Here is a 55,635-nt window from a genome sequence, read left to right on the forward strand (position 1 = left end):
GGTGCTCGCCTTGATGATGTCGGGCCGAGGCTGGCCCATTGTCGCTTCGACGCGACGCTCGGTTACCGTCCTGACGGTGGTGTTCGGGTTGGGATATACGCTGTTCAGCGAATGGCTCAACAGCGTGATCCGCGCCGCCTGGGCCTATTCAGACCTGATGCCGATCATTCCGATTCTCGATGCAGGGTTGTCGCCGGTACTGCAATGGATCGTAATCCCGCTGATTGCCTTCTGGTGGGCATCACGGCCCTTTAGCGGACATGGAAACGCATGATGGATATTTCCGGCATCGGCATCTTCGCGGCCTTTCTGGCGGGGGCCATTTCGTTCCTGTCACCCTGCGTCCTGCCACTGGTTCCGGGCTATGTTTCCTACATCGCAGGCCAGCCGGGTTTGCGCACGACACGGTCGGTCGGTCTGCGGGCGCGCGCCGGGGCACTGGGCCTAAGCACCTGCTTCGTTCTGGGGTTTTCGACGGTTTTCGTCGCCCTCGGGGCCGGGGCCAGCGCGATCGGATCATTGCTGCTGACATGGCGCATCGAGCTGAACTATCTGGGCGGCGCGATCATCATCCTGTTCGGACTGGTCATGTTGGGCGTCTTTCGTCTGGATGCCTTCTCGCGCGACACCCGCTTCACACTCGACATTCCGGGGGGTCGCCCGCTTGGAGCCTACGTACTGGGCTTGGCCTTCGCCTTTGGTTGGACCCCCTGCATCGGACCGATCCTTGGCGCGATCCTGACACTCAGTTCGACTTCCGGCGGTATGTCGGACGGCATCTGGCTGCTGTCGATCTATTCCGCGGGGCTGGGCGTGCCGTTCCTGTTGGCCGCGCTGTTCACCGATGCCATCGCCGCGCGGGTCAGACAGATCGGCAAGGCCGGTCGCTGGCTCTACAAGGGCGCAGGCGTCGCCATGATCATCATGGGCGTTGCCATCATGACCGGCCAATTGTCCCGGTTTGCTTACTGGCTCCTGGGAACGTTTCCATTCCTGGCCTCAATCGGTTAATTTTCCTTTGCATTTTTGAGGTGAAGCCAGATCAGTATTGCCCCGATGACGAGAAAGATCAGGTTGAGAAAGAATGTGTAGTCGATGCTGAACCGGACCATTTCCTGAAGCGAGGGCCGCTCGGTCGGGATCATCCCTACGAGAGCGAACAGGTAATGCACCGTAATTCCCGCAGCGACCATGCACAGGTACAGCAAGCCTGAAAGATAGAGCGCATACTGCCAACCATAATACTTTGCGTGCACCCAGATCACCGTGGCAGCAACAAGATCGGCTCCGAGAAAGGCGATCACGCCTCCGAACGACGCATCACGCGACCAGAGCATCGCGGCCAGAGGGACATTGCCCATCGAACCGATGAAGGTGAAGAAGGCCACGGCGGGAGCCACCAGCGCGTTTTCAAGAACGATCAGGAAGCCCGGCGCGTCCTGCGCACCGCCATCTCCAACCAGGAAGATCGCGTTCCAGAAGCTTTGCGGCACAAAGACGGAAATGAAACCCGCGACCGTGAAGCCGAAGAGGATCTCCTTCCAGACCATCTTCCATTCCATGAAGAAAGCGCGGGCGATCCGATTCCATCCTTCGCGGGACAGAACTTTGTCGCGGAACGATCCCTTCATGGTCCGGTCCGTGTCCATACCTTCGTCGGACTGGGCCTTCTCCGCATGCTCTTTTGCGCTTTGGACAAGCGACCTTGGAAACCATATCAGGGTGAGGGCATAGGCGTAGATCGTCATCAGGATGCCAAGCATGAAATTCGCCAACATGAATTTCCAGCCCAGCAGGACCAGAAGGACGATTCCAAGCTCGATCACCAGATTTGTCGATGAAATCAGGAAGGCGATGGAATTGACCGGATGCGCTCCTTTCACGAGGATCGAACGCGACGCGGCAAGCGCCGCGAAGGAACAGGACGACGACACGAAACCAAAGAACCCGGCAATGCCTGCCTTCCTGGCACCACGATCACCCAGAACACGCGCCATCTGATCCCGTGTCACGAAGATCTGGATGCCTGCGGAGATGATATAGACGAAGATCAGCGCCCAGAGCGCCTTCCAGAGCATGCCCGCCCCGGTCGTGAATGCTTCGATTATCTGGTCCATTCAGCCTAACCTTTTTCGCAGTGATGCTTGACCTGCGCACCTGTCGGGAGAACGGGTCTGAGGGATGTAAAAAGGGCGCCCGCCTTTCAGCCGATCAGATAGACCCTGATCGGCATCCAAATCCCCATGACCATCATCATCAGGTTCTCTGTGAGCGAGACAAAGCCGAGCGGTACGTTGCTGTCGCCGCCGACGCAGGCGCACTTCAATTCACGCTTGTCGATATAGACCGCTTTGAAAACCGATACCGCGCCAACAGTGCCGATGAACAAGGCCACCGGTGCCGAAAGCCAGGTCAGCGCCCCGGCGACCATGAGAATACCTGCGAACGCCTCTCCGAACGGATAGATCTTGCCATAACGCACCCACCGACGCGCCAGCAGGTCGTAGTTCAGGAACATGGTCGAGAAGCTCTCGACATCCTGAAGTTTTTGTACCGCCAGAAAGCACATCGAGATCGAAATAAACCATTCCAGCCCGCGCAGGGTGAAAATGGTCTCGAAGCTGTACCACGACAAACCGAGCGCCATCAGGAACGCGACGGCAAAGATCGCGATCACCGGCTGGTAGGATGTGTCCGACCGTTCGTCTTCGGGCGCATCGATGCCGAAATGGACCCGAAGGTCGTCATATCCGCCGATCCGCTCGTCCCCGATCCAGGTTTGCGGTGTGGTTTCGACGCCGTGCTCTTCCATGAACGCGTCGGTTTCCTCACGCGTGGTCAAAGGGTGATCCTCGACCTCGAAGCCCTTGCGCTCCAACAGGTCCATGGATTTGAGCCCATAGGGACAGAGGTGATCGGGCATCACCATCCGGTAAAGCCTGGCTGTCTGGGTTGTGTCTTTTGGCATGTCATATCCTCCGTTTCAGGGTTCAAGCGTCGCAGCCATAGAAGCCGCGATAGCCTGCCCGCAGGCCGGCATCGAGCTCGAGAACGAGGTTGGCGTCCTGCATTTCACTACTGTTTTCCAGCGCCGCAGTCCCGTCCGGCGCACTGAGGGCCACGGACATCCCTTCGGCGCTCAGGGTGCCGGTTCCGTCGGTTGAACCAAGACGCACCAGGTCGCCGCTGATCTTGGCCAGCGCCGCCGGGGCGCCGTCGATTTGTCCTGCGGCAAGCACAGGTTTGCTGCTCGTGGTATACTTGAAGGTGCAGATAGCCCCATCCGGGAAAAGCTGCGCGATTTCATCGCCGGTCAGGAATTCCAGATCGAGGATGGCGATTTCGGCGGATGAGAGTGCCTCGTTCAGATCGACGATCCGGGCTGGACCATCAGGGCCCTCATCAGCCGCGTCACCATTCGTGTCGATGTCATTCACCAGATACCGCATTTCGGCGATTTCTTTGTCTTGGGCAAAGATGATCTCGTCAGCCAGTTTGCGCACCCGAGGGTCAGAAATGTTGGCGCGGCTCGATGTCATGATCGCGATCGAATGGTGCGGGATCATTGCCTTCATGTAGCTGGTATCGCCCACGGTCACCTGGCTCCGGACCAGCCAGAGGGATCCGGCAAACACCACGGCGCCGCCAATAAAGATGGCAGCGTTGATCGCCTTACTGGAGTACATCGACAGCATGAAGCCCAGCATGATGATCGCCATTGTGGCCCCCATCAGCACGGCCATATAGGCGCGTGTTTCGGACCAGAAGATATGGCTCAGCAGATAGGTGTTGAGATACATCAGGATGAACATCACCACCGTGGATGTGGCGATCATCGCGAAAAAGCGTAGGTATGTCATTGGCGACCTCCAGTCTCGAAAAATTGATGTCCTATAGAAGGAACAACATTGCTGCGCTGGAATGTTCCACCGCTTTCCGGGAAGGTACGGTTTTTGCGAACGTCGGAGCTACCGGGAAGCCTTGCCAATGTTGCCCGCCGCCTTTTGTTCCATCGCCAGATCGGCCAAGATGGGGCAATCGGGGCGGTGATCACCCGCGCGTGCATCCACAAGATGCGACAGCGTCGCGCGCATTTCGGTCAGTTCGGCGATCTTGCTGTCAATCCGATCAAGATGCTCTTCGGCAATCTGCTTTACCTCGGCACTGGCGCGGTCAGTATCGGCATAAAGCTTCAGCAGGCTCCGGCAATCCTCGATGGTGAATCCAAGGGCCCGTGCCCGGCCGAGAAAGGCCAGCTTGTGCACGTCGCTCTGCCGGAAGCTGCGATAGCCATTTGAACTGCGCAGCGGTTCGACAAGACCGATGTCTTCGTAGTAGCGGATCGTTTTGGCGGGAAGGCCGGAAAGGTCGGCCACATCTCCGATGTTCATGATCGTTTCCTCCTTGAGTTCATTCAGCTGGAATTGGGGATGCCGAGGCTTCGGAGACGGGGCGCGCCGTTTCGTCCATCGCCGGGCGCACGCGGCGCAGCCGCAGCGCATTCGTCAGCACGAAGACGGAGCTGAGCGCCATCGCACCTGCTGCCAGAACGGGTGAGAGCAGAAGTCCTGACACCGGATAAAGCACGCCCGCCGCAACCGGGATCAGGGCGACGTTGTATCCAAATGCCCAGAAAAGGTTCTGGCGGATGTTGCGCATGGTGCTCCGCGACACCTCGAGGGCGTTCACGACGCCGCGCAGATCGCCGGACATCAGCACCACATCTGCGGATTCGATGGCCACGTCTGTACCGGTGCCGATGGCGATACCCACGTCCGAATGGGCAAGCGCGGGTGCGTCGTTGATCCCGTCGCCAACGAACGCGATGCGCTTGCCCGCGCCGCGCAAATCTTCCAGCGCCGCCACCTTGCCGTCGGGGAGAACGCCAGCGATCACATGGTCGATGCCGGTTTCGCGGGCGATAGCTTCTGCCGTTTCGCGCTTGTCACCGGTGATCATGGTGACCTTCAGTCCCTGTGCGTGCAAGGCGCGGATTGCAGCGGCGCTGGACGGCTTCACCGGATCGGACACCGCGATGACGGCGGCGACACGACCGTCGATCGCCGCGAAAAGTGCGGTGCGGCCCTGTTCGGCCAGCCGACGCTCCTCGTCGGCCAGATCGCCGATTGTCAGCCCCTCGCGGGTCATCAGGCGGTCGGCCCCGACAAGCACCTCGCGGCCCGCCACTTTTGCCCGCACGCCGTGGCCGGTGATGGATTCAAAATCCTTGGCGTCATGCCGCGCGACGCCCTCGACCTTTGCCGCGCGCACGATTGCCTCTGCGATCGGGTGTTCCGATTGCGCCTCCACAGCGGCGACAAGCGCCAGCACCTCGGTGCGGTCAAAGCTGTCCACAAGCACGAGGTCGGTCAGTTCCGGGCGGCCCTGGGTCACCGTTCCGGTCTTGTCCAGCGCCACAACATCAACGCTGGATAGCTGTTGCAACGCGTCGCCCTTGCGGAAGAGCACGCCCATATCGGCGGCACGTCCCGTGCCAACCATGATCGACGTGGGCGTGGCGAGCCCCATCGCGCAGGGGCAGGCGATGATCAGCACGGAGACGCCGGCCACCAAAGCAAAGGACAGCGCGGGCGAAGGACCGACCAACAGCCAGACAATCACCGTCAACAGGGCCAATGCCATGACTGCGGGCACGAACCAGAGCGTGATCCGGTCCACCAGTCCCTGGATCGGCAGCTTGGCGCCCTGCGCCTCTTCGACCATCCGGATGATCTGGGCCAGCGTCGTGTCGGCGCCAACACGCGTCGCGCGGAACCGGAAGGCACCGCTGCCGTTGACCGTGCCGCCGGTGACGGGATCGCCCACGGATTTGGCGACCGGCACCGGTTCGCCGGTGATCATACTCTCATCCACACGGGCACTGCCTTCGGTCAGCTCACCATCCACTGCGATCCGCTCGCCAGGGCGCACGATCAGAATGTCGCCCGCGATGATGCGGTCGATGGCCACATCCAGCGGCTCCCCGTCCACCAGCACACGGGCCGTCTTTGCCTGAAGGCCCATCAGCTTCTGGATCGCAGCCCCGGTTCGGCCCTTCGCGCGGGCCTCCAGCCAGCGGCCCAGAAGGATCAACACCACGATGACCGCCGCCGCCTCGAAATAGACCGCGCGCGATCCCGCGGGCAGCAGCGTCGGTGCGAAAAGCGCCACAAGTGAATAGATGTAGGCCGCCGATGTGCCAACCGCGACAAGGCTGTTCATGTCCGGCGCGCCTTTCAACAGTGCCGGGAAACCGCGTGTGTAAAAAGTACGTCCTGGCCAGAGCAGGACTGCCGTGGTCAACACGAACTGGATCATCCAGCTGGTCCAGTGGCCGATGGTGTCACCGATCAGACCGTGCGTGCCGGGGATCAGATGTGCGCCCATCTCAAGTAGAAACACCGGCAGGGCGAGGGTCGCTGCCACGACAGTCCGTCGTGCCAGATCCCGCGCCTCTTCGTTCTTGCGGGCTCCTGCGTCTTCCGATGAACTGTCTTCGGCCTGCGTGGCAGGGTAACCTGCGTCGCTGGCCGCCTTGATGAGGTCGACAACCGCGACCGCGCCTTCCAGATAGGTGACCGTAGCGGTTTCCGATGCCAGGTTGACGTTCACGTCCAGCACGCCCGGCAGCACTGCCAGTGCCTTGTCCACCCGACCGACGCACGAGGCACAGGACATGGATGCGATGTTCAGACGTACGCTCCGGGTCCGGGCCGGATAGCCGATCTCCTGAAGAGTTGTCGCGATTTCGGCGGTGCGCTCCGGTGCGTCGATCTTCGCCTGGGCGGTCTCGTTGGCGAGATTGACACTGACATCGCTGACCCCCGGCAGAGCCGTGAGGCCACGTTCCACGCGCCCGACGCAGGAAGCGCAGGACATGTTTTGCAGGGAAAGCCGAAGGGTGCGCGGATCCGACATGAGAATCTCCTTGATCTGATCCTGCTACAGATAGGGCCTCCAGTTACTGGAAGGTCAACAGGCATGTTGAATAAAATTGTGGCCATTGACCTTCCCGCGCCGGAACGCCCTACATGCAAGGCGTTAAAGGAGATTGCGATGATCCGATTCAGTGTACCGAACATGAGTTGCGGCCATTGTACCGCTTCCATCCAAAAGGCCATCATGGCTGCCGACCCAGATGCAAAAGTATCGTGCGATCTGACTGAACGTATCGTCGACGTCGACAGCACCCTGGATGAAAGTGAATTGGCCGCAACGATCAGCGGCGCGGGCTATGGCGCCGAGAAACTGTCTGAGGTTCAGTAGCACAAGACGCGTCAGCATCGCTCCGCTAAGCGGTAGCGAGGTATTGGCTGTTCATATGTTTCTGATATGCAACATTTTCTGGCGGCAGCGGCCGTATCTCGCCTGTTTCACAAAAGAGCTGCAAACCTTCCTGCGCAGGACGGATTGACAGAATTGCTTCGGTATCCGATGCTTGCAGCATGAGCTTTCGAGTTTTCATATCAAGCTGGTCAAGGGCGTTTACGTGCATTGCGTTTGCGCTCGCATTGGTATTGTCACCACCTTCTGCCGCTCACGCGTCGTCCGGCATGCATGACGGACATCAAGCCAAGTCTGTTGGTGTCGTTGGTGCTGCCGAGGCCCATGACACCGGAAGCGATGCGCATCACGCGCATTCGAAGCCTATGGGCGTAAACGACATCGATATTGCAGCGTCCGACAAGGATGGCAAAGAGCAACAATCCCAAGAGTGTTGTGACGGTATCTGTATTTCTGTCGTCGTCCTCGAAGATACCAAGGTCGGAAAAGAGCCGGTCGGCACAAATGAATATGCCATTCTGGACGGTCAGACGCATTCCGCAGAAACTACCGGGTTTCTGCGGCCCCCTCGATTCCTGATCTGAACCGGCGCCCAAATCGGGTGTGAGCCTTGCGCAGAGTCTGCGTGAGACAACGTTCACCAATCAGGTTACTTTCATGAAAATTCATCTACTTATGGGGGCTTCGGCCCTCGGGCTTGGCGCATGCGCCTATGAGCCCACCCCGTTGCCGTCCGTCGCGACCCAACAGGCCGTCGTCAACACGGCAGTTTCATCGCCGATCAGCTATCAGGACCCCTTGGCGGGCTACACCTATCGCGGCCCTACAGGTCCCCGCGACTGGCGTTCCGTCAATCAAGAACAGACGGAGGGCAACTGATGCGGGTATCGAAGTTTCCGCTGGTTTTCGGCTTTCCGCTAATCTTGGGTGCCTGTGCTGCAGCTGTACCGGGCATCTACACGGAACCAAAAGCTGGCTTCGCCAACATTTCCAGCCAGGTCACACCAGCCATCGGCAAACGGACAGCCTTCGCCGAAACCCAGGCCGAAAACGAGGCCTTGAAGAAGCAGGTGCACGCAATGGTGCACCGCAAGACCATTTCGGCGGACACCGCCGTTCAGGTCGCGCTTCTGAACAACAAGGGGTTGCAGGCGTCCTATGCGAACGTTGGCCTATCGGCCGCAGAGGCCTGGCAGCAATCGACGCCGGAAAACCCGATCGTGTCGATTGGTACACTGGGCATCGGTGCGCCCGAACTGGGTGCCTACAGGGCGATCGAGGGACTGATTCGCGCCAACATACTGGACGCGACCACCCGCAAGCAGCGCGTCGCGCTGGCCGACGTCAATTTTCGGACAGCGCAGATGAATGCGGTGAACGACACGCTGGCACTTGCCAACCAGACCCGGACCGCGTGGATCAACTCCGTCGCCGCGTTTGAGACTGTCACCTATCTCAAGCGCGCCAAGGGCACATCGGACGCAGGATCCGAGCTTGCCCTCAAGCTTGGCGAGACTGGTGCCCTTAACAAGGCCGGACAGGCCCGGGAACAGGCGTTCAACGCCGAACTGGCCGGGCAGCTGGCGCAGGCCCGTTTGAACGCGGCACGCGCCAAGGAAGAGCTGACGCAGTTGATGGGGCTTTGGGGAAGCAACGTAAACTACTACGTTCCCGATGCCCTGCCGTCTCTGCCACGCTCGGTTGGGCCAATCACAAACCTGGAGGCAAAGGCCCTTAGCAACAGGTTTGATCTTCGGGTTGCGAAACTGGGGCTGGAGGCACAGGCGGCTGCGTTTGGGCTAACAGATCAGACGCGGCTGGTAACCGATCTGGAGATTATCGCAGGCTTCGAGTCCGAGCGTGAAAACGACGCGGGCAATATTGAAACCGAAACGACCCCGCAGATCGAGTTGGAATTTGCCATTCCGATATATGACACCGGCAAGGCCCGGATGCGCAAGGCCGAGCTTATGTATCTTCAGGCCGCCAACGTTCTAGCCGAACGCGCGATCAACGTGCGGTCAGAGGCACGTGCTGCCGAGACCACATATCACGCGTCCTACAAGATCGCACGCCACTATCGCGATGTTCTGGTGCCATTGCGCCAAACCGTCGAGGAAGAAGGCCTGCTGTCCTATAACGGCATGATTACCAACACCTTTGAATTGCTCACGGACGTGCGCGAAAAACTTGGTGCGTCGCTTGAAGCGGCGGATGCCAAACGCGAATTCTACCTTGCCCAAGCGAACCTGACAGCCGCCATTTACGGCGGTGGTGCAGGTGGAGCGGGTGGTGGCGAGGGCGTATCACTTGCCGCCGGCGGCGGCGCAGGACACTGAAAGGAAATGACATGATCAACAGACGTCAATTACTCGGGGCCGGCGCCGCAGGAGCGGCGCTCGTCTCCTCCCAGGCGTGGGGCAAAACGACGAATATGGGCTTGCCTGAAGCGGCCCAGATGGACAGTGCTGCTACCACGATCACGCCGCGCCCCAACTCCGGGCCGGACTACAACCCGGTTGTGACGCTGAACGGCTGGACCCTGCCGCACCGGATGAACAACGGTATCAAGGAATTCCACCTTGTTGCGGAACCGGTCGAGCGCGAGCTTGCCGATGGAATGATCGCGCATCTGTGGGGCTATAACGGCCAATCCACCGGGCCGACGATCGAGGCGGTCGAAGGCGACCGGGTGCGTATCTACGTCACCAACAAATTGCCGGAAGGCACCACGGTGCACTGGCATGGGCTCATTCTCCCTTCGGGCATGGATGGGGTTTCCGGGTTGAGCCATCCCAGCATTCCACCAGGGAAAACGTTCATATACGAATTCGACTTGGTGAAGTCCGGTACGTTCATGTACCACCCCCACGGCGATGAAATGACCCAGATGGCGATGGGGATGATGGGCATGTTCGTGGTCCATCCCAAGGATCCTACATTCATGCCGGTGGATCGCGATTTCCTGATCATGCTGAACGCTTTCGACATCGATCCGGGGACATATGTGCCGCGCATCATGACGATGACGGATTTCAACCTTTGGACCTGGAACAGCCGGATCTTCCCAGACATCGATCCGCTGGTCGTGAACAAGGACGATCGCGTGCGTGTGCGCGTGGGAAACCTTACGATGACCAACCATCCGATCCACATGCATGGGTACGACTTCAAGGTCACCTGCACCGATGGCGGCTGGGTGCCGGAGTCTGCGCAATGGCCCGAGGTCAGCATCGATATTCCGGTAGGCGCCATGCGCGCCTACGAATTCGATGCCGAACACTTGGGCGACTGGGCGATCCATTGCCACAAGTCGCACCACACCATGAATGCGATGGGCCATGATGTGCCAACCTTCATTGGCGTAGACAAGAAGTCACTCACGCAAAAGATCCGCCAATTCCAGCCGGAATATATGCCCATGGGCATGTCCGGCATGGGGGACATGGCAAAAATGGAAATGCCGCTACCCGACAATACCATCCCGATGATGACGGGTTGGGGCCCGTACGGACCCATCGAGATGGGCGGCATGTTTTCGGTCGTGAAGGTGCGGGACGGCATCGACGCGGACGATTACTCCGATCCCGGCTGGTACGAGAATCCTCCGGGCGAGATGGCCTACGAATGGACTGGCGAATTACCCGAATTTGCCTCCAACAACAGCCCCAAGACCATTCTCACACCGAAACCAACCTCGAAGGGCTGAGCGGCCCTTCGTCATCTCCAACCAAACCAACCTACAGGACAACAAAAATGAGAAATCTTCTTTTGACGACAAGCTTCGCGATCGCGCTATCAGCACCGGCCTTTGCTGCAGGTACACACGACGGCGGGCATGGGGAGACCAAGCCAGCCGCAATGATGGTCGGCATGCCGGGTGACGCCGCCAAGGTGGACCGCACAATCGACGTCACTTTGCTCGAAAACGATGAGGGCCAGATGCTGATCGAGAGTGAGCCAATGGATATCAAGGAGGGCGAAACCATCCGCTTCAACATCACCAACAAGGGTGAGCTGGAGCATGAATTCGTCCTCGACACGGTAGAGCGTAATGCCGAGCACAAGATCGAAATGGCAAAGATGGACATGGAACACGACGACCCGAACCGTATCCGTCTCGATGCGGGCGCGTCGGGTGAGGTTGTCTGGACTTTCGCGAATTCTGGTAGGTTCGAAGCGGCGTGCCTGATCCCGGGCCACTACGAATCCGGCATGCACCGTGAGGTCGCAGTCGGTGACCAGATGGCACAAGCTGACGTGGAATACACGAGCGGCACCATCAAGAAAATCGACGCCAAGGCTGGCAAGGTCACAATCATCCACGGCCCTCTGGTCAACCTCGATATGCCCGCGATGACTATGGTGTTCCGCGCCGACGAAGCAATGATGACCAAGATGGCGGAAGGTCAGGACATCGAGTTCGTTGCCGACCGGGTCAAGGGTAAACTGACCGTCACACAGATCAAGTGATGAAAATCCATGGGGCCAGGGCAAACGCCTTGGCCCCATCGCTTTGAGGCTTGGCCCGAGCAAGCAAGAAGATCCCAAAAAATCAAGCGCTACGGAGGTAGCCGAGCATGACGAATTTCCTGAGAACCTGCACCATCGCGCTTGCGCTCGTCTTTCCGGCTTTTTCAGTGGGCGCTTCCAGTGGCAAGGGCCAGCAGCCTCACGCGCGTGCATTCGAAGTGCCTGGCCATGATCCGATCGGGAAACCCGGTGATGGCTCCTCAATCGACACGACGATTGAATTGTCCATCAGGGAGACAGAAAGCGGCTACATGCTTTTCGAGCCGGACGCACTCCACATCGAGAGTAGTTCAGTTGTCCGCTTTTTGATCAGCAATCTGGGCGGACTGGATCACGAGTTTTTTCTCGGCTCCTTTGACGAGGTTGCAGAACACCAGCAGTGGATGCGCGAACATCCCGATATGCAGCATGACAGCGCCAACTCGGTTTCGATCCCAAGTGGACAAAATGCCGAGTTAATCTGGGAGTTCTCCGATATGACCAACTTGGAGTTCGTATGCTTGATCCCCGGCCACCGGGAAGCGGGCATGTGGGGCGTCATCATCGTGCACGATCACCTTGCGCCGAAATCCGAAGGTTAGACATTTTCAATGTCACTCTTGGACAGGTATCACCTGCTTGTACACGACGTAGCTGCCGCCTTTGGGTACGACTACAACGATGTCACGCCAGACTGGGTGCACCCGTTCATTCATCTCATACTGGTCTTGGCCCCCGCGCTGCTGATCACCGTTGGCTCATATCTTGCTATTCGCGGCATTCTGAAGCTTTGGAAGTACCGCAGCACGCCTGCGATCCACCCAGAGCCCATACGAGGGCTCGAAGGAAGTCTTTTCAGCACCGTCTTGCGCTATTCAAGAAGGCAGCAGGCGTTGATGATCGTGGTTAGCCTCATCGCGATGCCTTTTCTCTATCTGACCCTGGAACTGCCAAAACAGATCGTGAACAACGCTCTGGATTCCGACCGTTTCCCGATTGTCGTTCTGGGACGAGACCTCGATCAGGTCGTTTTCCTCATACTTCTTTGCGGTCTCTATCTTCTGGCGATCATCCTGAATGGGTTAAACAAATATGACCTAAACGTCTTCAAAGGGTATGTCGCGGAGCGTTTTCTTCGGCGCTTCCGCCTGCTGGTCTATCGGCAATGGCGCAGCGATCCAGACTCCCGAAACCAGAGCGAGATCGTCCCTATTCTCGCACAGGAAGTTGAGCCCATAGGTGGCTTCGCGGCGGACGTCCTTACGCTGCCAATCCTGCAAGGCGGTACGCTTTTGACGATCCTGTTTTTCATGTTCGTTCAGGACCCTGTCTTGGGTGCCGCAGCACTGACCGTACTGCCGATTCAGCTTGTGCTGCTGCCCAAGCTGCAACGCCGGGTCAACGCGCTTTCGCGCACCAGGATCAAGGAAGTCCGACAGCTTGGCAGGCAGCTCAGCGATCAATTGCGCCAACGGCAGGTCAATTCGGCCGGGCTGCTGCCAGTGAGTGCAAGTTTTAGAGAGCTTGAGCACGTGCGCAGGAAGATTTTCCGTCTGAAGTTCTTCATCAAGGCCCTCAACAATTTTCTGACCGCGCTAACACCGTTCTTGTTCTATTCTCTAGGCGGATACTTCGTCATCGAAGGTCGCATTACACTCGGCGCGCTGGTGGCCGTCCTGGCAGCACACAAGGACTTCTCGGCACCGCTGAAAGAGCTCTTCAGTTACTATCAGACGCTGGAAGACACGCGGATCCGGTACCAGGAAATCACGACCTTTTTCACTGGATCGATTCAGCGATCGGGGAAAGCTCAGGCAGACAACCACAAGCCGGAAGAGGTCAGCGAATTCGAGGAAGCTACACTGAGATACCCGGCTTTGTCTGTGAAGAGACAGGGGGCGATCGCAACATCATGAAGGAGTCCGATAGAATGAGATGGGCAGCGATATTTTTTGCTCTGGTCGCCATTGCTGCGGCGGGATGGTATTTCAAGCAGCAAACAGACTCCCAAACGGGCACCCGGACGGAGGAGGGCAGGGTGCTCCCTGCAGGTGCGTTTGCAACTGTCAAGCTGCCAAGCAGCTTGACCGAGCAGGAGCAAATTGGCGCAAGTGCTTATGATGCGGTCTGTGCCGCCTGCCACGGCCTGAATGGTCAGGGTCAGGATGGCGTCGCTCCACCGCTTGTTCACAAGATCTATGAACCGAGCCACCACGGCGACATGGCGTTTGTCCTCGCGGCTCAAAATGGAGTTCGGGCGCATCATTGGAAATTTGGTAACATGCCAGCGGTTGAAGGCGTGACGCGATCAGATATTCTCGATATCGTGTCTTACATTCGTGCATTGCAGCGTGCCAACGGGATATATTGAGCCGTTTCGACGGTCAAAAGGGTGGAATTGGTTCGCGGGTAACTACCATTCTGTTCGCTGCGACATGGCGACAACTGTTGGGGAAAATTCTCTAGATGAGTAAGTGTCTCGCTGCATCGATCCTGATCCTTGTTGCATTTTTCGGATCTTCCACCGCAACTCATGCCGAGGAAACCGGCCTCTTTAGATTGACCGACCGCGCAGCACCGGTCGGCATCGGCGCCCGTGAACCATCACTTGCAACCTTGCCGGATGGCCGGATCATATTGAGCTGGACAGAAGAAAAAGGAGCCGAATCGGAAGTTCGCATGGCCATCCTCGATGGTAGTGAGTGGTCGGACGCTCGTACAATTCATAAATCGTCAAAGACTTACATCAACTGGGCCGATTTCCCATCGGTAGCGGTGCTGGCTGATGGTGGCTTGGCGGCACAATGGCTTAAACTGAATGGGGAAGGTGATTATCAATATGACGTCAATATCGCTTTTTCTAAAGATGAAGGCAGAAGCTGGACGGAACCGCTAGTTCCCCATGATGACAGATCACAACGCGAGCACGGTTTTGTTTCGTTGATTCCCGATCAGTTTGGCGGGTTGACGGCGCTTTGGCTGGATGGCCGAGAGTATGACAGTCAGACAGAAGGAGAAAGCTTTGAGAATGCGATGCATCTGCGCGCGCGAGAGATCAATTCTGACGGAACGATGAAGCCAGAAAGCCTGCTGGACGCGCGCGCTTGCACTTGTTGCCAGACGTCTGCCGCGCGGACCGGCTCAGGCGACATAGTTGCGGTTTATCGTGACCGAACCGCCGATGAAATCCGCGATATTTCGATTGTTCGATCTACCGGAGGGGACTGGACGCAACCCCTCACTGTTCACGACGACGGATGGGAAATTGCCGGCTGCCCCGTAAATGGCCCAGCCGTTGATACGATGGACGACAAGGTGTCCGTTATCTGGTTCACTGCAGCTGAGAATAAACCGGAGGTTTATATCGCGTTTTCAGACGATGGCGGTGCGCAGTTTGACGAACCGCTCCGCATTGACCTCGGCACAGCCGCAGGACGGGTGGACGTCCTGCAAATGCCGGATGGAAGCGCATTGGCGCTCTGGGTTGAATATGTGGGCGGCGGTGAAGCGATCGTCATGTGCCACATATCGCGAAGTACCGGATGCGCAGCGCCTCAGGCGCTCCATATCAATCGGGGCGGCGGATCGATCGGTTTTCCCCGAATGGCGCGCGGAGACGCCGGTGCGTTTGTGGCCTGGACGCAGCCGACCGGCGGCGCGGATGGGGACACTACAATCCGCATGGTCGAAGTCGCGGTAACTCCATAGGTTTCGAGCATACATCTCAATATCCTATTGCTTGCTTGACGCCGTTGCCCTTATTCTGCGGCCCGCCCGAGGGCCAAATCAGGCACTGTACCGGCTTGCTTCAGGCTCCACCCTTTGATGATGGCATAAACCGCCGGAATGACGATCAGGGTCAGCAAGGTTGACGACACCATTCCCCCGATCATGGGCACTGCGATGCGCTGCATGATCTCGGACCCGGTGCCATGCGCCCAAAGGATCGGCATCAGGCCGGCCATGATTGCGACAACTGTCATCATCTTGGGGCGCACGCGGTCTACTGCACCCACCATGATCGCGGCGTGGAGCTCGTCGCGGGTCAGGTCCCTGTCGCCCGCGCGGGCACGCGCTTCATTCAACGCCTGATCGAGATAGATCAACATGATCACTCCGGTTTCAGCCGCCACCCCGGCCAGCGCGATAAACCCGACGGCCACCGCAACCGACATGTTGAAGCCCATGAACCACATGAGCCAAATGCCACCGACCAGAGCGAAAGGCAGCGACAGCATCACGATCAAGGTTTCCGTCAGGCGGCGGAAGTTTAGGTAAAGCAGCAGAAAGATCAGCGCCAGCGTCAGCGGCACAACAGTGGCCAGCCGCTGTTTCGCGCGTTCATGGTATTCGAACTGACCGCTCCAGCCCAAAGAATAGCCCAGCCTTTCAAAAACTACACTGGGACCGCAAATAGTGCTTCCCGTAGATGGAAGGTCAAGTCCAATCGCCTCGCTGTCGCGCCCGAACAGTTCAGAGGAGGTACAGTGCTGATTGTGATGGCCTTAAGCACAGAACATCCCAAGAAACTTCTTGAACCTCTAGCAACTGAAGCTCCTATCTTTGGCTCAACGCTTATTCTCAGAGGTTTCCCATGTCCCACGACGGTCCAGACACGCATCCGCACGGTCATCAGGATGATCGCAAAGACACAAAGGCTTGCTGCGGCCAGACGGCCGAAGACACCGCGCAGGTGGCAGCACCTCCACCATCCTCCGGACGCAGTTTTCGCGTTAACGGGCTGGATTGTGCGGAAGAGGTCGCGATCCTGAACAAGGTCGTCGGGCCGGAAGTCGGCGGCAGCGAGCATCTGGCCTTCGATGTGATCAACGGGCGCATGACCATCCTCAAAAGCGCCAAACCGCTCAGCGACGATAAGATCATCAAGATCGTCGGGTCGACTGGGATGAGCGCGAAGATGTGGGATGCCGAAAGCGCCGAAGCGGATCAGGCGGCGCATTTCGCACGTCAACGCCTCTTCACCGGACTCAGCGGCGGCTTCTGGGCCGCGGGGTTCCTTTACCACATCGTCGAGACGGGGGCGGGCGGCGCGCTGCGGCTCTTCTCCGGTCATGGCGAGACGTCTATGCCTCTGGTCGAGATGGGGCTGTTCATGCTGGCGGTGGTGTTCGGAGCCTGGCTGGTCGCCCCCAAAGCATGGTCCGCCGCGCGTAGATTGACGCCTGACATGAACCTCCTGATGATCGTTGCCGTAGCCGGTGCGATCGGGCTGGGCGAGTTTTTCGAGGCGGCGACGGTCGCATTCTTCTTTGCTCTGTCGCTCGCTCTCGAATCCTGGAGCGTGGGGCGTGCGCGCAACGCGGTCTCGGCCCTGTTGGACCTGGCACCACCCACGGCGCGCGTCATTCGCGCCGACGGATCAGAGACCGATGTTCCTGCGGCTCAGGTTGCGATCGGTGACCGCTTCGTGGTGCGCGGCGGAGACCGTATCCCGCTCGACGGAGAGGTGACCGAGGGTCGGGGCGATGTTGATCAGGCTCCGATTACCGGGGAAAGCGCACTAGTCGCCAAGGAAGCCGGAGACGAGGTCTACGCTGGCACAATTAATGGCGACGGCACGTTGACGGTCAGGGCCACGAAGGCCGCGGGCGATACCGTGCTCTCGAAAATCATCCGTATGGTAGGCGACGCCCATTCGCGCCGCGCCGAGGTCGAGCAATGGGTCACGAAATTCGCCCGCATCTACACGCCCATCGTGATGGCGCTGGCGATTCTAATCGCCGTCGTTCCGCCGCTGCTGTTCGCGGGGGCATGGAATTACTGGTTCTACAATGCGCTGGTTCTTCTGGTAATCGCTTGCCCCTGTGCGCTCGTGATTTCTACGCCGGTCTCCATCGTCGCTTCGCTCGCGGCCTCGGCACGCAATGGCGTGCTGATCAAGGGCGGTGCCTATGTGGAGGCTCCGTCACGCCTGACAGCTCTGGCAATGGACAAGACCGGGACGATCACCATGGGAGAACCGGAGGTCGCGGGCCTGCATCCTTTAGGCGGCACGGTCGAACGCGACCTTCTGAGCGCCGCTGTCGCGTTGGAAGCCCGCTCTTCGCATCCTCTGGCGCGAGCCATCCTGGCGCGCGGCGAACGCGACGGGTTGAAGCAGTCGGCGGCTACCGACACCAAAACGGTGCCGGGCCGCGGTGTCGAGGGAACCTGGGAGGGTCAGCCCGTCTGGCTCGGCTCGGATCGATTTGCGACCGAGAAGGGGCTTGGCGAAGCGATCCCCCGCGACCTGCTGGAACGGATCGAAGGGGCTGGCAGCACACTCGTTGCCGTAGGCTCCGCGGACCGCCTGCTGGGCCTGATCGAACTGCGCGACCGCATCCGCCCGGATGCGAAGGTGGTCGTGGCACGCCTGCATGCCCAGGGCGTGAAAAAGATCATCATGCTGACCGGCGACAATGAACGCACGGCGCGCGCCGTGGCGGCGGAAGTCGGCATCGATGAGGTTCGCGCAGAACTCCTGCCAGAAGACAAGGTGGCGGCAATCGAAGAACTGGTTGCCAGTTACGATGTCGTGGCAATGATCGGAGATGGTGTGAATGACGCCCCAGCCATGGCGCGGGCGCATTTCGCCATCGCCATGGGCGCGGTCGGATCGGATGCAGCCATCGAAACGGCCGATATTGCGCTGATGACAGACGATATTGCCAAAGTGCCGTGGCTGATCGGGCATTCGCGCCGCACCATGAACGTCATCCATCAGAACATCGCAATTGCGCTTGCGACGAAGGCGCTGTTCGTCGGGTTGACAGCGTTCGGCATGGCAACAATGTGGGGTGCCATCGCTGCGGATGTCGGCGTTTCGCTACTCGTAGTCGCCAACGCACTAAGGCTGCTCCGGGCCAAGAAGGATCGGCCGGACGGGTCCGGGGGTGAGCAAGTGGGCGAGAAGATGGCGCAGGGAGCCCTGGCGCACGGCCATTGATTGATCAGACATACCGATACCGATATGAGTGGACAGGTAAAAAGATCGAGCAGACGACATGATGAAAACGACACGACGAACGGCACTCTTGGGCGGACTTGCACTTGGCCTTGCAGGGTGCGCCAGCAAATTCCGAACCTACGATGGGCCCGAGGTCACCCGGTTGCAGATGTTCAAAGGTGACCGGAACCTGTTCCTGTTCAACAATACTTCGGTCCTGAAAGCCTACAGGATAGACCTCGGTTTCGCGCCCGAGGGGCCCAAGCAGTTCGAGGGTGACGGGAAAACGCCCGAAGGGGCTTATACCGTCGACCGACGCAATCCCGACAGTCTGTTCCATCTCTCCATCGGAATCTCCTATCCGAACGAGGCCGATATCGCCTTCGCCGCTGCACAGGGCCGTGAGCCAGGCGGCGACATTTTCATCCATGGCGGGCCACGACCCGGGATCGACGCGATCAAGCCAGACTGGACGGCGGGTTGCATCGCGGTGTCGGACCGCGAAATTGAGGATATCTACGCGATGGTGCGGGACGGGACGCCGATCGACATATTCGCCTAGCGCCTATCCGGCCTTGGACGGCGGTTCATAGAACCCGTGCAAGAACGATCGAGGCGAACAACGCCAGGAGTCCGAATGCGATCGCGGAACTTGCCGCGTACTGGGCGATGTCCAGCCTGTTGCCGCCACGCTTCTTGGCGAGATATCCGCCCCATGCGGCGCCGACCAATGCTCCGAAGATCACGATCATGGTGCCTTTTCCTTTCCAATAGTCAACCCAATGGCTCCCGCGATGCACGCTGCCAAAACGAGCAGGAACATCATCTGCCCGTATTTCGCGAATGGCGTGGCCGGGAGCGCAGCTGGCAAACGGGCGTCCAGCACGCCGGTCTCATCCAGCCCGAGGCGGGCGACGATCCGGCCGTACCCATCGATAACTGCTGAAATGCCCGTGTTGGCCGCGCGAACCATCGGCAGCCCCTCTTCGACCGCGCGCATCCTGGCAGAGGCCAGATGTTGCCGGGGACCGAGAGACGCACCGAACCAAGCGTCATTGGTGGCGTTGAATATCCAGTCCGGGCGCGAAGCGGCGTCTACGACACGTCCTGGAAAAATGGCCTCGTAGCAGATCGAAAGGCCGACCGGAGGCAAACCGGCAAGTTCAGAGGTTTGAGGGCCGGGACCGGGAGTGAAGTCCCCAAGCCCTGCTGTCAGTCGCTGGAGCGGAAGAAAACTCCGCAAGGGAACGTATTCCCCGAACGGCACGAGATGATGCTTGGCGTATCTCGTGACGATCCGTCCGGTCTGATCGACCGCGAGGATCGAATTTCTGTAGCGTATGTCAGTGCCATCCGACTCGCGCGTCTGTGCCCCGATGAGAAGAACGCGGCCCTCAGGCAGACGTTCGGCAATTCGACCCAACATTCCAGGATCCTCGTCGAGATAGCCGGGAAATGCGCTTTCGGGCCAGAGAAGGACGTCGAACCTGCCAGACTGCGCGGACAGATCCAGATAGCGGGATATGTTCCGGTCGCGGAACGCGGGGTTCCATTTCTCTGTCTGAGGAATGTTTCCCTGAACGATCCTGACGGTTGTGTCTGTTGGCGGTGTGGTGGCCATAAGGCGAACCGTGCCCAGGGTTCCGGCACCCGCCACCACCGACATGAAAACAAATGCGGCGAACGCATTTTGGCGACGATTCCGCATGAGGAGCGTTACGGGCAGGACCGACAACAGAACTGTGAGGAGGCCAAGTCCGTAGCTGCCAACCCATGCGGCCATTTGGCGTGGAATATCGTAGTCGGCCCACGTGTAGGCAATCAGGTTCCAGGGAAAGCCTGTCAGCATGGTGCCGCGCAGCCATTCCGAAACCGACCAGCAGATCGCGAAGATCAATGCGCCGGAGACACCTTTCGTCCTGCTCCATGCGAACGCTGCCATTGCCGCCGCCGGAAACAGCGCAAGGCCGGCGGCCAGTCCAGCCACCGCAGGAACGGCCATCCAGCCGAACCGCTCCGCGTCGACAAAAAAGCTCTCCGCGATCCAGGACAATCCGAACAGGAAGAAGCCAACGCCGAACGCCCATCCGGCAAGTCCGGCCCGCATGCGGCTCTCTCCGACCGTGAGGAGATACAGCGCGCCAAACGCGACGGGCAAAAGCACCGGCATCGAGAATGGTGGCAGAGCGAGAACCGCCAAAGCGCCGAGGCCGAATGCACAGAATGTGAGGATGATACCTGACATTCCGGAAATGCGGAGAACAGTGATGCCGATTGAAATCACCGAGATCTATCTTGAGGTTTCGGACGCAGCGACCTTTTCGCGCCCCGAGAAGATCAGCAAAATCCCCACGCCGCAGACCACGAAGACATCCGCGAGGTTGAACGCTGGCCAATGCGCCGTTCCGAGATAGAAATCCAGAAAATCGGTCACCCCTTCAAAGCGAAGACGATCGACGATATTCCCAAGAGCGCCGCCGATCACCATGCCGTAGGCAACCGCCTCGGCTGCCTGCGTTGCCCGGATCAGTGAAACGACGAGGAACAGAACGACGGCGGTGGCGACCAATGCAAGGACCCACCACGGCACATTTTGAAAGAACCCAAAGGTCACGCCGTAGTTGCGGTGGAAGATCAGGTTGAAGCCGGGGAATACAGCGACGCCGGTGGCGAGCGCTTCTGCGTTCGCAAGCACAAACGCCTTCGATGCCTGATCGGCGGCGAGCGCCGCGACAGCTGTACAAATGCCGATGGAACGAGTTGCCATGGATCACCCCAACCAGACATCGAGGAACAGCATGACGACGAGCCCGATCGCGAGCCCGGTCGTCGCCTGCTTCTGGTGGCCGCTGCGATGGGTTTCCGGGATGATCTCGTGGCTGATGACGTAAAGCATCGCACCCGCCGCAAAAGCCAGACCCCAGGGCAGGAGAGGCTGCGCTACGACCATCACCGCGGCACCGAGAAACCCTGTGACGGGTTCGACCAGACCGGTCAGTGCCGCAATGCCAAAGGCGCGGCCTGCCGAGTATCGCTCGCCCAGTAGGGCGACTGCAACAGCCAGCCCTTCAGGCGCATTCTGCAATCCGATCCCGAGAGCGACGGGAAATCCGCCTGTAAAACCATCAGCTCCGAACGCAACGCCGACGGCCAAGCCCTCCGGCGCATTGTGGATCGTGATGGCGATGATGAAGAGCCAGACACGGCGCAGCGAGACCGCCTCTGGGCCTTCGCGCCCGCTGCTGAAATGCTCATGCGGGATCATTTCGTTCATCATGGCGACCGCGCCCATGCCCATCAGGATCGCAGCACAGACGATCAGCGCCGGTATCGCGCCATCCCCGTATCGGCCCTCCGCTGCGTCGAGTGCCGGTATGATGAGAGAAAAGAAAGACGCGGCAAGCATGACCCCGGCGGCAAAGCCGAGCGAAATATCGCGCCATTTGCGTGACGGGGTCTTGCCGAGAAGCACGGGCGTCGCCCCGACGGCGGTCATGAGACCGGCGGCCAGGCTGCCTAGAAAGCCCAGTGCGACTGGTGAGAGTGTTGTGATTTGCTCCACTTTAACTCGCCGGATAGGACGAAAAAATCTCAGTGGAGCCGTCGGATTTCACCAGAAAGACATCGTAGGCTTCGGCATCGTCGCCGAAATCCATGCCGGGCGAGCCGATGGGCATGCCGGGCACGGCCAGGCCTATGGCATCGGGACGTTCTTCAAGCAGTCGAGTAATATCGGCTGGCGGAACGTGACCCTCGATGGTGTAGCCTTCGACGGTCGCCGTGTGACAGGAGAACATATCGACGGGAATACCGCGATCCATTTTCAGACGGATCAACGCCCCGCCCATATTCTCACCTTCAGGAGCGAACCCGGCATCGGACAGCTTTTCCATCCAGGCAAGGCAACAACCGCAGCTGCGCGTCTTTCCGACGTGGATAGCGGTCTGGGCGGTTACTGCCGTCGCGGCAGCAATCATGAGGGTCGCAGCGGCCAAGGTTTGAAACCTGTTTTTCATCGGAATTCCTTTCAAATCAGTCATGTGTCTTCGCGAAGAAAGGTCGCGAACCGTGTGCGCGTCTCTTCAAGGATTTCAGTGGCATCCGCAGTGTCGAAATTTTCCGCAGAGGCGAGCAATTCCTCCCCGAGCGGATCGATAGGTCGGCCGTCCACGCGCACTTCGTAGTGAAGGTTCGGAGCTGTCGCCGTGCCTGTCTCACCGACCTGGCCAATCGTTTCGCCCGCGACCACGCGGTTTCCGACGGCCAGACCCTCCGGCACAGCGCTGAGGTGCGCATAGCGGGTCATTGTGTCTGACCCGTGCGCGATCTCGACCACCCGGCCATACCCGCTCCGCCATCCGATGAAGGAGACCCGTCCGGGTGCGGTCGCTGCAATCGGTATCCCCGCAGCGGCGGCATAATCGACACCTGTGTGCATCCGCATATTGCCGTAGATCGGATGCTTGCGCTGCCCGAAGACCGACGACAGTCGTGCGCCTTCCACCGGCGGCGCGACCGTCCGCAGGATTTCACCATTCAAATAGACCGTTGCCCGCCCGCTGTCTTCGGCTGACCAGAGGATTTCGAAGCGGTCGTCGGCCAGATCGAGGGCCGCATAGGAGATTGACGGTTGACCGACCTCTGAACCATCGCGAAGGACGGTCTGACCCCAAAGGATATTCAGGGTCTCTCCGCCTTGAATATCCCTGCGAAAGTCGACCGTTTCCCCGAGGATTTGTGCGAGATCGACGGCAAAACGGGCCGGGACGCCTGCTCGATCCAGCGAAGCGTAGATCGACCCGTTTACCAGCAGCTGGCTCGCACGCTCGACTGTCAACGCGCTCGGCGTTACCGCCCGACTCGCAATGGTGTCGTCCAGGGTGACTTCGATCCGCACACCGTCATCGACAGCCAACGTCACAACGGATGGCGTGCCGTCCGGGCGAAAGTCGACGCTGAGACGATGGCCCGGTCGAAGGCGGCGCAGGTCGTACTCAACCGTCAGTGCCAGTGCGACTTCGGTCCGTGTTTGCGCATCCATGTCCGCGAGAGAGAGAAGCACGTCCAATGTGTCACCCGCCTCGACCGTCGCCTCCCAAGGCGGCGTGGCGAGGGCCTGAACAAGCGCCATCAGATTATCTGGCTCGGCCCGTTCGAGTGCGGGAAACTCAGGCGGCTGAAAAGCGGCAGGAAGAATATTCGGCATCGTATCGCCGGATGTGTTGACGCCTGGTCCATCGAGAGGTTCGGGTGGACTGTCCAAGGCCACCGGAGCCTCGGAAAAGATGTTCTCGGGCGGCGCCTCCAGGATCAAAGCCCGGCTCGCTATTGTGCTGACCGCTGCCGCGGCCATTGTCGTTCCCAGAACGATATGTCTCAGTTTCAAGATTCTGCCCCCTCGGTTCTGTCCTGCATCGCGCGCCTTATCTTCGGCACGGCGAATTCACGTGGTTCGTGATAGTCGATGGTGGTGACGAAGCGGCCTGTCGCATCGAACAGGAAAACACCCGCCGTGTGGTTCATCGTATATTCGCCGTTTTCGCCCTCAACCTTCTCATAGGTGGCATGGAAACCGTCGGCGATGGCGGCGATCTGGTTGGGCGGACCCGTCCATCCCTGAATCTGCGGATGGAAATACGAGACATACTCGGCCATGGTCTCGACCGTGTCGCGGTCCGGGTCCACGGTGATAAAAATTGTGTTCAGGTTTCCGGCGTCCGGCCCAAGCTCGTCGAGCCAGCCGGAAATGTCCGAGAGGGTCGTCGGGCAGACGTCGGGGCAATAGGTGAAGCCGAAGAAGACCAGACTCGGCTCGCCGATGAGGGTTTCCGGGCCGACATCCCGACCATCCTGATCCGTCAGGCTGAAATCCATCAAGGATAGCGGCATGGGCCTCTTGCCCGGAGCAGGATCAGCTCCAGGCCCATCGACCTGCCACCAGCCGACGAATAGGGCGGCAAAGACTGCCGCCGCGCCGATCGCTGCGATTTTGGCCACCCTTAACATCATTCGGATCAGCCTTCGGGGCCGCGTGCGCCGATGCCGACGATCGGAACAGTGATTTCAAGCTCTGTCCCGTCAGAAAAGAGCAGGGTCAGCGAAAAAGTCTCCCCCTCGACGAGCGGAGATTGCAGTTGCATCAGCATGGCGTGATATCCGCCAGGTTCGAGGGCGATCATGCCCCCGGCCGGGATCATGATATCGTTGGCCGGAGCCATGCTGCTGACGCCGTCAGAATTGGTTCTGGTTTCGTGGATCGAGGCCATCCCGGAGATCTCCGCGCGAAGACCGATGAGGGAGATCGGGTCGCTGCCCTCGTTCCGAACGGTCAGATAGGCCCCGCCGGGCCGCGACGTTCTAAGGCTCGCGCGCGCCCAGGGGCTCTCAACCACAATCGATGCGTTGTCTGACAACTGTTGCGCTGAGGATGCGATTGGCAAGCCCATCATAAGAGCGACAGACAGGCTCTGGATTGCCTTTGCGAAGGTTTCGAACACGTTGGTTCTCCTGTTCGTTCTAGTTGGTTGCCACAGCCTCGACTTCGGCTTGGACGAGCGACAAAAGCTGCTCCGCACCGAACTCTGGCAAAGGCTTACCGTTGACGAAGAACGTCGGTGTGCCTTGGATTCCGACAGCTTCGACGTCGGCCCGGTCCTGATTGAGGACGCCGACGATGCTGGGTGACCTGATCTGGTCCGCCGCCGCCGCAGTATCCAGACCCGCCGCTCCGGCGATCTCCATGATCCGCTCTGCCGCAGGCGCGCCATGGGAGGCCCAGGCAGGCTGATTTTCAAGCAGCGCTTCCAGCACGGGAACAAAAACGTCCTGCAACCGAGCCGCTTCCAGCACCTTGATTGCCAGCTCGGACCCCTCGCCGTGGAACGGCGTGTAGCGCATGACGACGCGCACATCGTCGGGGTATTGCGCCAGTATCTGCTTCACGATTGGATGGAAGGCGCGGCAGGCCTCGCAGGCAGGGTCGAAGAACTCCACGATGGTCACTGGCGCATCCTCACGCCCGAGTATGGGAGAATAGGACCGAACAAGACGATCCTGTTGTTCCAACGGAGCGGCTGTCGCCACCGGGGTCGGATCGGGGCGCGATACGAACCAGGCACCAGCCACGAAAACGGCCAGTACCAGAGTGAGTATCGCGAGCAGAAGTGTCTTTCGGTTCATATTGATATCCGTCGAAGTTGAATGAGAAGGACAAGGATTGCCCCGAACGTCAGCAGGGAGAGCAGAGGGATTGGCAGGCCAAGGATCAGCATCGCCTCATCGGTGCAGGATGGCCCGGACGCCGTGCAGGGGACGATCGGCGACGGCACGATCCCTGCGTAAAGCAGGGAATGGTAAAGGGCGACGGCACCACCCAGAACCGCGAGCGGCGCGGCATAGCGCCAGATCGAGAGGTCGGCGCGCCACGCCGCCACCCCGAGGATGACCGCGAGCGGAAACATGAAGGCACGCTGGAACCAGCACAGATTGCAGGGGGTCTGCCCCAGAACCTCTCCGATGAAGAGCACGGCAAGCGACGCGGACAAGGCGACGAACCATGCCGCGAAGAGGAAAGCCACCGGGCTCGCGGCGCGTGGCGTTGCGTCTGGGCTAGCTGTCACGCGCCGATCCTTTCGCGAAGATCAGTAACGATCAGTCCGGGTTCGTCGTCGTATTCGTAGATGCGGACAAATTCGCCTTCCGGATCGAAGAGAAGGAAGGACGACGTATGCCCCATCGTATAGCCGTCGGGCGCCGAGGCTTCCTCGATCTTCTGGTAGTAGATCCTGAAGGTCTCGGCAGTGCGTTCGATTTGGTCCGGCGGTCCGCTCAACCCAAGGATTCCCTGACCGAACTGGGGAACGTAGTTGGCCAGAGCGCTTGGCGTATCCCTTTCAGGGTCGACCGTGATGAACAGTGGCTGGACGGCGGAACTTGGTGTGCCGAGCTCGTCCATGACCTGCGTGATGGTTGCGAGCCCCATGGGACACACGTCGGGGCAGTTCGCAAATCCGAAAAAGACGAGCATCCAGCGCCCTCGGAAATCCTCGTCGGTCTGCACCATACCGGTATGGTCCGTCAGCTCAAAATCCGCAGTGAAACTCTCGGCCTCAGGATCAACACGCGCGGCGACCGGTCCCTGATTGCGTTCAGTCATCCAAAGCGTGGCTGACACCGCCGCAGCGACAACCACTGCCGACCAGAGAACTATCCGGACCTTCTTCATTGCTTGCGCTACCCACCTGTTCAGTTTGTCTGTGCGCGGGATACAAGCTACAGCAGATAGAGGTTCAAGCGAAAAGTTACTTTTTTTGTCCGAAGTCACGCTGATGTGAAACCTTTGTCTTTTCAAAGGAGTTGGCTCTTCGGTAAGCTACAGTCTTTGTAGATTGAAGGATCGCACATGCTGGCTATTGGAACACTCTCGCGGAGAACCGGAACCAAGGTTCAGACGATCCGCTACTACGAAGAAATCGGTTTGATGAACGAGGCCGGAAGGACCGCAGGCGGCCAGCGCCGGTACTTTGAGAAGGACCTCGACCGGCTGGCTTTCATCCGGCACTCACGCCAGCTCGGATTTTCCCTCGACTCCATCCGGGAGCTGCTGGACCTCTCGGACAATCCGTCCCAATCCTGCGCGGAGGCGGATTCGATTGCGCGTCGGCAACTCCACCAAGTCGAACAGCGGATCAAGCGTCTGCAAGCGCTCAAGAAGGAATTGAAACGCATGGTCGCCGAGTGCGACGGTGACAGCGTTGCGGAGTGCAAGGTTCTGGAGGTCCTTCGAGACCATGCGGAATGTCTGACCGAGCACGACGAGATTGGGGCTTGAACGCCGCAATTGCCTATCCGCTGGCTGCTGTCGCAGAGATCAGCGGGTGTTTCGCCATCTGGGCGTGGTGGCGTCTTGGGGCATCACCGCTCTGGCTCGCACCCGGCATAATCGCGCTCGCGCTTTTCGGCTGGTTGCTGGCGCAGGTCGAAACCAGCGCAGCGGGCCGCGCTTTCGCAGCCTATGGCGGCATCTACATCGGGGCCTCCATGCTCTGGATGTGGTTCGTCGAGGGCGAGCGACCTGACAGATGGGACTTCATAGGGACATCCATCTGTTTGATCGGTGCCGCGATTATTCTTTCGGTGCCCAGAGGGACGTAAATAAGCTATTATGGATCTACAGTCGCTAGAGGTTCTATATGTATTTTTGACAGCTGCATCCGAAGAGGGCGTTTCTGCCCCCTTTCTTAGAAATCGGAGGGTTTGCCAGTTCGATGGTCGAAAGCGAATTCAGCGGGAAGAATGAAAAAGAGCGCCAGACGCTCTGGATTGTTCTCGGTCTCAATCTCGCAATCGCTGCGGGGTTCTTCGCCACGGGAGCTATCGGCGATTCCAGCGCCCTGATCGCCAATGGTCTCGACAACACATCCGACAGCCTCGTCTATGGCATCAGCCTTCTGGCCTTGTCCCGGTCGTCGAAGTGGAAGCGGGGTGCCGCGAACGTATCCGGCGGATTGCTTCTGATCTTTGCGGTTGGCATTCTGATTGACGCTTGGGGGCGCTATGTCGGCGGTTCCGAACCGCTCGGAACTCTGATGATCGCAATGTCGCTGATCGCTGCGGTCGTCAACCTCGCCTGCATCTGGCTGCTCGGGCGACTGAAGGAACCGGACGTGAACATCCGGGCCGCCAACACCTTCAGCCTCAACGATTTCGCATCGAACGGCGGCATCCTGATCGCGGGCGGTCTCGTTTGGTGGTTGGGCAGCAACTGGCCCGACCTCGTTGTCGGGGTCGCGGTGGCTGGCATCGCGGCGTGGGGCGGCATAGGCATCCTGCGGGACGCGCATGACGAGCATCACAAGGCAGTTCACAATCACCAACCAGAATAGTCTCTCGCGTCGCGACAAGATAAAGGTTGAAGCTACAGTGACTGTAGAAAATATCATCTCTGTATAGTTGATTCTAGGAAACGCTCATGACCCCTGTTGACCCGCTGCTTTCGTCCACGCCACTCTTGGATTTCAGGCATCCTTCACTTGCCGCTCTGATCGCCGACCGGGGGTGGGGAACCTTGCCGTTGCATGATCGAATTGGTGCAATCTACGACTTCGTGCGAAACGAGATCGACTTTGGCTATAACCGCGCCGACGACATTCCTGCCTCCGAAGTACTCGAAGACAGGTATGGACAATGCAACACGAAGGGAACGCTGCTGATGGCGCTTCTACGCGCTGTTGGCGTAAGATGCCGCTTGCACGGCTTCACAATCCACAAAGCGTTGCAACGGGGCGTCGTGCCTGAACTGATCTATCCGATCGCACCCGCAGAAATCCTCCACTCATGGATCGAGGTCGAGACCGAGGCAGGATGGGTCGATCTTGAGGGCTTCATCCTCGACACATCCTTCCTGTTGGCCTTGCAGCGGTCGTTTCCCGAAACACGGTCCCTATGCGGCTACGGTGTCGGGACCGACTGCTTGAGCGCACCGCCAGTCGGATGGACGGGGGAGAGTACATATATCCAGAAGACCGGCATCGCCCGCGATTTTGGAACATTCGATAATCCTGACATGTTTTATGAGCACCATCGTCAGGCGTTAGGCCCGCTGCGCGACTGGATCTATCGGCACCTCATTCGCCATTGGATGAATGCCCGCGTCAGGGCGATCCGCGCTGGTCGTTTGCCAAGCGTTCCAGGGCTCAGCCGGCCAAACCACGGCCATGAGGAGGCTTCTCGTGCCGCATGATCATGCCCATATGGAGCCTAAAGAAGGCGACCGGCGGGTTGCCATTGCCATCTGGGCAAACGGCCTCTTGACGGTCGCGCAGATTGTCGGCGGGATACTATCCGGCAGCCTCGCGCTGATCGCGGATGCCATCCACAACTTCTCCGACATGGCGTCGCTCGTCATCGCATTCGGCGCGGGTAAGATCGCGCGCCGCCCGGCCGATGCGAAAATGACCTTCGGATATGGCAGGGTCGAGATCGTAGCCGCCCTGATCAATTATACCTCGCTGATCATCATCGGCCTTTATCTGGTCTATGAGGGCGCGATGCGGTTTGTTGATCCGCCAGAAGTCGCGGGTTGGACCGTGGTCATCCTGGGCAGTGTGGCGCTGTTCATCGATACCCTCACCGCGTGGCTGACCTATTCGATGCAGAAAGGCAGCGTGAACATCCGGGCGCTTTTCCTCCATAACCTCAGCGACGCACTGGCGTCCGTGGCCGTGATCGTCGGTGGTGTCCTCATCCTTCTCTACGATATCCGCTGGGTCGATCCTGCGATCACCATCGGGATTGCTGCCTACATCCTCTGGCTCGCCTTCAGCGAGATCGGTGGCCCGATCCGCACGCTGATGCTGGGAAGCCCACCCGATATCGACACGGACAAGGTTATCGCGGCCGTCGAGGATCTCGACGGTGTCGAGGAAGTTCATCACGCGCATTTCTGGCAGATGCAGGAGCATCGTGCGGCGCTCGATACCCACGTCGTAATCGCCGAGGACCGCTGGGATGACCTCGAAAACATCAAGACGGCAATCAAGACCCGCCTCGACGAGGAATTCGGGATCGACCATTCAACGTTGGAGTTTGAACGCTCAGCAACCAAACATCGGGACGCAGACAGGTATGGTCATGGGTGACCTCAAAACCGTGGTTCTCGTGCTGGGTTGTGCGGCCAATCTGTTGCTGGTCGCGGGTATACTCTGGTCCATGTTCCAACCGGAGCGACGTGTCTGGCCGCCGATTCACTCTACAGGAGCCCACAAGATTGTCGTCTGGGGACTTACGTGCGTCGGCTTCGGATCTGCCATCGTTTTGGGTCTGCTAGAATGGGGTGAGCTCGACTTCCCATGGATCATACGTTGGGGTCTAGGGCTTTGTCTGATCGTTCTGGGCAATGCCGTTGTCTGGTCCGGTGTGATGCAACTTGGAATAGCGGTGACGAGTGGTGATGAAGGCGTTCTGCGGACCCGTGGCCTTTACCGCTTCTCCCGCAATCCTCAATATGTGGCTGACATGGCGATCCTCATCGGGATCGGATTGCTCTCCGCCTCAATCCTCGCGTGGCCGGTGATTATCACCGGCGTTACTGCATTGGCACTCGCGCCCTTCGCTGAAGAGCGCTGGTTGATTGATCGCTACGGGGACGCTTACCGAGCCTACCTCCAAAAAACCCGCAGATTTCTTTGATGCCATGACCGAGTTCAATCTCACGGGTTTGTGAGCAGAAACATATTGAAGCTCTAGCGGGTGTAGGTCTTAGAACCGGGAAAAATAACAAGACCAGAGGTTTCCTTGATGAGACGAGCTAACGACAGACCGTTCACACGCCGGACTGCACTCTTTGGTGCAGCAGCAAGTGGGTTGGTTCTCGCGACCAGCAGGGCCATGGCACAGACAAGCGAGGGTCTGGCGGCACCGGCAGTGCGGAGCAATATTTCCGGGTTCAGGGTTGCATCTTGGCAAGACCATTTCGACGATCTGAGAAACGGCGCAATCCTCTGCGACATCGACTCCCGCGCGGTCCAATTCTGGTCGGAAGACGAAAGCATCTACAAGCTCTACCCGTCCAGCGTTCCTTTGACAGAGGAGTTGACTAGGCGCGGATATACCACGGTGGTTCGCAAGGTAGATGGCCCGAGCTGGCGACCTACGCCGTCGATGAAGGAGCGCAATCCCGAATGGCCGGATTTCGTTGGCCCTGGCCCCGACAATCCCCTTGGAACACACGCCCTTTATCTGTCATGGCAGTACTACCGCGTTCACGGCACCGGTGACACGCGCAAGATCGGTCGACAATCGTCGAACGGCTGCATCGGTCTCTACAATGAACATATCGAAGAGTTGTTTGGATTGGCCGAGGTCGGTACTCAGGTTAAGTTGTTCTAAAGGCGGAAATTTTAAATATGCGAATTCATCTTGGCTTACTTCTCCCAGCAGCGTTTTTGCTGGGAGCGTGTTCCGCTTCTATTCCTGGCGGGCCCGACACTGCACAAAACAGACCACTGCCGGAGGCAGTCGTCGCTATGGCCGCAACGGGTCAGGATCTTCAGTCCGCGCGCCTTTTGCCGGAAGACGGCTGCTATTCGCCATCAACGCCAGTCAGCAGTGTCTTCTGACGAGCAAGTATTCAAACCAGATACTTCACGGGTTTGGCAGCATTCAGGAGGACGAGCACATAGCGTGGCCATCCCCCGGAACGCATGATTGATGGTGCTAACGATTCCCAGGCCCGTTTCTGTCCTCAAACATGCTCTGGAATTCCATCGCCGCGTTCATGTGAGCCTCCATTTCTGCGCGCGAGACCTTGCCGTCGCCATTCTGGTCGGCGTGTTCGAAATGGCCGCGCATCGTATCGCCCATATGAACGTTGTTGTCGCGGTCGGGCAATTCGTGATGACCCGTGACAAAGCCGTTATCGGCAAACGCAGCTCCGCCCATGACGGTCGCTACGGCAGTTGCAAAAATGAATGTGGTATTGCGGTTCATCGACTTAACTCCTTTTAAGCTTGCGATACCAAACACATGGCAGATGAAACCAACGTTGCAACGGACAGACAGGGTGAATGTGTAACGGCATTTCGCAAAACGGACGCTGGTTACAAACCGTGACACTCTTTACCGGCAGAGGCGGTTCAGATCCTTAGGTTTGGCTGATGACCAAGACGCATTTGGCAATCAAAAGGCGCGCCATGACCACTGCTTCGACAATAAAGATCATCCTTGCCATGGTGCTTTGGGCCTTGTGCTTTCCAGTCATCGTTGCTGGCTTGGAATATTCTCCCCATATGACATTTGCGGCCATGCGCGCGGCGATTGCAGGGGCTGCGCTAACACTCTTGGCGATTGCTTTTGGTCGGCCATTTCCGCGTGAATGGGGCGTTTGGGTCACCCTTTCCGTTATTGGCTTTGGCGCGACAAGCCTGGGTTTTCTAGGCATGTTTCACGCAGCAGAATTTGTCTCGCCCGGCTTGGCGACAGTGATTGCCAATACCCAACCCTTGCTGGCGGCTGTCCTGGCCAGTCTTTGGCTGGGGGAGAAGTTATCCCTTCTCGGCAAGATAGGATTATGCGCGGGCTTTGCGGGCATCGTTTTGATCGCATTGCCTCATTTCATGGTCGATGGAAACAAGAGCTATGCGATTGGTGTAGCCTACATTGTTCTTGCTGCAGCCGGGGTTACGCTTAGCAATGTCATGATCAAGTCCATTGCCGGAAAAGTGGACAACCTTTCGGCAATGGGATTGCAGATGTTGATTGGCAGTGTCCCGTTGGCCATCGTCGCGTTTCTCATGGAGGAGCCGACCGCCATAAACTGGACGCCGACATTCATATCATCGCTTCTCGTTCTGGCCCTTGCAGGATCAGCCCTTGTTTACTGGCTATGGTTTTCAGCTCTTGAAACGGTGCCTTTGAGCCGGGCCAGTGTTTTCAGCTTTTTGATTCCGGTGTTTGGCTTGACCATAGGGGTATTGATCTACGGTGAGCGCCTATCGCTTTTACAGGCGATCGGAATTGGCATGATATTTTTGGGAATAGCGATGGTTCACTACCAAAAAAAGGAGTCACGGATTGCTTTATGAGGGCTGGTTTCAGGACACCAAACGGCAACCGGCAGCCTGTCTGGTGCGTTCCGACAATGGCGGCCACATGACACGCTTGGTCGCCTCATGTTTCAAAAGACGCCATGAATACCTAAATGAATAGGATCTCAGATTGAACAGGCGCTCAGTCCAAACGCTGAGGTACAGTCACTTCCTTGGGGAGGTGCGATCATGCCTCAATCAATAGCAAGGAGGTTAACAATGACCGAGCCAGACAATGAATCGCAAGAACCCACGAAAAAGGCCGAGGCTGCCGAGACTGCCCTTTCGGAGGGCCGACAGGCGTTTCTGGGGTTCCTCGTTCGTCGGCTGGGCAATAAGGCAGATGCCGAAGACGTGCTGCAGGAGTTCTGCATTCGGGTGCTGACGCGCAAGGATCAGTTACGGGATGTGGAACGGATGGATGCTTGGCTCTATGCCATCTTGCGGTCGACGATGAACGATCACTTCCGCCAGTGGGCACGTCGTGGTCAACTAGCCGATGTCTATAGCCGTGAACCAGCGGAGTGGGAGGAGGATGCCCCCGGGCAGATGGCGCAATTCTGTCGCTGTGTGGATGGCCTGATACCCGCACTGAGTGACGCTGATGCCGATCTGATCCGTCGAATCGACTTTGGGGAAGAGGAGCGTTCAGCAGTTGCCGCTGATCTAGGTCTGTCTCGCGGGGCGCTTGGGGTGCGCTTACATCGTGCACGGGCGGCGTTGCGCGACGCGCTGACGGGCCATTGCGGCAAATGCTGCAAAACAGGCTGGGATGATTGCTACTGCCCGCCGATCGGGTGCGAAAGCCCGGAGGACGAAACGCACTGCTCCCCGGAGGACGCGTCGACCTAACCAAGCACTGGTTCCATTGCCTGTAATGGATGCAGCCTTGGAGCGTCCACTCCCATAATGACGCTCTAATTCTGGCGTCAATCATGGAGATGTAGGTATGATGGGCCAGAGCACGTCCAAATCAGATTCAGAAATACCGGACCGACGAGTGGCACCGACAGAATTGTTCAGTCTCGTCCACCGAATGAGTTGCGCCTGCGCTAAGCATTCGCGCCATATCGATGCGCCGATGTCGCGGGATCTGTTCCGCCGGGTCGAGGACCAAAACCAGAGTTTGGCCGAGGCTGCAAAGGCTCTGGGCCTCGGCCCAAAGGACTGCGCTTACCTTCTTGGCGGATTTCGCCGCGACCTAGCTGCCGAATTGGTGTCTGTGCTTGTGACCGCCAAGATACCGGACCCCGTTCTAGAAGGCCAAAGCCATAATACCAGGGATTGGAACGAAGGTCGCTGATCGGAACTGGTCAAGAACAAGTGTTGGTAAGCTTTGCCCCCAGCGCAAATCAGAGGATGCAAGAAACCGGCCATGCGGAGTGCCACCATGCGGTATACCAAATGGCCGCCAAGACGGAATCGGTTGCCGCAAGTACCGCCGGCTGGCGCGCACTAGGTGGAAGAGACAGTGCCAACAAGCAAAGGATTTAAGGGCTGAAAGCTCCCGGTGTCGCAGCGAGCCGTAATTTCTCTGTAATGCATTGCTGCGATCAGCGTCTACAAGACGAACCCCTAATGCCAGGAGGCCAGAATGGACCAAAACACGGACCGCGCCGAGAAACCCCAAGCCGAACCCACCAAGCCCAAAGGATGCTGCAGCGTACATAAAGCCAAGCCTGCTGCTGATGCCCTGCGCAGCCCTCAGCCCCCCGTTGCTAAATCGGGTGGCTCTTGCTGCAGCAACAACTGAGTGTCAGCACGATATGACCTTGGCCACCCATAGGGATAGAGCCGTTTGGCTGCGGTCTGATCGGCGATTGTGCGGCGCTGGCCCATTGGGGTGCAGCGCCGCAGAAAACAACCATGAAAGGATCTTCAATCATGCTCGCGCTAAGCGCCTTTTCAGTGATCGCCTCACTGCTGTTTGTCTTTGCGATTCCGTCACGATCGAAGCAGGTCGTCGCCGTCCCTGTTCAGAGAGTATCTGACCAAGATCGGCTCCACCGTTCGGAGACACTTGCGACGAAAAGATACAAAGACTTCCGTGACACTCACCCCTGAACGTTGTGACAACCCCTTTGAGCGCTGGTGGCGTCAGGTGAATTCGCTCGCGCCGTGATTGAAAGAAGAGGCATCAAAATGTCTGATTCCAAACTTGTTCGAATCTACCCGGTCGGTATGGCCCTGGGCGTATTGCTGGCAGTCAGCTTTGCCCTTTGCGTGATATTCGGCCTGATTTTTCCCGACTCCACGATGTATCAGGCCTGGTTGCCGCTGCTGCCCGGCGTGAGCTGGATCAGTTGGCCGAGCGCCCTGCTCGGGCTGGTCGAAAGCTTTGCCTATGGCTGGTACATCGCCGTGATCTTCGTGCCTGCCTTGAACTTCTTTGCGCGGAGGGCGTCGGCATGAATACCGTAACGTCGATTGCGTCTCTCCTTCCTGCAAACGCGGAGGTTTGCAATCCATCATCCGACATACCCTCACCCCAACCTGATCCGGCCGCCTATGGTCGTGATCTCTGGGAACGCTCGGTCTTGTTTCTGGACACATTGCGCGAACGCGCCGACAACATGATCGCGCATGAGCGTGCCGGGATGCCGCCACTGCTGGACTTCAAATACGAGAACCTGCTGGATGCGCGCCAGTTCGACCGACCGGCCAATTATGCCCTGCTCAGGATCACCGAAGTGGATGGGCATTGCTGGGATGATTGCGTCGATGACGCAAAGCCGCCCGTCATCGTGGTGGACCCCCGCGCGGGCCACGGCCCCGGCATCGGCGGGTTCAAGCGCGACAGCGAGGTCGGCATGGCGATGGCCGAGGGGCATCCGGTCTATTTCGTCATCTTCTTTCCCGAACCCGCGCCGGAACAGACGCTTGAGGATGTGCTGTTCGCCTTGCGCCGCTTTGTAGAAGAGGTCGCGGCGCGTCACGATGGGGCCGCTCCAGTCCTCTATGGCAATTGTCAGGCAGGTTGGGCAGTTGCGCTGCTGGCCGCGCACTGCGAAGGACTTGCCGGACCGGTGGTTCTGAACGGTTCGCCGCTGTCCTACTGGGCGGGCGAGGAAGGCGTTAATCCGATGCGTGTCACCGGTGGCCTGCTGGGCGGTGCATGGCTGGCCCATTTGACGGCCGATCTGGGCGATGGGCGGTTCGACGGCGCATGGCTGGCGCAGAACTTCGAGAGCCTCAAGCCGGAAAAAGCAATCTGGGCGAAATACGTCAACCTGTTCACCAATGTGGATACCGAACGCGACCGCTTTCTCGATTTCGAGCGGTGGTGGAATGGCTTTTACACCCTCAGTCGCCCGGAAATCCTGTCAATCACCCAGAACCTTTTCATTGGTAACCAGTTGGAAAATGGCGAAATGCGGATCGGCGATCACTGTGTGGCCGACCTGCGCAAGATCAAGAATCCGATGATCGTCTTTGCGTCCTACGGCGACAACATCACGCCACCGGCACAGGCGCTTGGCTGGATCCCGGCGGTCTACAAGGACACCGCGGACCTCAAGGCGGCGGGCCAGCGGATCGTCTACCTGACCAATGCCCATGTTGGTCATCTGGGCATCTTCGTGTCGGCCTCGGTGGCCAAGCTGGAACATCGCGCCATTCTGGAAAGTCTGGGCAAGATCGAAAAGCTGAAACCGGGCCTTTATGAGATGAAGATCGAGGCGCCCACCGGCAAGACAGAGGCACGAGACGCACAATACAAGGTCCGGTTCGAGCTCCGCGACGTCAGCGACCTGGCCCATGAGGTGCCCGAACAGGCGTTCGACGCCGTCCGGGGCGTGTCGGAAATCAACAGGGCATTCTATTCCACCTTCGTCAGCCCCTGGGTGCAGCTGATGACCACCACGGCGAGCGCCGAGATGCTGAAATGGATGCATCCCATGCGCACCAGCCGTCTGATGTTTTCGGAAAAGTTCAACCCGTGGATGGGCCTGGTCAGGCTGGCGGCAGAGGCCGTGGCAGAGACCCGCGAACCTCTCGCGCCGCAGGATCCTATGATCCTGCGCGAACGGGCGACAATCGCAGCTGTCGGAGAGGCAATAGAGCAGGCGCGCATTGCACGCGACGCCACTTCCGAACGCACGTTCAGAACACTCTATGGCGGCGGCACACCGGACATGGAGAACGACACGCGTATGCCCGTCTAGGATCAAGGGAGGACACCGATGCCTGATCAGGTTATTCTGACGCTCAACGCCGGGGCGTCCTCACTGAAATTTGCGCTGTTCACCGCGTCTGGGCGCCCCAGACGGTTATGGTCTGGGGCCATCGACCGGATCGGCCTTCCGGGTGCGCATTTTCAGTTGAGCGATGCGCGCAGGACGGTGGTGCTTGACGAGCCGGGTAGGCTCGACAGTCACGAAGCGGCGCTAACCCGGTTGCTCAGCGCGATTGCCAGCCTGCCGGGGTCGCTCGATCTGGTTGCGGTTGGCCATCGTTTTGTACACGGCGGGCCGGAATGTGATTGCCCCAAGCGCGTCACACCCGCCCTTTTGGCACGATTGCGGCGGCTAAGTTCGTTGGCACCGCTGCACATGCCGCCCAATCTTGCCGGGGTCGAAGCGGTGCAGGCTGCCCGGCCCGATCTGCCGCAGCTGGCCTGTTTCGACACGTCGTTCCATCACGACCTGCCCCGCTTGGCGCGAATAACGGCTTTGCCCCGCGCCTATGCCGCCGATGGAATTCGGCGCTATGGCTTTCACGGCCTGTCCTATGAATACATCATGAAGTCGCTGCGCAAGGATGGCGTGAACGTTAATTCTGAACGCATCATCATTGCACATCTGGGCAACGGCGCGTCCTTGGCGGCAATCCAGGGTGGTAAACCGGTTGAAACGAGCATGGGCTTTTCGACCATCGCAGGTTTGCCGATGGGGACGCGAGCGGGCGATCTCGACCCCGGTATACTGCTTTATCTATTGCAGGAAAAAGGTTTGCAGCCGGGTGAACTGGTTGATGTGCTCTATAACCAGAGCGGGCTTTTGGGTCTCTCCGGGATCAGCCGGAACATGCAGGATTTGCTGGAAAGCCGCGAGGAAAGCGCCACCGAGGCGGTCGCGTATTTCTACTATCAGGCGCGGCTGCATCTTGCACGACTGACCGGCGCACTTGGTGGCCTTGACCGTGTCGTGTTCACTGGCGGAATTGGTGAGAACTCAGCCGAAATACGCGGCAGGATCTGTGCCGGCCTTGGCTACCTTGGGATCAACCTTGTCAGTCACGCGAACAAGTCGGGTGACAGGGTGATTTCAACACCAGGTGCCCGCGTGACAGTCGAAGTCCGCGCAACTGACGAGGAGGAGATGATCGCGCGCCATGTGGCCGCACACCTCACTGCTGATCGGATGCCTCAACCTGCCTGGATGGAGGGCTGAACTATGGCGCACGAAGCATCGAAACTTCAGGGGCTTGTCGACAGGGCGCGTGATCTGGCACCGGTTCGTGTTGCCGTTGTAGATGGTGCGCAGTCTGTCGTTCTGGAGACTCTACGGGATGCTGCCGCAGCGGGTTTTGTTGAACCGCGACTGATCGGCGATCCAAACGAGACGCGGCGATTGTGCCGCGCCTTGAACTGGACGCCGCAACCCGGCTGGATCGTCGAAGCGGGATCTGATGGCGAAGCCGCAACGACGGCGGTGCGCATGGTTCGGCAGGGTGATGCGGATATTGTCATGAAAGGCAACATTCACACAGATGTTCTGATGCGGGCGGTGCTGGACCGAGAATTCGGTCTGCGCGTCGCCGGTCGAAGGTGCAGCCACGTCTTTTTGATCGATGTCCCCGGCCATGACCGGCTGATCGGGATTACTGACGCGGCGATCAACATCGCCCCCGATCTGGCCGCCAAGAGCCAGATCTGCCAGAATGCGATTGATCTGTTTCACACGATTGGTGTTCCCGAACTGCACGTTGCCGTTCTCTCGGCGGTCGAGACCGTGACAAGCGGGATCGCGTCGACACTCGATGCCGCCTGCCTGACCCTGATGGCGCGGCGCGGCCAGATCGTTGGCGCGCGAGTAGACGGCCCGCTGGCTTTCGACAATGCGATCTCGGCAAGGGCCACGCATGAAAAGGGCATCCTGTCAGACGTGGCCGGTGCGGCGGATATCCTTCTGGTGCCCGATCTGGTGTCGGGCAATATCCTTGCCAAGGCCCTTGAATATCTGGCCGGAGCGGTGGCCGCAGGCATTGCGCTGGGGTTATCAGCTCCGGTTGTTCTGACATCGCGCGCCGATCCTGCATCAGCGCGGATGGCCTCTTTGGCGCTGGCCGCACTGATGCTCGACCGCAGCAATATGCGGGGCACACCATCCCTTTTGGCAGAGACAAGCCTTGCCGCCACACCCCAATCTGAACAGGACTGCTGCGCGCCATCCGCTACAGCAACCTTCGCGGAGGCTGCGGAATGACGCACGCCACACTTGCTCCCGATCCCGTCCGGTTGCTGGACATGACTGGCAAGAAAGGGCTGATTGTCGGCATCGCCAATGAACACAGCCTGGCCTGGGCGGCAGCGCGCAACTGCCACGCAGCCAGGGCTGACCTCGCTCTGACATATCTTAACGACAAGGCAAGGCCTTTCGTTGAGCCTTTGGCCCGGTCCGTGGGCGCCGCTATCCTCTTGCCCTGCGATGTGGCGCGTGACAGCCAGCTTGAGGCGGTCTTTGGCAGCATCGCCGATACTTGGGGACGGCTCGATTTTCTGGTGCACGCCATCGCCTGGGCGCCGGCGGCTGATCTGCACGGGCGGTTGACCGATTGTTCTGCCGAAGGTTTCGTGCAGGCGATGCAAGTGTCGTGCCATTCCTTTATCCGCATGGCGAAACTGGCCGAACCGCTGATGCATCGGGGCGGCAGCCTGACGACGCTCAGCTTTTTGGGTGCGGAAAAGATGGTCGATCATTACAACGTGATGGGTCCGGTAAAGGCCGCCCTTGAAGCCTCGGTGCGCTATCTGGCGCATGAGTTGGGGCCAAAAGGCATTCGCGTCAACGTGATTTCTGCCGGAGCGGTCAAGACCCGCGCGGCGTCGGGGATCGAACACTTCGATGAGCTGATCCACGAGACCGAGACCAAATCACCCCTGCGCCGCAGCGTTACCGCCGACGAGGTGGGGCGCGCCGCGCTGCTGCTGGCCAGCGACCACACAACTGCCATCACGGGAGAAGTCCTGCATGTCGATGCAGGGTTTCACATTGATGGCATGATTTTTCATTGAACGCCGTGCTGCACCGAACGTGCAGAACCGCGTCATAGTAGGAGCATAAGATGAGTGTCACCAAAGGTCAATTTGGCAAAACAACTGATGATGGTGAAAGCCTTGATATGGTGCCAGAGGGCTTTTCAGGCACCGTTTATACCTGTTCAATGCACCCCGAGGTGCGCCGCACCGAAAAAGGGTCCTGCCCGAAATGCGGTATGTTTCTGGTCGCTGAAGGTGAAGAAGCCGCGCAGGACGGCCATACTGATCACAGCGGTCACGCCCATGCGCATGGTGCGGCAACCGTCGGGGTAAAGGACGGCGAATACGATACAGTGCCGGAAGGCTACAACGGCACGATCTTTACCTGCCCCATGCATGCGCAGGTGCGTCACCCCGGCCCGGGGTCGTGCCCGATCTGCGGCATGGGGTTGGAACCTGAAACCGTCAGCCTTGAGGATGATGGCCCGAACCCTGAACTGGTTGATTTCAACAGGCGGATGTGGGTCGGCGCAGTTCTGACGGTGCCGCTTCTGGTGCTGGCAATGGGACCCTTTGTGGGCTTCACGTTTTTCATGGAATTGCTGGGAGAGCGCACGTCACTCTGGTTTGAGCTTGTACTGGCCACGCCAGTGATCCTTTGGTCGGGTTGGCCGTTCTTCGAACGTGGTTATCAGTCGTTCCGCACATTGAACTTGAACATGTTCAGTCTGATTTCCATGGGGGTCGGTGCCGCTTATATTTTCAGTATCATCGCGGTTGTTGCCCCGCAGATATTTCCCGAAGGATTTCGGGACGAGAACGGCAACGTGGGCGTCTATTTCGAGGCTGCGGCGGTGATCGTTACGCTGGTCCTGCTGGGTCAGGTGATGGAGCTGCGCGCCCGCGAAGGCACCGGCAAGGCGATCCGCGCTTTGCTTGACATGGCCGCCAAAACCGCACTGGTGATCCGCCCCGGTGGCACCGAAGAGGAAATCGAACTGGACCAGGTGCAGCTGGGCGATCACATCCGCGTGCGCCCCGGCGACAAGGTGCCGGTGGATGGTGTGGTGGTCGAGGGTCGCTCTTCGGTGGACGAGTCGATGATTTCCGGCGAACCCGTACCGGTCGAAAAGGTCGCGGGGGAGCCGGTGACGGGGGCGACGATCAACGGCACCGGCAGTCTGGTGATCGAGGCCACCCGCATCGGGGCCGATACCATGTTGAGCCAAATCGTGCAGATGGTCGCTAACGCACAGCGCAGCCGCGCGCCGATCCAGAAATATGCCGATCAGGTGGCGGGAATGTTCGTGCCGGCGGTCATCGCCATCGCGATTGTGTCGTTCATCGCCTGGTCGATCTGGGGGCCTGCTCCTGCGATGGCCTATGGCCTTGTCTCGGCGGTTGCTGTGCTGATCATCGCCTGCCCTTGTGCGCTTGGCCTTGCGACGCCGATGTCGATCATGACGGCGACAGGCACCGGGGCGCAAATGGGTGTGCTGATCAAGAACGCCGAGGCGCTGGAGCGGTTCGAGAAGATCGACACGCTGATCGTGGACAAGACCGGTACGTTGACCGAAGGAAAGCCCAAACTTGTCGCGGTGCTACCCGAGGACGGCCATGACGAGGCTGAGGTTCTGCGCCTCGCCGCGTCTCTTGAACGCGGGTCGGAACACCCGCTGGCCGAAGCCATCGTGCGCGGTGCCGAGGAACGCGGCGTCGAATTTGCCAAGGCCGAGGAGTTCGAGGCGGTGACCGGCAAGGGTGTCAAGGGCGTCGTCGATGGCAAGGCGGTCGCACTCGGCAATGCCGCACTGATCCATGACATGGGACTGGACAGCGGCGCGCTGGTCGATACCGCCAATGCGCGGCGCGACGAGGGCGAGACGGTCATGTTCATCGTGCTCGATGGTGCCATCGCCGGACTGGTCAGCGTCGCCGACCCGGTGAAGGAAACCACGCCCCAGGCACTCAAGGAACTGCACGAGCTTGGCTTTCGCATCATCATGGCGACCGGCGATAACGAGCGCACCGCGCAGGCGGTCGCCAACCGTCTGGGCATCGACGAGATCCGCGCCGATGTGCTGCCCGAAGACAAGGCCCGCATCATTCGCGAGCTGCAGGAGCAGGGCAAGAAGGTCGCCATGGCCGGCGACGGGGTCAACGACGCCCCTGCCCTGGCACAGGCCGATGTCGGCATCGCCATGGGCACCGGCGCCGATGTGGCCATCGAAAGCGCCGGGTTCACACTGGTCAAGGGCAACCTCGACGGCATTGTGCGGGCGCGCAAGCTGAGCCATGCGACCATGCGCAACATCCGCCAGAACCTGTTCTTCGCGCTGATCTACAACGCATCAGGTGTGCCGATCGCGGCGGGCATTCTGTACCCGTTCCTCGGCATCCTCATTGGCCCGATCTTCGCCGCCTTCGCGATGAGCGCATCTTCCTTGTCAGTCGTTCTGAATGCCCTGCGGCTGCGGCGGCTGAAATTCTGATCGCGGTATAGTGCACTGACCACCAAAATAGAGAGGATTATCCCCCAAGTGGAACATGAAAAACACAGCGCCTCCGAACAACCGGCAGACTCTGATCCTGCGCAGCAGCCGGAACCACAGCAACCCTTCTGGAAATCACGCTTCGGGATCAGTCTGATCATCGCGCTGATCATCGCAGCCCTGCTTCTGGGGTTCGAGCACCGCGTTCACATTTTTGCCGGCAATGGATTTCTGGTCCTGCTGCTGTTGGGCTGCGGTGTGATGCATCTGTTTATGCACGGCGGTCATGGCGGCCATGGGGGCGGTGACAAATCATGACGGATGCACCCGGTTATGGCCTGTGGTTCTTCGCTCTTTTGAACGCGGCAATCTTTATCATGTTCGCCTTCAGCTTCTTCAAACCACAGTCGCCAAGGGACTGGCGCAGCTTCAGCGCGTTCAGCGCCTTTCTGGTTGCCTTGTTCGCCGAAATGTATGGCTTTCCTCTGACCATCTATCTGATGTCGGGCTGGTTGCAGACGGCCTATCCGGGCGTCGACTGGTTCTCACACGATGCGGGCCACCTGCCGGAAATGCTGTTCGGCTGGCAGGCCAACCCGCATTTCGGTCCCTTCCACATGATCAGCTTTATTCTGATCGGGATTGGCTTCTGGATGATTTCCACCGCATGGCGGGTCCTCTACCAGGCCCGACGCAGCGGCACCTTGGCGACCAGCGGGCCCTATGCTCGCGTCCGGCATCCGCAATATGTGGGCTTCGTGCTGGTTCTAACGGGCTTTTTATTTCAATGGCCCACCTTGCTGACGCTCGCGATGTATCCGGTGCTGATCTGGATGTATGTACGGCTTGCCCGTTCGGAAGAGCGCGAAACCCGCGCCACTTTTGGCACGCAGTTTGACGCCTACGCGGCACGCACACCTGCCTTTATCCCCAATCTTTCGCAGGCCCGCAACGCAACACAATAAGTAGAAAGGGGCGACACAATGAGCAATCAACAGACCGATCCCACACCTGAAAACAACGGCATGGCATCCTGTTTCCCGACCGCCTACACGATCCTGTTTGCACTGATCGTCCTTGTTGCCGCGCTCACCTGGATCATTCCGGCGGGTCAATACGACCGGGTGATGAACGAAGAGGTCGGGCGCGAGATTGCCGTGCCGGGCACCTACCAGACGGTCGATCCCAATCCGCAGGGGTTCGTGGAGGTGATGCTGGCACCAGTGGCCGGATTTTACGATCCCGATAGCTATGCGGCCAATGCCATCGACGTGGCGCTTTTCGTCCTTCTTCTGGGCGGTTTCCTCGGTGTGGTGAATGCCACCAAGGCCATCGACACCGGCATCCAGACGGCGATGGGGCGCATGAAGGGGCGGGAAATCTGGATGATCCCGATTCTGATGTCGCTGTTTGCACTGGGCGGGACGACCTATGGTATGGCCGAAGAAACGCTGGCGTTTTACGCGCTGCTTATCCCGGTGGTCATCGCCGCGGGGTTTGATGCGGTCACCGGCGTCGCGATTATTCTGATCGGTGCCGGCATCGGCACGCTGGGGTCCACCATCAACCCCTTTGCGACCGTCATCGCATCCAATGCGGCGACGATCCCATTTACCCAAGGTATGACGCTGCGGCTGGTCATCCTGATCGGAGGTCTCGCGACCTGCATCGCCTATGTCATGCGCTATGCAGCGAAGGTTAAAGCCGATCCGTCCCGGTCGGTGGTGGCAGCACAGCGCGACGCGCACCGGCGGATTTTCCTGAGCGATGACGACGCCGAATTCACCGAGCCAAAACTCACGGGCACGCAGAAACTGGTGCTGCTGCTGTTCTTCGGCACCTTTGCCGTGATGATCTGGGGCGTATCCAGCCAGGGCTGGTGGATGGCGCGGATGGGCGCGCTGTTCTTCGGCATGGCCATCGTCGTCGGGCTGGTTGCACGGATGGGCGAGAAGAGGCTGACATCGGCCTTTGTCGACGGGGCCAAGGACCTGCTGGGCGTGGCGCTGGTGATCGGGCTGGCGCGCGGCATCGTGGTGATCATGGAACAGGGACTGATCGCCGACACGATCCTGAACAGTGCCGCCGACACGCTGGGCGGCCTGTCCGAGGTGACCTTCATCAACCTGATGCTGTGGATCGAGATCGGGATGAGCTTTCTGGTGCCGTCCTCGTCTGGCCTTGCGGTCCTGTCGATGCCGATCCTCGCCCCGCTGGGCGATTTCGCCAATGTCAGCCGCGATCTGGTGGTGACGGCCTATCAATCGGCAAGCGGGCTGGTGAACCTGGTCACGCCGACCTCGGCCGTTGTGATCGGCGGGCTCGCGATCGGGCGGGTCTCGTTCGACCGCTGGCTGGTGTTCATCTGGCCGCTGCTGCTGATCCTGACGCTGTTCATCATGGCCGCGCTGAGCGTGGCCGTGATCCTCTGATCTGCAAGGAGAATTCCAATGACTGATCCCGCTTTGGGCGTCCATTCCGAAACCGGCAAGCTGCGGCAGGTGATCGTCTCGCCGCCCGGCCTCGCCCATCGTCGCCTCACCCCCGACAACCGCGAAGAGTTGCTGTTCGACGATGTGTTCTGGGTCAAGCAGGCGATCCGGGACCATGGCGTCTTTGCCGACATCATGCGCGATGAGGGCGTCGAGGTGCTGGATGCCATGACCCTGCTGGCCGACACGCTGGACATCGCGGACGCCCGCGCCTGGGTGCTCGACCACCGCATCAGCCGCAACGACGTCGGCGTGGGCATGCGTGCCGAACTGCGCGCGTGGATGGAGGCGATGTCGGGGGCCGATCTGGCCCGGTTCCTCGTCGGCGGGATCAGGGTCGGCGATCTGCCGTTTACCCCGTCGGGCATGTTCGGCAGCTATCTGGGCCTGAACGGTTTCGTACTGCCGCCGTTGCCGAATTTCATCTTCACCCGGGACAATTCGGCCTGGGTCTATGGCGGCGTGACCCTGAACCCGATGCATTTCGCGGCAAGGCGTCCCGAAACGCTGCTGATGGCGGCGGTCTATCGGTTCCATCCGATATTCGTGGGCAAGGCAAAGGTGAGGTTCGGCAACCCGACACAGGATTTCGGTGCCGCCACGCTGGAGGGCGGGGACATCATGCCGATCGGGCATGGTGTGGTCATGGTCGGCATGGGCGAACGGTCCACGCCGCAGGCGGTCGGGCAATTGGCCGAAGCGCTGTTCGCGGGTGGCGATGTGCACCGAGTCATCGCCTGCCAGATGCCGAGCTCACGCGCGGCGATGCATCTTGATACGGTGTTTACCCATTGCGGCAACGATGTCGTGACCACGTTCAAGGAAGTGGCCGACGCGATCACCTGTTACGACCTGCGCCCCGGACCGGGGAACGCCCCGCTCGATATCCGGCGCGACGCCCGGCACCTGTTCGAAATCACCGCAGAAATACTGGGGTTCAAGAAGCTGCATCTGGTCCCGACAGGCGGCAGTGATCTGGCCGAACAATCGCGCGAGCAGTGGAACGACGGCAACAACGTGCTGGCGCTGCGGCCCGGCGTGGTGATCGGCTACGACCGCAACGACGACACCAACGCGGCACTCAAGGGCGCGGGCATCGAGGTGCTGGCCATCCCCGGTGCCGAACTGGGCCGGGGCCGGGGCGGCAGCCATTGCATGAGCTGCCCCACCATCCGCGGCGCGATCTGACAAAAGGAAAATAACATGTCTTACAATCTGAGAAACCGCCACTTTCTGACTTTGCGCGATTTCAGCCCGCAGGAAATTGGCTTCCTGCTGAAGCTCTCGGCCGACCTCAAGGCGGCGAAATACGGCGGCTACGAGGTGCCGCGCCTGTCCGGCAAGGAAATCGCGCTGATCTTCGAAAAGGACAGCACCCGCACCCGCGTCGGCTTTGAGGTGGCGGCCCACGATCAGGGCGCGCATGTCACCTATCTGGGGCCTTCGGGGTCGCATCTGGGCAATAAGGAGACCGTCAAGGACACCGCCCGCGTGTTGGGCCGGGTCTATGACGCGATCGAATATCGCGGCTTTGGCCAGCCCATCGTGGAAACCCTGGCGGAACATGCCGGGGTGCCCGTCTATAACGGGCTGACGGACGAATTTCACCCCACGCAGATCCTCGCCGATTTCCTGACCATGACGGAACATTCCGACAAACCGATCAGCCAGATCGCTTTTGCCTTTCTGGGCGATGCGGGCAACAACATGGGCGACAGCCTGCTGATCGGCGCGGCCAAGATGGGCATGGATGTGCGGCTCTGTGCGCCCGAAAGCCTGTGGCCCGACCAGGCCATCCGCGAAGAGGCCGAGGCCATCGCCGCCGAGACCGGCGCACGGATCACCCTGACCGAAGACGTGGATGCCGCCGTGGCCGGCGTCGAATTCGTCTATACCGACGTCTGGGTGTCGATGGGCGAGGCCAAGGAGAAATGGGAGGAACGGATCAATCTCTTGATGCCCTATCAGGTCAACGCCGATGTGATGGCGAAAACCGGCAATCCGCAGACAAAATTCATGCACTGCCTGCCAGCCTTTCACAACGCCGAGACCGAGGTGGGCGCCGACATCGCCAGAAACTTCGACATCACGGCGATGGAGGTGACCGAGGACGTGTTCGAGAGTCCGGCCTCCATCGTGTTCGATCAGGCGGAAAACCGGTTGCACACGATCAAGGCGGTCCTTGTCGCCACGTTGGGGAACTAGTCGTGCTGGTGGTCGCAGCCCTTGGCGGCAATGCCCTGTTGCAACGCGGGCAACCCCTGACCGCAGAGAACCAGCGCGCCAACGTCCGCGCGGCGTCCGCGGCGCTGGCAGACGTCGTGCGCGCCGGGCATCGGTTGGTCGTGACCCACGGCAACGGGCCGCAGGTCGGGCTGCTGGCACTTCAGGGCGCGGCCTACAAGCCCGACGAGGCATATCCGCTCGACGTGCTGGGGGCCGAAACCGGCGGCATGATCGGCTACATGATCGAGCAGGAGCTCGAGAATGCCCTGGATCATGCGCATCCCGTGGCCACGCTGCTGACGCAGGTCGTGGTCGACGGTCAGGACCCCTCGTTTCGCAATCCCACCAAGTTCATCGGTCCGGTCTATTCCCGCGACGAGGCCGAGTCCCGCGCCAAAGCCGCCGGCTGGAGCATCGCGCAGGACGGAGACAAATGGCGGCGCGTGGTGCCTTCGCCCGCGCCGCAGGACATCCCGGATCTGCGCGTTCTGCGCCTGTTGCTGGATCAGGGCGTGATCGTGATCTGCACCGGGGGTGGCGGTATTCCGGTGCTGCGCCTGCCCGACGGGAGCATGACCGGTATCGAGGCGGTGATCGACAAGGATGCCGCCAGCGCGCTGCTCGCGCGACGGCTGGGCGCGGACGCGCTGCTTCTGCTGACCGATGTGGACGCGGTGTACCGGGATTTTGGAACCGACAAAGCAACGAAGGAAACGTGGCTATCGCCGCAGGACGCACTGCAATTTAATGCACCCGCAGGGTCAATGGCCCCGAAACTGGCCGCTGCAGCGGCATTCGCCGTTGAGGGTGGATTGGCAGCTATCGGGCGGCTTGAGGATGCCACACAGATCATAATCGGGGCTGCAGGCACACAGGTTTCAGATAAGAGCGAAGGTAAAGAGAGATGAATGCCCTTCGGTTGCGTATCGGGGCCTTCACCGCAGTCGCCATTGCTGGTGCACTCGCTTCTGCAGGTACTCCGGACAAGGCCACGTCTCATGCAACAGCGGCGTCAGACACGACATTGGCCACGGGTCTGACCTTTCCTCCTATGGATGCTGCCAAAGGCCGCCTGTTGTTCGTCTCGAAAGCATGTGTTGTTTGCCATTCGGTGAATGGTGTTGGGGGCAGGAATGCGCAACCTCTGGACGCCAGATTCATGGACCGGCCTATGAATCCCTTCGACTTTGCCGCGCGTATGTGGCGCGGCGCTGAAAGCATGGTGATGATGCAGCGCTATGAGCTGGGCGATGTGATTCATCTATCGGGTCAGGAATTGGCCGATATTATTGCCTTTGTGCACGACCCGGAAGAGCAGGCCAAATTGTCTAACACGGACATTCCCGAGCTTACGCAATTGATGATGGAACATGCAGATGCCGAAATGCTTGGGGTGCCCCACGACTGAGGCTGGTTGGCAATAAACCTGACAGACCATCAGATTCTTCAGATGTGAAGCGGGAGAAAGAAATGCAGGCTCAAGATATCATGACAAGAAATGGCATTACTGCAGCCGTCGGTGTCAAGACCGCCTGTATCGAGTCCGGATCGCCCTAGGAGGAAGGCTACTGTGAATGCTTCAACGCAAGGTTCAGGTATGAGCTGCTGAACGGCGAGGTCTTCTACTCGCTATGCGAAGCACAAATCCTGATCGAACAATGGAGGAAACACTGCAACACAAACAATCCGATAGTGCTTTGGAATATCGACCACCGGCCCCGGAAACCATCATGCCGATGGAATCCAGGTCAATCATGCATTAACATTCAACCTGGACCACTCACGCGGGGCTGATCACTGCCGAGTTTATAGCGATACAGTCTATTACAAAAAGCTTCTTGAGCTTTCGGTACTGGAGTCCTCTATAAGAAATCATGACAGAGCTTACCGACCATTCAGCGCGGCGCGATTTCCTTTATTATGCAACTGCCGGTGCAGGGGCGGTGGCCACGGGCGCGGCGATTTGGCCGCTGATCAACCAGATGAACCCTGCTGCTGATGTCAGGGCTCTGCTAAGTATCCGCGTGGATATCTCCGGGATGACACCTGGCACCCAACTCACTGTAAAATGGCGGGGAAAGCCAGTGTTCATCCGCTACCGAACCACAGAGGAAATTGCTGCGGCACGTTCCGAAAATGTTGCCGACCTTCCCGACACCATCGCGAGAAACCCCAATTTCGATGGGGACGTCGCGGCCACCGATGCGCACCGGGCAGTTCCGGGCCGCGAAGAGTATCTGGTCATGATCGGCGTGTGCACCCACCTGGGATGTGTTCCGCTTGGAAACAGCTCCGGCGATTTCGGAGGTTGGTTCTGTCCTTGCCACGGTTCGCATTATGACACGGCTGGGCGGATCAGGAAGGGGCCCGCACCAGAAAATCTTCATATTCCGAAACTTTCGCTGTCGGATGAGTTAATTCTCATTTTGGGATAAGGTGGCGTTTGGGACTCCTCGCGTAAGGTCGGCCAAGGTCGGCGGATCGAAGTTTACGCGGTTTCGGGTTCCTTTTGGCCGCGATCCCGATTTTTCTTTCGAAAAACCCACCAGATCAGCATCAGCCCGGCAAAGATCATCGGCAGCGACAATGTCTGTCCCATCGTCAGCCCGCCAGTCCCGAAATGCAGCGCGTGTCCGATGGGGTTCCCTTCGGACACGAATTGCATGTCCGGCTGCCGGAAAAACTCTACAAATGCTCTCGACAGACCATAACCCGCCAAGAAAGTCCCCGTGACGGCACCGGGCCATTTCAGCCAACCGCGCCGCCAGGCTAGGATCAGTAGCAGACCTCCCAGGAGGAGCCCTTCAAGCAGCGCTTGATAGAGTTGGGACGGATGCCTCGCGCACAGTCCCGTGACGCCTGGGCAAGCTTGTGCAGCCTGTCCCGGGAAAATGACGCCCCACCAAACGTCAGTTGGACGACCCCAGAGTTCGTTGTTCGTGAAGTTGGCAAGACGCCCGAGCAAAAGTCCCGGTGGTGTAGCCAGGGCCAGGAGGTCCGCGGTACCAAGAAGTGGAGCACGCTGGCGGGTGCTAAACACCGTGCCCGCAATTATCACACCGATGAAACCACCGTGAAATGACATGCCGCCTTGCCAGACCATAAAGATCTCCAGCGGGTTTTGCAGGTAATATTCGGGCTGATACAATATCACGAAACCCAGCCGCCCGCCGATGATCACCCCGAGGATGATCCAAGTGGCCAGATCCTCGACCTGCTTGGACGTCAGAGGTGGACCCGATATCGGCCAGAACGCAGCCCGATTGGCGGATAGGACACAAATCCACATGCCGATGACAATGCCCACGATATAGGCGAGCGCATACCAGCGCAGCGCGAAGTGAAAGGTGCCGATATCGATGGCAAAGAGCTCCGTGCCGATATCTGGGAAAGGAATCGCGGCGGCCAGCATTGCGGACCCTCCTACATGTGAGAATGTGATTGAGACTGGTCTTCATTATCCGGACGAAGACGCAGGAACAGCCATACAAAGGCAAAGACAGTTGCCATCAAACCGAACGAGACAATCACGATGAGTGGGTCGCTTTGCCATTTCAGAGCGGCGAAGGTCGACAGCACAACGGCATCCAGAGCGATCGCGCTGAGCAATACCCATCCGCTCGCCTTGACGTCCTCCTTCAAGTGACGGAACACCCCCCAGTGGATGATGATGTCCATCACCAGATAGAAGAAAGCGCCAAGCGAGGCGATCCGGCTGAGGTCGAAGAAAATCGCCAGAAAGCTGGCAATCACCACGGTGTAGACCAGCGTATGGTCGCGGATCGCCCCCGGCATACCAAAATGGCTATGGGGGATCAGCTTCATGTCGGTCAACATGGCAAGCATACGGGACACCGCGAAGATGCTCGCGATCAGGCCTGAAGATGTGGCGACGATGGCCAGCAGGACAGTCAGGTAAAAGCCGGTTCGACCAAGGGTCGGGGCAGCGGCCTCTGCCAAGGCATAGTCCTTGGCTGCGATGATCTGCTCCAGAGTCAGACTGGACCCTACGGCAAAGGCGACCAGCAGATAGACGATGACGCAGAGACCGATGGATACGATGATCGCCCGTCCGACATTGCGGTGCGGCTCGGTGACTTCGGCTCCGCTGTTGGTGATTGTCGTGAAGCCCTTGAACGCGAGGATTGAAAGCGCCACGGACGCGACAAAGCCGGTGATCTGCGTCGATTGCTGGTCGGTGGCCGCCTCGAAAGAGATGCCGCCCGCCCAGAGCGCGGCCGCCCCGAAAAGTGCGATACCGCCGACCTTGATGATCGCCATCACGATCGAGAACAGCCCGACGGATCGGTTACCCGCAGCATTGACCAGATAGGCAAAGACGATCAGGCCGACGGCGAGGGCTGGCACTTTCCAGCCGGATTGCTCCATGCCAAGGCCTCGCAACAAATAGGTGGCAAAGGTCCGTGCAACAAGGCTTTCGTTGATGACCATCGACAGCGCCATGAGCAGGGCTGCTCCTGCAGCAACGGTTGTCGGTCCGTAGGCCTTTTGCAGGATCATCGCGATACCGCCAGCCGAAGGATAGGCGTTCGACATCTTGATGTAGGTATAGGCGCTGAATGCGGTGACGATAGCGCCCGCGATGAACGACAGCGGGAAAAGCGGCCCGGCAAGCTGTGCTATCTGCCCGGTCAGGGCGAATATCCCCGCGCCGATCATCACACCCGTGCCCATTGCGATTGCGCCGGCAAGCGTGATGCTGTTCGCCTTGTATTCCGAATTCATCTAGACGTTCCTTTCGTCGAATCGGCTTGTGCCGTTGGGTCGGCTCATCTGTCCATAGGCCTGCGCCTTCCAGCACATATCGCAAACCCGGTCCCCGGCCGAGAGCGTATGAGGCCTTTGGTAATGCCCACGTTTGCCATCGCTGGCGATGAAGTCCGCGCCGGGCCAATCGTACCGGCACCAGCTCTGCCGAAATGCCTCCAGCAGTTCGGGATCTTCGTAGCGTGCGAAGGCTTTCCGAGCGAAGGTTTGCGGCGGGCAATGGGTAAAATGGGTGTTCAGATCGTCGCCATCGCGAAAGACACGCGTTTCATAGCCCGGGGCACCGACGGGGCGGAAAGGGAAGATCAGCAACGCCCGGATCGTCCAGCGCAGCCTTCGCCCCGGATCGCGGCTGACGATACGGGATGGCAGGGATGACAGCCGGAGCAGTCGACGGTAGAGATCCCAGCCGACATCGGCCACGACGGAATGTGCGCACTCCACCCTGACCTCGTGCCGACGCAGCGCCGCATCGGCGGCGATGGTGTAGATGGCAAGCTCCACCATCAGGCGGCTTCCTGCGTTGGGAAGGGTCTGCACTTCGGCGACATCCCGCATGTCCGCTACTGTCTGCTCCAACGTGGCAAGGAAGCTGTCGATCTCTTCCGGCAGCCAGCGTAGCGTGTCGCCATTCTCAAGGCGCAGCGCCCGATTGCCGAGATGCCGACGGCAAGTCCGGCGGACCTCGCGCCGCAGAAGTCGGCGCACCGCTCGCCAACCCGGGGACGGGCGCACGGTGGAAATGCGGCGTTCAGTCATGCGCTGCCCGCTTTCCAAGACGCTCCCGGATCGCCACGATGACGAGAGGGGTCAGCGTGAGCGCACCAAGCCCGATTGCGGCCCACGCGGCGCGCCCTGTCTCTCCGCTGACGGCCTCGTTGCCGAAATGGGCGAGAACGAAACTGGCCGGAATGATCCCGGCGAGGGTCGCCACCGCGAAGCGCCAGAAATGCAGACAACTGAGCCCGGCCGCATAGCTGACGATGTCGAATGAAATGAAGGGCATCAACCGGCTGGCGAAGACCGTGACCGTCAGCGCATTCTGTGATCCGAGCCATCCCTTGTCCACTTTGTCGCCGAACCATCTGGTCAAGACATCACGCCCCAAATACCTTGCCAGGGTGAAGGCCACCATCGCCCCGATTTCGGCGCCGACCGCAATGTAGATGGTCCCGATCGTATGTCCGTATGCCGCGCCAGCCGCCAGAGCGATTGGCGCGCTTGGAATGGGGGAGGCGACAATCGCGAGGGCCATCAGGGCAATGACGAGGATCGGGCCCCATGCGCCTGCCCCATTCACCCAGCCGGATATGCGCGCGCCGTTCAGGTTTTCGATTTGGTCGGACAAGGGACCGATGAACAACGCCACAGCAACGACTCCAAGCGCGCCAGCGAGGACCAGTTTCGGCACCGTTCCAATCAGATTCCTGTGCGTCATGTGGCCCATCTCATGGCAGATAGAGACCGAAGAGAAATTCAGCTGCGAGCAGATCGCAACTGACACAGAGCGGGACATACCAGTCCGGAACCGGCGCGCCGAATGCGCTATTATGGTGCAGAAGATCCCAGACTGCATGTGCGGCAAGCCCCAACGTCAAGGCAAGCGGGATCCAGAGTAACCCGGCAAGTGCTACAACCGCATAGAATACGGCACCCCCGAGTTCCAAACAGAAGGTCGCCATTGATCTGGTCGAGGCGCCAAAGCCGATATAGGCCCCGCCGATCAATGCAAGCGTCAATGCGGCAATCGTCACCAAGGCCTCTTCGGTCACCCACAGGTGGATCAGCGCAAAGATAATGAACAGACCCGCAACAACGGCGCTTGGTCCTAACTTCGTAGTAACGAGCCGCTTGGTCTGTGATCCAGCGTTCGACATGCTGCGTGCCTTCCGTGCCCAGCCGGTTTCATGTTCGATTCCCTCCATCTCTAATGGTTCCAGTAGATGGAATGTCAAGCCATTGTCGAGGTGCCATCCTTCACGCGGTGTCAACCGTATCCAGCAACAGCATCCAGAGGCCGCCCATTCCGAAACCCATAACGCCGACCTACTGTTCCACCAATGTGGAGACGACGCCGACCAGAGGCTGGCGTCGCAGTCCTCAATTTTTGGTGGTGTCGTCAGCTTTGTTCATTTCAGAATCCATGCCTTGACCGCTGCCTGGCTGACCCTGCATCTGCCCCATGCCAGAGTGCATCTTCTTCATGCGCTCCATCTTCTTGGCGGGCGCGGCCATTTCATCGCTCGTGATGGCGCCGTCGCCGTCCGCATCGAGATGCTGGAAGCGGTCAACCATCTTCTCGCGGATCATCGCGCTGTGCAGCGTCTCGAACTCAGAAATCGACAGCGTGCCGTCGCCGTCGCTATCGTACTCAGTCAGCTTGGCCTGCATCTGCGTGCGCATCTCCTGCGGCGTCACATTGCCGTCACCGTCGGCATCGAGCATCTGCATCATGGTGCCGTCCATCATGCCGCGGCCCATGCCGCCCATCTCGTTGCCGTGCATCCGATGCATCTTCTCCATCATGCCGGACATATCGCCCATCATGCCGGAACCGCCGCCCTGCATCATCATGCCGCCACCGTCAGATTTCGATTTTGCACCGTGGCCGTGATCGTTTTGCGCGTATGCCGCGTCGCTGAGACCGGTTGCGGCGATCAACGAGAGAACGAGAGTGAAACGTTGTGACATTGGAGCGTTCCTTTATTTCCGAATTGGGGGATTGTTGTAGCAGGATAGCGCCGCCCACAGAACAGGCCCGAGCGATCCCTTGATGTATTTCCTGTAGGGGCAGCCACAGGACATGGACCTGAGCTGCCCCCGGCCGAGACTGTCAGCGCAATGAATCCGCGCCAGGCGAACCCGTGCTCACAGTGCTCAGCGATCGTTGCCGGCCTCAGACGGAAGCGGCCCGCTCATTTGGTTGCCGGAGGTGTTGAGGCCGGAATTGTACGACGTGCCCCGGTGAACATCGGTGCCCTTTTTCGGAATGAGCGTACCGTCGCTGTATCGGTCGATGTGTTGCACACCGTCATTTGTCGACGAGGTTGCGTTGGCAGCATTGTTCGTTTCCGGCAACTCGTGGTGACCGGTCACGAAGCCGGTATTTGCT

61 protein-coding genes and 2 pseudogenes (2 of these 63 running past the window's edge) are annotated in these 55,635 nt (G+C 59.4%); 38 read left to right on the top strand and 25 right to left on the bottom strand.

Annotation, left to right across the window (positions count from 1 at the left end; genetic code table 11):
- Both N7U68_RS20355 and N7U68_RS20360 read left to right on the top strand, forming a co-directional pair.
- Positions 1-274 carry the 3' portion of a hypothetical protein gene (locus N7U68_RS20355; protein ID WP_263049324.1) on the top strand. It extends 218 nt beyond the left edge of the window, so the window shows 274 of its 492 coding nt (coding positions 219-492); its start codon lies off the left edge, out of view; its stop codon occupies positions 272-274.
- Positions 271-1,011, top strand: a complete 741-nt coding sequence (locus N7U68_RS20360; RefSeq protein WP_199861169.1) for a cytochrome c biogenesis CcdA family protein — start codon at positions 271-273, stop codon at positions 1,009-1,011. Before N7U68_RS20355 ends, N7U68_RS20360 begins: the two co-directional genes overlap by 4 nt.
- Here the strand turns inward: N7U68_RS20360 and N7U68_RS20365 are convergent.
- From N7U68_RS20365 to N7U68_RS20385, 5 genes are all read right to left on the bottom strand, one after another.
- Positions 1,008-2,117 carry a permease gene (locus tag N7U68_RS20365; RefSeq protein WP_263049325.1) on the bottom strand — a complete coding sequence of 370 codons (1,110 nt, stop codon included), beginning with the start codon at positions 2,115-2,117 and terminating at the stop codon, positions 1,008-1,010. The genes N7U68_RS20360 and N7U68_RS20365 overlap by 4 nt on opposite strands.
- Before the next feature lie 86 nt (positions 2,118-2,203).
- Positions 2,204-2,968 (bottom strand): MauE/DoxX family redox-associated membrane protein, encoded by a 765-nt coding sequence (locus N7U68_RS20370; protein WP_263049326.1) that lies wholly within the window; start codon positions 2,966-2,968, stop codon positions 2,204-2,206.
- Between the two features lie 22 nt (positions 2,969-2,990).
- On the bottom strand, positions 2,991-3,860 hold the full coding sequence (locus N7U68_RS20375) for a DUF305 domain-containing protein (RefSeq protein WP_263049327.1): 870 nt from the start codon (positions 3,858-3,860) through the stop codon (positions 2,991-2,993).
- A 108-nt stretch (positions 3,861-3,968) separates the two neighbouring features.
- Positions 3,969-4,391: a Cu(I)-responsive transcriptional regulator gene (cueR, locus tag N7U68_RS20380; protein WP_263049328.1), complete on the bottom strand. Its 423-nt coding sequence runs from the start codon at positions 4,389-4,391 to the stop codon at positions 3,969-3,971.
- A 19-nt stretch (positions 4,392-4,410) separates the two neighbouring features.
- A complete protein-coding gene (locus N7U68_RS20385) occupies positions 4,411-6,918 on the bottom strand; it encodes a heavy metal translocating P-type ATPase (RefSeq protein ID WP_263049329.1) in 2,508 nt (835 codons plus the stop codon).
- A gap of 138 nt (positions 6,919-7,056) precedes the next feature.
- On the opposite strand from N7U68_RS20385, the gene N7U68_RS20390 reads away from it, so the two are divergent.
- The 10 genes from N7U68_RS20390 (at position 7,057) to N7U68_RS20435 (ending at position 15,504) form a co-directional block, all read left to right on the top strand.
- Positions 7,057-7,266, top strand: coding sequence for a heavy-metal-associated domain-containing protein (locus tag N7U68_RS20390; RefSeq protein WP_263049330.1), 210 nt, complete (start codon positions 7,057-7,059; stop codon positions 7,264-7,266).
- Between the two features lie 287 nt (positions 7,267-7,553).
- Positions 7,554-7,868, top strand: a complete 315-nt coding sequence (locus N7U68_RS20395; protein ID WP_263049331.1) for a hypothetical protein — start codon at positions 7,554-7,556, stop codon at positions 7,866-7,868.
- A gap of 73 nt (positions 7,869-7,941) precedes the next feature.
- Positions 7,942-8,163, top strand: a complete 222-nt coding sequence (locus N7U68_RS20400; protein ID WP_226892491.1) for a putative periplasmic lipoprotein — start codon at positions 7,942-7,944, stop codon at positions 8,161-8,163.
- Entirely contained in the window at positions 8,163-9,623 is a 1,461-nt protein-coding gene (locus tag N7U68_RS20405) for a TolC family protein (protein WP_263049332.1), read from the top strand. Before N7U68_RS20400 ends, N7U68_RS20405 begins: the two co-directional genes overlap by 1 nt.
- Positions 9,624-9,634: 11 nt before the next feature.
- A complete protein-coding gene (locus N7U68_RS20410; RefSeq protein WP_263049333.1) occupies positions 9,635-10,993 on the top strand; it encodes a multicopper oxidase family protein in 1,359 nt (452 codons plus the stop codon).
- A 47-nt stretch (positions 10,994-11,040) separates the two neighbouring features.
- Positions 11,041-11,757 (top strand): copper-binding protein, encoded by a 717-nt coding sequence (locus N7U68_RS20415; RefSeq protein ID WP_263049334.1) that lies wholly within the window; start codon positions 11,041-11,043, stop codon positions 11,755-11,757.
- Positions 11,758-11,864: 107 nt separating this feature from the next.
- Complete coding sequence (locus N7U68_RS20420; RefSeq protein WP_263049335.1) at positions 11,865-12,398, top strand: cupredoxin domain-containing protein; 534 nt, start codon at positions 11,865-11,867, stop codon at positions 12,396-12,398.
- 9 nt (positions 12,399-12,407) lie between these two features.
- Positions 12,408-13,712 (top strand): ABC transporter transmembrane domain-containing protein, encoded by a 1,305-nt coding sequence (locus N7U68_RS20425; RefSeq protein WP_263049336.1) that lies wholly within the window; start codon positions 12,408-12,410, stop codon positions 13,710-13,712.
- Positions 13,709-14,167 carry a c-type cytochrome gene (locus N7U68_RS20430; RefSeq protein ID WP_263049337.1) on the top strand — a complete coding sequence of 153 codons (459 nt, stop codon included), beginning with the start codon at positions 13,709-13,711 and terminating at the stop codon, positions 14,165-14,167. The genes N7U68_RS20425 and N7U68_RS20430 overlap by 4 nt, the downstream gene beginning before the upstream one ends.
- A gap of 95 nt (positions 14,168-14,262) precedes the next feature.
- Positions 14,263-15,504: a sialidase family protein gene (locus tag N7U68_RS20435; protein WP_263049338.1), complete on the top strand. Its 1,242-nt coding sequence runs from the start codon at positions 14,263-14,265 to the stop codon at positions 15,502-15,504.
- 50 nt (positions 15,505-15,554) lie between these two features.
- Here the strand turns inward: N7U68_RS20435 and N7U68_RS20440 are convergent.
- Positions 15,555-16,178, bottom strand: a pseudogene (locus tag N7U68_RS20440) (efflux RND transporter permease subunit); the annotation flags it as partial.
- Between the two features lie 212 nt (positions 16,179-16,390).
- Here N7U68_RS20440 and N7U68_RS20445 point away from each other — a divergent pair.
- Entirely contained in the window at positions 16,391-18,742 is a 2,352-nt protein-coding gene (locus N7U68_RS20445; RefSeq protein WP_263049339.1) for a heavy metal translocating P-type ATPase, read from the top strand.
- A 61-nt stretch (positions 18,743-18,803) separates the two neighbouring features.
- The gene (locus tag N7U68_RS20450) at positions 18,804-19,304 is read left to right on the top strand and encodes a L,D-transpeptidase family protein (protein ID WP_047998128.1); all 501 of its coding nucleotides are present in this window, start codon (positions 18,804-18,806) and stop codon (positions 19,302-19,304) included.
- Between the two features lie 25 nt (positions 19,305-19,329).
- On the opposite strand, the gene N7U68_RS20455 is transcribed toward N7U68_RS20450, so the two are convergent.
- The 11 genes from N7U68_RS20455 to N7U68_RS20505 form a co-directional block, all read right to left on the bottom strand.
- Positions 19,330-19,494: a hypothetical protein gene (locus tag N7U68_RS20455; protein WP_047997977.1), complete on the bottom strand. Its 165-nt coding sequence runs from the start codon at positions 19,492-19,494 to the stop codon at positions 19,330-19,332.
- Positions 19,491-20,987 (bottom strand): apolipoprotein N-acyltransferase, encoded by a 1,497-nt coding sequence (gene lnt, locus N7U68_RS20460; protein ID WP_263049340.1) that lies wholly within the window; start codon positions 20,985-20,987, stop codon positions 19,491-19,493. The genes N7U68_RS20455 and lnt overlap by 4 nt, the downstream gene beginning before the upstream one ends.
- 45 nt (positions 20,988-21,032) lie before the next feature.
- Entirely contained in the window at positions 21,033-21,509 is a 477-nt protein-coding gene (gene lspA, locus N7U68_RS20465; RefSeq protein ID WP_093734373.1) for a signal peptidase II, read from the bottom strand.
- Between the two features lie 3 nt (positions 21,510-21,512).
- A complete protein-coding gene (locus N7U68_RS20470; protein WP_263049346.1) occupies positions 21,513-22,295 on the bottom strand; it encodes a ZIP family metal transporter in 783 nt (260 codons plus the stop codon).
- A gap of 10 nt (positions 22,296-22,305) precedes the next feature.
- Positions 22,306-22,758, bottom strand: coding sequence for a DUF411 domain-containing protein (locus N7U68_RS20475; protein ID WP_263049347.1), 453 nt, complete (start codon positions 22,756-22,758; stop codon positions 22,306-22,308).
- A gap of 20 nt (positions 22,759-22,778) precedes the next feature.
- On the bottom strand, positions 22,779-24,128 hold the full coding sequence (locus N7U68_RS20480; RefSeq protein WP_263049341.1) for a M23 family metallopeptidase: 1,350 nt from the start codon (positions 24,126-24,128) through the stop codon (positions 22,779-22,781).
- On the bottom strand, positions 24,125-24,748 hold the full coding sequence (locus N7U68_RS20485) for an SCO family protein (RefSeq protein ID WP_263049342.1): 624 nt from the start codon (positions 24,746-24,748) through the stop codon (positions 24,125-24,127). The genes N7U68_RS20480 and N7U68_RS20485 overlap by 4 nt, the downstream gene beginning before the upstream one ends.
- A gap of 8 nt (positions 24,749-24,756) precedes the next feature.
- A complete protein-coding gene (locus tag N7U68_RS20490) occupies positions 24,757-25,191 on the bottom strand; it encodes a copper chaperone PCu(A)C (protein ID WP_373323018.1) in 435 nt (144 codons plus the stop codon).
- Positions 25,192-25,258: 67 nt separating this feature from the next.
- Positions 25,259-25,921, bottom strand: a complete 663-nt coding sequence (locus N7U68_RS20495; protein WP_263049344.1) for a DsbA family protein — start codon at positions 25,919-25,921, stop codon at positions 25,259-25,261.
- Positions 25,918-26,361 carry a disulfide bond formation protein B gene (locus N7U68_RS20500; protein ID WP_373323016.1) on the bottom strand — a complete coding sequence of 148 codons (444 nt, stop codon included), beginning with the start codon at positions 26,359-26,361 and terminating at the stop codon, positions 25,918-25,920. The genes N7U68_RS20495 and N7U68_RS20500 overlap by 4 nt, the downstream gene beginning before the upstream one ends.
- Complete coding sequence (locus N7U68_RS20505) at positions 26,358-26,966, bottom strand: SCO family protein (RefSeq protein WP_373323017.1); 609 nt, start codon at positions 26,964-26,966, stop codon at positions 26,358-26,360. Before N7U68_RS20505 ends, N7U68_RS20500 begins: the two co-directional genes overlap by 4 nt.
- A 177-nt stretch (positions 26,967-27,143) precedes the next feature.
- Between N7U68_RS20505 and N7U68_RS20510 the strand changes: the two genes are divergently transcribed.
- The 7 genes from N7U68_RS20510 (at position 27,144) to N7U68_RS20540 (ending at position 31,630) form a co-directional block, all read left to right on the top strand.
- Positions 27,144-27,572, top strand: a complete 429-nt coding sequence (locus tag N7U68_RS20510; protein ID WP_024099356.1) for a MerR family transcriptional regulator — start codon at positions 27,144-27,146, stop codon at positions 27,570-27,572.
- Positions 27,569-27,895, top strand: coding sequence for a YnfA family protein (locus N7U68_RS20515; protein WP_090270124.1), 327 nt, complete (start codon positions 27,569-27,571; stop codon positions 27,893-27,895). The genes N7U68_RS20510 and N7U68_RS20515 overlap by 4 nt, the downstream gene beginning before the upstream one ends.
- A 113-nt stretch (positions 27,896-28,008) precedes the next feature.
- Positions 28,009-28,626, top strand: a complete 618-nt coding sequence (locus tag N7U68_RS20520; protein WP_263049203.1) for a cation efflux transmembrane domain-containing protein — start codon at positions 28,009-28,011, stop codon at positions 28,624-28,626.
- Positions 28,627-28,712: 86 nt separating this feature from the next.
- Positions 28,713-29,483: a transglutaminase-like domain-containing protein gene (locus N7U68_RS20525; RefSeq protein ID WP_263049204.1), complete on the top strand. Its 771-nt coding sequence runs from the start codon at positions 28,713-28,715 to the stop codon at positions 29,481-29,483.
- Positions 29,473-30,381 (top strand): cation diffusion facilitator family transporter, encoded by a 909-nt coding sequence (locus N7U68_RS20530; RefSeq protein ID WP_263049205.1) that lies wholly within the window; start codon positions 29,473-29,475, stop codon positions 30,379-30,381. Before N7U68_RS20525 ends, N7U68_RS20530 begins: the two co-directional genes overlap by 11 nt.
- The gene (locus N7U68_RS20535) at positions 30,374-30,931 is read left to right on the top strand and encodes a methyltransferase family protein (protein WP_263049206.1); all 558 of its coding nucleotides are present in this window, start codon (positions 30,374-30,376) and stop codon (positions 30,929-30,931) included. Before N7U68_RS20530 ends, N7U68_RS20535 begins: the two co-directional genes overlap by 8 nt.
- Before the next feature lie 108 nt (positions 30,932-31,039).
- A complete protein-coding gene (locus N7U68_RS20540) occupies positions 31,040-31,630 on the top strand; it encodes a L,D-transpeptidase (RefSeq protein ID WP_069301615.1) in 591 nt (196 codons plus the stop codon).
- Between the two features lie 327 nt (positions 31,631-31,957).
- Here N7U68_RS20540 and N7U68_RS20545 read toward each other — a convergent pair whose 3' ends face one another.
- The gene (locus tag N7U68_RS20545) at positions 31,958-32,230 is read right to left on the bottom strand and encodes an EF-hand domain-containing protein (RefSeq protein ID WP_263049207.1); all 273 of its coding nucleotides are present in this window, start codon (positions 32,228-32,230) and stop codon (positions 31,958-31,960) included.
- 167 nt (positions 32,231-32,397) lie between these two features.
- Between N7U68_RS20545 and N7U68_RS20550 the strand changes: the two genes are divergently transcribed.
- The 17 genes and pseudogenes from N7U68_RS20550 (at position 32,398) to petA (ending at position 50,170) form a co-directional block, all read left to right on the top strand.
- Positions 32,398-33,324 carry a DMT family transporter gene (locus N7U68_RS20550; protein WP_263049208.1) on the top strand — a complete coding sequence of 309 codons (927 nt, stop codon included), beginning with the start codon at positions 32,398-32,400 and terminating at the stop codon, positions 33,322-33,324.
- A 222-nt stretch (positions 33,325-33,546) separates the two neighbouring features.
- Positions 33,547-34,179: an RNA polymerase sigma factor gene (locus N7U68_RS20555; protein WP_263049209.1), complete on the top strand. Its 633-nt coding sequence runs from the start codon at positions 33,547-33,549 to the stop codon at positions 34,177-34,179.
- Positions 34,180-35,469: 1,290 nt separating this feature from the next.
- Positions 35,470-35,739: a DUF5676 family membrane protein gene (locus N7U68_RS20560; protein ID WP_263049210.1), complete on the top strand. Its 270-nt coding sequence runs from the start codon at positions 35,470-35,472 to the stop codon at positions 35,737-35,739.
- Complete coding sequence (locus N7U68_RS20565; protein WP_263049211.1) at positions 35,736-37,490, top strand: DUF3141 domain-containing protein; 1,755 nt, start codon at positions 35,736-35,738, stop codon at positions 37,488-37,490. Before N7U68_RS20560 ends, N7U68_RS20565 begins: the two co-directional genes overlap by 4 nt.
- An 18-nt stretch (positions 37,491-37,508) precedes the next feature.
- Complete coding sequence (locus N7U68_RS20570; RefSeq protein ID WP_263049212.1) at positions 37,509-38,717, top strand: acetate/propionate family kinase; 1,209 nt, start codon at positions 37,509-37,511, stop codon at positions 38,715-38,717.
- A gap of 3 nt (positions 38,718-38,720) precedes the next feature.
- The gene (locus N7U68_RS20575) at positions 38,721-39,752 is read left to right on the top strand and encodes a bifunctional enoyl-CoA hydratase/phosphate acetyltransferase (RefSeq protein ID WP_263049213.1); all 1,032 of its coding nucleotides are present in this window, start codon (positions 38,721-38,723) and stop codon (positions 39,750-39,752) included.
- The gene (fabI, locus tag N7U68_RS20580) at positions 39,749-40,561 is read left to right on the top strand and encodes an enoyl-ACP reductase FabI (protein ID WP_263049214.1); all 813 of its coding nucleotides are present in this window, start codon (positions 39,749-39,751) and stop codon (positions 40,559-40,561) included. Before N7U68_RS20575 ends, fabI begins: the two co-directional genes overlap by 4 nt.
- Before the next feature lie 149 nt (positions 40,562-40,710).
- Positions 40,711-43,017 carry a copper-transporting P-type ATPase gene (locus tag N7U68_RS20585; RefSeq protein WP_373323019.1) on the top strand — a complete coding sequence of 769 codons (2,307 nt, stop codon included), beginning with the start codon at positions 40,711-40,713 and terminating at the stop codon, positions 43,015-43,017.
- 48 nt (positions 43,018-43,065) lie between these two features.
- The gene (locus N7U68_RS20590) at positions 43,066-43,335 is read left to right on the top strand and encodes a DUF2933 domain-containing protein (RefSeq protein WP_263049215.1); all 270 of its coding nucleotides are present in this window, start codon (positions 43,066-43,068) and stop codon (positions 43,333-43,335) included.
- A complete protein-coding gene (locus tag N7U68_RS20595; RefSeq protein WP_263049216.1) occupies positions 43,332-43,982 on the top strand; it encodes a methyltransferase family protein in 651 nt (216 codons plus the stop codon). The genes N7U68_RS20590 and N7U68_RS20595 overlap by 4 nt, the downstream gene beginning before the upstream one ends.
- Before the next feature lie 18 nt (positions 43,983-44,000).
- On the top strand, positions 44,001-45,449 hold the full coding sequence (locus N7U68_RS20600) for a YfcC family protein (protein WP_263049217.1): 1,449 nt from the start codon (positions 44,001-44,003) through the stop codon (positions 45,447-45,449).
- A gap of 18 nt (positions 45,450-45,467) precedes the next feature.
- Positions 45,468-46,697, top strand: coding sequence for an arginine deiminase (locus N7U68_RS20605; protein WP_263049218.1), 1,230 nt, complete (start codon positions 45,468-45,470; stop codon positions 46,695-46,697).
- Positions 46,698-46,712: 15 nt separating this feature from the next.
- Positions 46,713-47,714 carry an ornithine carbamoyltransferase gene (argF, locus tag N7U68_RS20610; RefSeq protein ID WP_263049219.1) on the top strand — a complete coding sequence of 334 codons (1,002 nt, stop codon included), beginning with the start codon at positions 46,713-46,715 and terminating at the stop codon, positions 47,712-47,714.
- Positions 47,715-47,716: 2 nt separating this feature from the next.
- Entirely contained in the window at positions 47,717-48,643 is a 927-nt protein-coding gene (gene arcC / locus N7U68_RS20615; protein ID WP_263049220.1) for a carbamate kinase, read from the top strand.
- On the top strand, positions 48,640-49,143 hold the full coding sequence (locus N7U68_RS20620) for a c-type cytochrome (protein ID WP_263049221.1): 504 nt from the start codon (positions 48,640-48,642) through the stop codon (positions 49,141-49,143). The genes arcC and N7U68_RS20620 overlap by 4 nt, the downstream gene beginning before the upstream one ends.
- A 101-nt stretch (positions 49,144-49,244) precedes the next feature.
- A pseudogene (locus N7U68_RS20625) lies at positions 49,245-49,498 on the top strand (integrase core domain-containing protein); the annotation flags it as partial.
- Positions 49,499-49,609: 111 nt separating this feature from the next.
- Positions 49,610-50,170 carry a ubiquinol-cytochrome c reductase iron-sulfur subunit gene (gene petA, locus N7U68_RS20630; protein ID WP_263049222.1) on the top strand — a complete coding sequence of 187 codons (561 nt, stop codon included), beginning with the start codon at positions 49,610-49,612 and terminating at the stop codon, positions 50,168-50,170.
- Between the two features lie 53 nt (positions 50,171-50,223).
- On the opposite strand, the gene lgt is transcribed toward petA, so the two are convergent.
- From lgt to N7U68_RS20665, 7 genes are all read right to left on the bottom strand, one after another.
- Entirely contained in the window at positions 50,224-51,147 is a 924-nt protein-coding gene (gene lgt, locus N7U68_RS20635) for a prolipoprotein diacylglyceryl transferase (RefSeq protein WP_263049223.1), read from the bottom strand.
- A gap of 11 nt (positions 51,148-51,158) precedes the next feature.
- The gene (locus N7U68_RS20640) at positions 51,159-52,481 is read right to left on the bottom strand and encodes an APC family permease (RefSeq protein ID WP_263049224.1); all 1,323 of its coding nucleotides are present in this window, start codon (positions 52,479-52,481) and stop codon (positions 51,159-51,161) included.
- Positions 52,482-53,282 carry an L-2-amino-thiazoline-4-carboxylic acid hydrolase gene (locus N7U68_RS20645; RefSeq protein ID WP_263049225.1) on the bottom strand — a complete coding sequence of 267 codons (801 nt, stop codon included), beginning with the start codon at positions 53,280-53,282 and terminating at the stop codon, positions 52,482-52,484.
- Positions 53,275-53,961: a TVP38/TMEM64 family protein gene (locus N7U68_RS20650; RefSeq protein ID WP_263049226.1), complete on the bottom strand. Its 687-nt coding sequence runs from the start codon at positions 53,959-53,961 to the stop codon at positions 53,275-53,277. Before N7U68_RS20650 ends, N7U68_RS20645 begins: the two co-directional genes overlap by 8 nt.
- Before the next feature lie 10 nt (positions 53,962-53,971).
- On the bottom strand, positions 53,972-54,478 hold the full coding sequence (locus tag N7U68_RS20655; RefSeq protein ID WP_263049227.1) for a DUF6010 family protein: 507 nt from the start codon (positions 54,476-54,478) through the stop codon (positions 53,972-53,974).
- 145 nt (positions 54,479-54,623) lie between these two features.
- Positions 54,624-55,214, bottom strand: coding sequence for an EF-hand domain-containing protein (locus N7U68_RS20660; protein ID WP_263049228.1), 591 nt, complete (start codon positions 55,212-55,214; stop codon positions 54,624-54,626).
- 186 nt (positions 55,215-55,400) lie between these two features.
- Positions 55,401-55,635, bottom strand: partial view of a hypothetical protein gene (locus N7U68_RS20665; protein ID WP_263049229.1) — the 3' portion only. The gene runs 65 nt beyond the window's last position; 235 of the gene's 300 nt are visible here — the last part of the coding sequence; its start codon lies beyond the right edge, outside the window — the gene reads right to left on this strand; its stop codon occupies positions 55,401-55,403.

Source organism: Roseovarius pelagicus, assembly GCF_025639885.1.
Taxonomy (GTDB): domain Bacteria; phylum Pseudomonadota; class Alphaproteobacteria; order Rhodobacterales; family Rhodobacteraceae; genus Roseovarius; species Roseovarius pelagicus.

Excerpts from the sequence above, each read along its gene's own strand:
- N7U68_RS20660 (WP_263049228.1), bottom strand. The coding sequence starts at position 55,214 with ATGTCACAACGTTTCACTCTCGTTCTCTCGTTGATCGCCGCAACCGGT.
- lgt (WP_263049223.1), bottom strand. The coding sequence starts at position 51,147 with ATGCTGGCCGCCGCGATTCCTTTCCCAGATATCGGCACGGAGCTCTTT.
- cueR (WP_263049328.1), bottom strand. The coding sequence starts at position 4,391 with ATGAACATCGGAGATGTGGCCGACCTTTCCGGCCTTCCCGCCAAAACG.
- N7U68_RS20410 (WP_263049333.1), top strand. The coding sequence starts at position 9,635 with ATGATCAACAGACGTCAATTACTCGGGGCCGGCGCCGCAGGAGCGGCG.
- N7U68_RS20370 (WP_263049326.1), bottom strand. The coding sequence starts at position 2,968 with ATGCCAAAAGACACAACCCAGACAGCCAGGCTTTACCGGATGGTGATG.
- N7U68_RS20415 (WP_263049334.1), top strand. The coding sequence starts at position 11,041 with ATGAGAAATCTTCTTTTGACGACAAGCTTCGCGATCGCGCTATCAGCA.
- N7U68_RS20570 (WP_263049212.1), top strand. The coding sequence starts at position 37,509 with ATGCCTGATCAGGTTATTCTGACGCTCAACGCCGGGGCGTCCTCACTG.
- N7U68_RS20540 (WP_069301615.1), top strand. The coding sequence starts at position 31,040 with ATGAGACGAGCTAACGACAGACCGTTCACACGCCGGACTGCACTCTTT.
- N7U68_RS20425 (WP_263049336.1), top strand. The coding sequence starts at position 12,408 with ATGTCACTCTTGGACAGGTATCACCTGCTTGTACACGACGTAGCTGCC.
- N7U68_RS20550 (WP_263049208.1), top strand. The coding sequence starts at position 32,398 with ATGACCAAGACGCATTTGGCAATCAAAAGGCGCGCCATGACCACTGCT.
- N7U68_RS20560 (WP_263049210.1), top strand. The coding sequence starts at position 35,470 with ATGTCTGATTCCAAACTTGTTCGAATCTACCCGGTCGGTATGGCCCTG.
- N7U68_RS20455 (WP_047997977.1), bottom strand. The coding sequence starts at position 19,494 with ATGATCGTGATCTTCGGAGCATTGGTCGGCGCCGCATGGGGCGGATAT.
- N7U68_RS20405 (WP_263049332.1), top strand. The coding sequence starts at position 8,163 with ATGCGGGTATCGAAGTTTCCGCTGGTTTTCGGCTTTCCGCTAATCTTG.
- N7U68_RS20475 (WP_263049347.1), bottom strand. The coding sequence starts at position 22,758 with ATGAAAAACAGGTTTCAAACCTTGGCCGCTGCGACCCTCATGATTGCT.
- N7U68_RS20485 (WP_263049342.1), bottom strand. The coding sequence starts at position 24,748 with ATGTTAAGGGTGGCCAAAATCGCAGCGATCGGCGCGGCGGCAGTCTTT.
- N7U68_RS20435 (WP_263049338.1), top strand. The coding sequence starts at position 14,263 with ATGAGTAAGTGTCTCGCTGCATCGATCCTGATCCTTGTTGCATTTTTC.
- N7U68_RS20585 (WP_373323019.1), top strand. The coding sequence starts at position 40,711 with ATGCACCCCGAGGTGCGCCGCACCGAAAAAGGGTCCTGCCCGAAATGC.
- N7U68_RS20505 (WP_373323017.1), bottom strand. The coding sequence starts at position 26,966 with ATGAAGAAGGTCCGGATAGTTCTCTGGTCGGCAGTGGTTGTCGCTGCG.
- N7U68_RS20400 (WP_226892491.1), top strand. The coding sequence starts at position 7,942 with ATGAAAATTCATCTACTTATGGGGGCTTCGGCCCTCGGGCTTGGCGCA.
- lnt (WP_263049340.1), bottom strand. The coding sequence starts at position 20,987 with ATGTCAGGTATCATCCTCACATTCTGTGCATTCGGCCTCGGCGCTTTG.
- N7U68_RS20565 (WP_263049211.1), top strand. The coding sequence starts at position 35,736 with ATGAATACCGTAACGTCGATTGCGTCTCTCCTTCCTGCAAACGCGGAG.
- N7U68_RS20640 (WP_263049224.1), bottom strand. The coding sequence starts at position 52,481 with ATGAATTCGGAATACAAGGCGAACAGCATCACGCTTGCCGGCGCAATC.
- N7U68_RS20645 (WP_263049225.1), bottom strand. The coding sequence starts at position 53,282 with ATGACTGAACGCCGCATTTCCACCGTGCGCCCGTCCCCGGGTTGGCGA.
- N7U68_RS20430 (WP_263049337.1), top strand. The coding sequence starts at position 13,709 with ATGAAGGAGTCCGATAGAATGAGATGGGCAGCGATATTTTTTGCTCTG.
- N7U68_RS20650 (WP_263049226.1), bottom strand. The coding sequence starts at position 53,961 with ATGACGCACAGGAATCTGATTGGAACGGTGCCGAAACTGGTCCTCGCT.
- N7U68_RS20360 (WP_199861169.1), top strand. The coding sequence starts at position 271 with ATGATGGATATTTCCGGCATCGGCATCTTCGCGGCCTTTCTGGCGGGG.
- N7U68_RS20510 (WP_024099356.1), top strand. The coding sequence starts at position 27,144 with ATGCTGGCTATTGGAACACTCTCGCGGAGAACCGGAACCAAGGTTCAG.
- N7U68_RS20535 (WP_263049206.1), top strand. The coding sequence starts at position 30,374 with ATGGGTGACCTCAAAACCGTGGTTCTCGTGCTGGGTTGTGCGGCCAAT.
- N7U68_RS20395 (WP_263049331.1), top strand. The coding sequence starts at position 7,554 with ATGCATGACGGACATCAAGCCAAGTCTGTTGGTGTCGTTGGTGCTGCC.
- N7U68_RS20605 (WP_263049218.1), top strand. The coding sequence starts at position 45,468 with ATGACTGATCCCGCTTTGGGCGTCCATTCCGAAACCGGCAAGCTGCGG.
- N7U68_RS20620 (WP_263049221.1), top strand. The coding sequence starts at position 48,640 with ATGAATGCCCTTCGGTTGCGTATCGGGGCCTTCACCGCAGTCGCCATT.
- N7U68_RS20390 (WP_263049330.1), top strand. The coding sequence starts at position 7,057 with ATGATCCGATTCAGTGTACCGAACATGAGTTGCGGCCATTGTACCGCT.
- N7U68_RS20385 (WP_263049329.1), bottom strand. The coding sequence starts at position 6,918 with ATGTCGGATCCGCGCACCCTTCGGCTTTCCCTGCAAAACATGTCCTGC.
- fabI (WP_263049214.1), top strand. The coding sequence starts at position 39,749 with ATGACGCACGCCACACTTGCTCCCGATCCCGTCCGGTTGCTGGACATG.
- N7U68_RS20545 (WP_263049207.1), bottom strand. The coding sequence starts at position 32,230 with ATGAACCGCAATACCACATTCATTTTTGCAACTGCCGTAGCGACCGTC.
- N7U68_RS20420 (WP_263049335.1), top strand. The coding sequence starts at position 11,865 with ATGACGAATTTCCTGAGAACCTGCACCATCGCGCTTGCGCTCGTCTTT.
- argF (WP_263049219.1), top strand. The coding sequence starts at position 46,713 with ATGTCTTACAATCTGAGAAACCGCCACTTTCTGACTTTGCGCGATTTC.
- N7U68_RS20595 (WP_263049216.1), top strand. The coding sequence starts at position 43,332 with ATGACGGATGCACCCGGTTATGGCCTGTGGTTCTTCGCTCTTTTGAAC.
- N7U68_RS20555 (WP_263049209.1), top strand. The coding sequence starts at position 33,547 with ATGACCGAGCCAGACAATGAATCGCAAGAACCCACGAAAAAGGCCGAG.
- N7U68_RS20600 (WP_263049217.1), top strand. The coding sequence starts at position 44,001 with ATGAGCAATCAACAGACCGATCCCACACCTGAAAACAACGGCATGGCA.
- N7U68_RS20450 (WP_047998128.1), top strand. The coding sequence starts at position 18,804 with ATGAAAACGACACGACGAACGGCACTCTTGGGCGGACTTGCACTTGGC.
- N7U68_RS20490 (WP_373323018.1), bottom strand. The coding sequence starts at position 25,191 with ATGATGGGCTTGCCAATCGCATCCTCAGCGCAACAGTTGTCAGACAAC.
- N7U68_RS20365 (WP_263049325.1), bottom strand. The coding sequence starts at position 2,117 with ATGGACCAGATAATCGAAGCATTCACGACCGGGGCGGGCATGCTCTGG.
- N7U68_RS20445 (WP_263049339.1), top strand. The coding sequence starts at position 16,391 with ATGTCCCACGACGGTCCAGACACGCATCCGCACGGTCATCAGGATGAT.
- petA (WP_263049222.1), top strand. The coding sequence starts at position 49,610 with ATGACAGAGCTTACCGACCATTCAGCGCGGCGCGATTTCCTTTATTAT.
- lspA (WP_093734373.1), bottom strand. The coding sequence starts at position 21,509 with ATGGCAACTCGTTCCATCGGCATTTGTACAGCTGTCGCGGCGCTCGCC.
- N7U68_RS20375 (WP_263049327.1), bottom strand. The coding sequence starts at position 3,860 with ATGACATACCTACGCTTTTTCGCGATGATCGCCACATCCACGGTGGTG.
- N7U68_RS20495 (WP_263049344.1), bottom strand. The coding sequence starts at position 25,921 with ATGAACCGAAAGACACTTCTGCTCGCGATACTCACTCTGGTACTGGCC.
- N7U68_RS20575 (WP_263049213.1), top strand. The coding sequence starts at position 38,721 with ATGGCGCACGAAGCATCGAAACTTCAGGGGCTTGTCGACAGGGCGCGT.
- N7U68_RS20520 (WP_263049203.1), top strand. The coding sequence starts at position 28,009 with ATGGTCGAAAGCGAATTCAGCGGGAAGAATGAAAAAGAGCGCCAGACG.
- N7U68_RS20525 (WP_263049204.1), top strand. The coding sequence starts at position 28,713 with ATGACCCCTGTTGACCCGCTGCTTTCGTCCACGCCACTCTTGGATTTC.